Genomic DNA, 57,671 nt, shown 5'->3' on the forward strand with positions numbered 1-57,671 from the left:
GTTCTACGCTGATTTATCTTGATTTTGATTTTATTCGCGCAAAGACGCAAAGTCGCTAAGTTTCATTGAATCCTTCTATATAGGTCTTTCTTATGAAAATTACTACCTGGCCACGATAGTCCCTAAGCTTCGGGAGAAAATCCTTTTGCTTTTTTCTTTAAAAAGCAAAAGATTGGAGTGCATAGCGGGAAAGAGCTCCTTTAATCAAATTACTAATCTCAAATTTTAGAGTCTAAAAGCTTTGACCTTACTCACCCGGACAAAAGCTGCTTTTATATATGTGTAGTAAAAATAAACCCGACAAGTCTGAAAACGTCTCGGGTCAATTATATCATTAGAAAACTATTCGAAACGAATGGCCTTAACCGGTGAGATCTTCGTTATTATATAGGAAGGAATTAGCAGGACAATAAAACACACTGTAACCGTAAGTAAATTTAGCAAGGCGATGTAACCCCAATTTAAATAAACCGGCGCCTGATTGACATAGTAATTTTCAGGATTTAAATGAACGACTCCAAATTGCTGCTGAATTAACAATATTGCAATACCAATTAAATTACCCCAAAACAATCCTCGTATGATAAGGTAGAATGCGTTGTATAAAAATATTTTGCGAACTGCCCAGTTATTTGCTCCCAATGCTTTTAGAATTCCTATCATTTGCGTACGTTCTAATATAAGGACTAATAATGCAACGACCATATTTATTGTAGCAACTAAAATCATGACCGCAAGAATCACTACGATGTTAAAATCAAATAATTGTAGCCAATCAAAAATATAACTGTATTTTTCGACAATTGTCTTGGTATCTAAACTTGATGATGTTTGATCGTAGATCTGACTTCCTGTGGTTTTGATATTATCGAAGTCTTTTACAAAAACTTCAAAAGCACCAACCTGATCCTGGCTCCATTTGTTGATTCGCTGAATATGACGAATATCTCCTATTATATAGGTGGCATCGAATTCTTGAAAACCGGAATTAAAAATACCGGCAATTTTGAATCGGCGGCTGTTTGGCATTTTACCTTGTTCTTCCTTAATAAAAAAGGTATTGAAATTATCACCTACTTTTAAATTTAGACGATCAGCGAGAAGTCTTGAAATTAAAACTTCTTCGTTTAATGTTTTAGAAAAATCAGGCACTTTACCTTCAACAATATATTCCTTTATATTATTCCAGTCATAATCTGCTCCTACTCCTTTGAAAACAATTCCTTCAAAAGCATTTTCGGTTCTAATAATTCCGGCTTTACTTGCGACTGCCTGAATATGCCTTACCTCCGGAACTGATTTAAAATTGGGATAAAAATCCTGCTTCTTTGAAATTGGTATCAAAGTTACTTCAGAATTATTATTATCGTAATTGGATATAATGATCTGACCATTGAAAGCCGAAACCTTATCGCGGATTTTTTGCTGCAATCCAATTCCGGTGGCAACGGAAACTATCATCATTATAATTCCAATTGCAATAGCCGAAATTGCAATTTTTATTATTGGTGCCGAGATACTGCTTTTATAATCTTTTGCAGTTATAAGCCTTTTAGCTATGAAATATTCTAAATTCAAATTTAGTTGTCTTTTATTAATTATTCTAATGGAAATTACTCAAATCAAAAATACATTTAAAAAAATAAAAACAAATTGCTTCTAAAAACAATTGGATAATTTTTAAGTTCTTAAAGCGGGAGTTTCTTTTTCATTTCCTCGACTATATTATATGCAGCAGGACAAATAGCTACATTTTTTAAGGTAAGATCAGTAATTTGGTTGAACTTTTTACGATCTGTATGCGGAAATTCTCTGCAGGCTTTTGGACGAACGTCATAAATCATGCAATAATTCTCGTTATCTAAAAAAGTACAAGGAACACTTTTTAGCACATAGTCTTTGTCTTCATCAATTTGAAGATATTGTTCAATGAATTGCTGTGGTTTTTGTCTGAAAGATTTTGAAATCCTTTCGATATCTGCCAAAGTAAATAATGGTCCAGTTGTTTTACAGCAATTGGCACATTTTAAGCAATCTGTTTTTTTAAATTCCGCATCATGCAAATCCTGCATAACGTAATCTAAATTCTTAGGCTGTTTCTTTTTCAGCTTATCAAAATACTTTTTGTTTTCGATATGCTTATCTTTGGCTAACTTATTTAAGTTATTTAAAATTTGTTTCAAGTTTACTTTTTAAAGTTGATCTGCAAAATTAAACAACTTTAAACTTGAAACCTTAAACTTTGAACTAAAATACGATGAAAGATCTATTTGGAAAAGCGATGTTCGATTTTCAAACCAATAATTCGCCAGAAGATATCATTACAGAAACAACAATTTCTGAAGAAGACGAAATGAGTGTTGATTATTTATTTCGTTCTTATAATGAAATGCCTTTACTTGAGCAAAAAGCCTTACAATTAGCTACGGGCAAAACACTGGACGTTGGTTGCGGAGCCGGAAGTCATAGTTTATCATTACAAAATGACCGTAATTTAGAGGTTACTTCAATTGATATTTCAGAAAAAGCGATTGAAACTTGTAAACTCCGTGGTGTAAAAAATGCAAAAGTTCAAAATATTTTAGATTTTGAAGGCGAGAAATTCGACACGATTATTTTATTAATGAATGGCGTTGGTATTTTTGGAAAATTAGAGAACTGTAATACCTTTTTATCTAAGCTAAAATCTCTCTTAAATCCAAATGGACAAATCTTATTAGATAGTTCTGATATTATATATATGTTTGACGAAGATGAAGATGGCGGCAAATGGATTCCGTCAAATAATGATTATTATGGTGAGCTAGTTTTCAATATCACTTATAAAGGAGAAAAAGAAGAACCCTTTAATTGGTTGTATTTAGATTATAACACACTTCAGAATGCTGCTGCTGCAAACGGATTAAAATGCGAACTTATTTTAGAAGGTGAACATTATGATTATTTAGCAAAACTTTCAATTTAAATAAATTAGAAAAAATAAGATTCGTTCCTTTTTTACACAATTGTATATTTAATAAACAAAAAATCTCTTCGATTGAAGAGATTTTTTTATAACATTTAAGGGATATTCAAGTATTTATGAGTTTGTAGTGAAACTCTCCACTTTGGATTATTCATTACATAATCTACAATCAAAGGAGTCATTTCCTCCTTTTTACTCCATTCTGGCTGAAGAAATAGAATTGCATTGTTATTTACTAGTTCTGCTTGCTCTTCTGCAAAAATAAAATCGTGTTTATTATAAATAATCACTTTTAATTCATGCGCATTATCGTAAACAGTTTGTGTTGGTAATTTATTCTTTTTCGGCGAAAGGCAAATCCAATCCCAAGTACCTGTTAATGGATATGCTCCGGAGGTTTCAATATGAACTTTTAAATTTTTATTTTTTAGTTCCTGAGTTAACAAGGTCATGTCCCAGGTTAATGGTTCTCCTCCAGTTATTACAACGGTATCTGCAGAACTTGCTGCATTATTGACAATTAGATCAACACTTGTTGGCGGATGCAATTCTGCATTCCAACTTTCTTTCACATCGCACCAGTGACAACCTACATCACAACCACCAATTCGTATAAAGTAAGCAGCTGTTCCGGTATGAAAACCTTCTCCCTGAATGGTATAAAATTCTTCCATCAAAGGTAACATTGCTCCTTTATTTACTTCTAATTGTATTTCTTTTGATAACATTATTTTATTTTAAAGTGCAAAGATAGTCAATTAAATACGGAACAAAAAAAACCGATAGTCCTTTAAACTATCGGTTTTTTTTTTAATATTAAGATCTTAAATTATTTCAAAGCTTTAACAGATTGAGCTGCATATGTATTTGCAGGATCTAAAGCTAAAGATTTATTGAAATATTCAATTGCTTTTGCTTTGTCAGTATTAGCATAACTAGCACCAATGCTATTGTAAGCTTCAACTACTTTTTTTACTGTAGCTGGTTTTGCTAATTCTTCAGCACCTTTTGCAGTAGTTCTAGTTACATACTCTTGATAGTTTTTGATAATCAAATCATCTTTTTCAAGTAAGTTATTGATTCTGCCTTTGTATAAGTAAGCTTCGTCATAAGTTGGAGAAGCTTCTAAAACTCTATCAAAAGCAATCTCAGCTTTTCCTAAAGCAGCAGCATCTGCAGCACCATTTGCTTTATTTGCATTAGCATAATAAAGTGAGATACCATAATAAACGTTATCATCTAAATAATTTTTAGATTCTTTATTATTTGAAGCAAGTTCAAAAACAGTAGCCGCTTGTGCAAATTGTTTTTTAGCAAACAAAGCTTTTCCTAAATCAGCAAGTTCTTCAACTACTAAAGGCTCTAATTCAATTGCTTTTTTAATATCAGCAACACCTGCATCAAAAGCAGTTTGATCTACAATCCCTTCAGCATTAGTTCCTTTTTTAATTTTTGACAAACCTAAATATAAATAATCTCTACCAATTACTTTGTTTGATGGTACTTTAATAAAATCTTCAATAGATTTAATTGCTACATCAACATTTCCGTTTTCATAAGCAGCATAACCTAAATATCTGTAGATTCTTGGATTAACTTTATCTTCAGCAATCATTTTATTTGCAACAGTCTCAAGAGTTTTATAATCTTTAACCAAGATTAAGAAATCTGCATGACGCATTTTAGAATCTAATGAATAATCAGTCAGACTTAAATACTTTTCGTAATTTGTAATTGCATTTTGCATATTAACTTTAGCAGTAGATGTTTTATTTCTTCCCCATTTGTAATATGTTTCAGCTAATTCTCTATAAACCGGACCGTAATTAGGATTTATAGCGATAACTTCATTGAATGCTTTAATAGCTTCTTCATAAGATTTAGCTCCTTTTAGTAAAACTCCTAATTGCATTTTTGCTCTAATGAGTGTAGGATCTGCTGTAAATGCATCACGGTAAGCTTTGTATGCATCATTTTGATTGTTTGCTCCGTAATAAGCATCTCCAATTGTTAAAAGAGCTGTTGCATTTTGAGGCTCAATTAGCAAAGCACGTTTTAAAGTAGCAATTGCATTTGTGTAATCAGGGCTAGTTGAATTGATGTAAGCTTTACCGATGTAAATAAATTCTTCAACATCTTTACGTTTCATGTCTTTAGTAGCTAAACCAAAGTTTGCCTGAGCCGCTGCTGCATTTTTAGCATCAAGATCTAATTGACCTAATCCAATATAGTTTAAGTTCTTCTTGTCTGATGCTTGTAATCCATTTGCGTAATAAATTTTAGCAGAGTCAACAATAGCTTGATTTAAATATACATTTCCTAAAACAAAATTAGCTTCTCCATCAGATGGTTTTGCTTTGATGATTGATTTAAGCAAAGATTTTGCTTTTTGAAATTGTTCAGCATCAATTGCTTTTTTTGCTTCTTTGATATCTTGCGCTTTTGCTACAGAAGCTGTAGCAACTAAGGCAAGACTAAAAATTTTAAATTTATTCATCTTAATTGTAATTAATTTATTCTTTATCGTTTATAATTTGACTTCTTATTTTAAGGTTTCGTCCTGGCGTTCTAATAGGCAATAATCCTGATTTCAAAACTATACGTTGTCCAATGTCTCCTGAAATAAATGAAGCAAACCCCATTCCTAAACCGGTATATCCCTGACAATTTACAATAAACAAATCGCGTGCCAAAGGATATTTCATTTCACCAAGATCGTTTTGAGTAGGATCATAATATTTATCACCATTGATACCTTTAACACTCATAACGTTTATTTTTTTAACAATATCCAGCATATTTGGAGATGGTTGGTAAAGCCAATTTACTCCTACTACTCCAATCATGCCATCATTCTCTGAAACGAATTTAATAACTTCGTCGTTTGTTTTAAAAGAAAAAACATTATTTGACGGAATATCTTTCACCTTAGCCAGCTCTTTCATGTATCGTACTGTACTTGAATTTGGATTATCAAATACAAGACCTTTTATTCCAGAATCTGATTTGCCTTGTAGAAAATCAATCACGGTTTTCAACGCAATTAATGTGTCTTTATTGCCTTTGTTCGTAACAAAAGCTATCGCATCTTTAGCAAAAGGCGTAACTCTAGGATTAATCTTACTCTTGGCGAATCTGTCTTTTTCTCCCTGAGTCAAATCTCTTGTTATTACGACAACTTTCGCTTTTTGATTTAGCAAATCGTTTATGAGTTCAGCTTCGGATTTTGGTTTAATAGAAATCTTTGCATCATAATAGGTGCCTTCAAAAACAGCAACCATATCTTCAACAATAGGTTTTATTGTTTCATCTACAGTAATATCCATTGATCCTTTTAAAATTGTTTCCTGATCAGATTCATTTTTGCTTTTTTGGTTACACATGGCAAACAAAAAAACAAAAACTACTAAACCTACAATTTTACTATATTTCAACATATTTATTCTACGTTTGAATTAATTAATCTTAAAAAACGAATTCCTGAATATACTATCAATAACCCGCCAAAAGCATATCTGTATTTAGGTTCCATATCTAATGGAAGTTTTTTCCAAAACATAATCATTAAACCTAGTACAAGATATATTAAAAAAAACATTATTCCTAAAACAAGAAGAAATCGCTCTTTGAGCGATTTCTTCTGAATATTATTAAGCTTATCTTTTAACATTATTCTGCAGATTGAATAGTAATAGGCAGAGAGTAAAGAACCCTAACTTTTTTACCATTTTGCTCGCCGGGAGTCCATTTTGGACATTTTTTAAGAACACGAATTGCTTCTGCTCCTGTACCGTAACCGATATCCCTTAAAACTTTAATGTCGGTTAATGAACCGTCTTTTTCAACTACAAAAGTAACATAAACTTTACCTTTTAAACCTTCTTCTTCCGGAGTCTTGTAATTGTTTCCTACGAATTTGTAGAATTTTTCAATACCTCCAGGGAAATCTGGTTTTACTTCGATACCAGCAGTATTATAAACATTGTTATCTTCCTGAATGATCTCAGTAACTGGTCCTTTACCAACTGGTTCATCAACAGTTAAAACTGCATCAGGATCTCCTTTGATAGTTTCGTTACCAACTTTTTTGTCCTTAAGATCCACAATTTTTGGTGGATCTTCAGTAATTTCATTCGCTTTAGCAACTACCGGTTTCACAAACTTAACCTGATCCACTTTTGGTGGTGGTGGTGGTGGTGGTGGTTGATTTGGCTTAATTTCCTCTTTTTTCGGAGGTAATTTTATTGTCGCGATTTTAATATCGTTGTTTACCACTTCTTCATCAGAATCTGGTAACAAGCTTGCAATAAGAGGAGCTGCAACAGCAATGCTAAAAATAAGCGAACCTATGACAAGAGCCTTTACAGTAGTCTTGCCGTTCGATTTTCTTAACTCATATGCACCATATATCTTATTACGTCCTTCGAATACGATATCAAGCCACTGATTTTTAATTATATCTAATTTCATTTTTCTTGAGTATTAGGGATTAAAACAAGATTACTCAGGTTGTTTATCTATCAATTTCGTTTCTTCTGGACTAAACTCAGGAACAATAGCATATGTTTCCACTCCGCTAATAGCCATTTCATCCAAAATATCAACCAAATTACGGTAATTTGATTTTTTAGTTGGCTTGATAATAACTATAATTCCATTTTTAGGTTTCCCTAGAGCAGTAGAATAAGCTAAAACTGCTTTCTTCTGAGTCAATAATTCTCTACGAATTCCATCTTTACCATAAGCGATATCTTTAGGTCCAATTTTAGGAGTTGCAAGCAATCCCATATAGTAAACCATTTTATTATCTGCTCCTAGCATAACTGTCATCGTACGATTTTCATCTACTTTCGTATCCTCAATTTTCTTAGTAGGATCTGGATCTTTATCCGGAAGAGACAAATCCATCGCTTGAGGTTTTGACAACGATGTGGTTAACATAAAGAACGTGATCAATAAGAAAGCTAAATCCACCATTGCCGTTAAATCGACTTTAGAATTCTGCTTTTTACTTCTTACTTTACCACCTTTTCCGCCACCACCGTCGCCGGTATTTAATTCAGCCATCTTAGTGTATATTTTTTAATTAAAAGTCTTTTCCTCTCGTACCCGTAACTAAGTTAAAGGAATTGATTTTCTGATCTTGTAAAATATCCATTATCTTTTTGATTTGTGGATATTGTTCTTTAGCATCACCTTTTATTGCAATTTTCAATTCTTTATCATCAATATCAATCGCAGCTCTTCTTGAAACCAAAAGCCAGTCTTTTAATTGATTATCTAAAGAATCTATTGGAATTCCAGGTTGATTCGCTTTAGTTCTATCAGCGGCTTTCATGTCGATGATCTGTTTTAAATTTGCTAAAGGAACACCGAAGTCATCCATTAAAGCAAATTTAGTTTTATCTTCTTCTGAAAAAGTCACACCTAATTTTGCACCCATACCTTCAAGAGTTCTTTTACGAATCTCTCTTCCTTTGATGTCAAAAAACACTTTGCTTTTTCCATCTGCACCTTTACCTATTGTAATAATTGCTAAATCCGCATCCGGCAATTTAGTTTGAGCAACAGATGAAGGCATATCTACAGGAAGTGCTTCTGGCACCTTAGCAGTAGCGGTCAAAATAAAGAACGTAAGCAAAAGGAACGCAACATCACACATGGCAGTCATATCTGTCGATGTTGACTTTTTTTTCATTTTTATTTTAGCCATTCTCTTTTATTTTTATTTTGATATAATTAATTGTGTAATTATTCAAAAATTAATTATTGTTTCAAACTTCCTCTGAATCTTCTGTAAGTATTTACAATTGTAGTACCAGCCTCATCGATAGAGTAAGTTAAATCATCAATTTTAGCAGTAAAGAAGTTATAAGAAACGATCGCTAAGATTGAAGTAGAGATACCTGTTGCAGTATTGATAAGTGCTTCAGAAATACCTGTTGCAAGAGCAGCCTGATCTGGAGTTCCAGCAGAAGCTAATGCACCAAACGCTTTAATCATCCCTGATACAGTTCCTAATAATCCTCCTAAAGTTCCTAATGATACTAAAGTAGAGATAATAGTCATGTTTTTTTCTAACATTGGCATTTCTAATGAAGTTGCCTCTTCGATTTCTTTGTGGATTACTTCTGCAGCTTCTTCACTGTTGAAACCTTCTTTTTTAACGTCTTGGTATTTAACTAAAGCAGATTTAATTGCATTTGCAACTGAACCTTGTTGTTTGTCACATGAAGCGATTGCAGCCTCGATGTTTCCTTCTTTAATATTCCCTTGTACATTTTTCATAAATGTATCTAAGTTAGCTTTTCCAGCTGCTTTACCAATAACAATAAATCTTTCAATAGAAAAAACAACAACCATTAAAAACATACCTAATAATACTGGTACAATAAATCCTCCTTTATATACTTGTCCTAAAGTATTGATTGGGTGACCTGTTTCTGGATTACCTCCCTCGAAGTTAGAAGCATCCCCCATGATTACTTTCCAAATAAACACCCCAACTAAAATACACGCTACAATAATGATTCCAGTAATCATTCCTCCTCCATTTGAAGTGCTTTCTTTTTTAACTTTAACGTTTGCCATTTTTTTTAATTTTAATAGTTTTAAATAATTTTTATTTTTTAGTTATATTTAACTTGTAGAGGAGCAAATTTATACGTTTAGTTTAAATAAAAAAACTTTTTTTAATTTAATTGAAGGAAATTTAACGTCAATTTAAAAAATATCTCATTAAATTGCCCACATCATTTTTTAGATAAGACAAAAAACGAGCCGATTAATGGGAAAATTACAACGTTTTAGTAAATATTCAAACATTCCTTTGATATCTTCTTAAAAAGTTGCGAAATTATTTTTAATATAGTTTTCAATCAAAAATAGCTTTTTCCTACTAAAAAAAACGTAGCTAAAGTGTTAAAAAACCAAGCAATACTCTTATAATCATCTAAATTACAAATAAAACATGAATAAAAAGGATAATTTCATTCAGGATATCAACAATGGTTATATGTCTAAAGGAGATAGCATAATTCTGGGAAGCGCTATTCTTGACGGAGAACCACTTGGTGAAGCTCATGTCAAAATCCCATTAAAAACGTTAAATCGTCACGGACTTATAGCCGGAGCGACCGGAACAGGAAAAACAAAAACGATACAGGTTTTTTCTGAGCAGCTATCAAATGCCGGAATTCCTGTTTTAATGATGGATATAAAAGGGGATTTTAGCGGAATTGCCAAGGAAGGCAAGGAAGAAGACTTTATTACAGAGCGCCACGCTAAAATAAATATCCCTTATAATATTGCTTCATTTCCTGTTGAATTAATGTCACTTTCTAAACAAAATGGTGTTCGTTTAAGAGCGACAGTTTCTGAATTTGGACCTGTTTTATTCTCCAGAATATTAGACTTAAATGACACGCAGTCGGGAGTTGTTGCTGTGATTTTTAAATATTGCGATGACAATAAAATGCCATTGCTGGATTTAAAAGATATTAAAAAAGTTATCAATTATATTACTGAAGAAGGCAAAGAAGAAATATCTGCTAATTATGGCAAAATTTCAACTGCCACAACCGGAACTATTCTTAGAAAAATAATAGAATTAGAACAGCAAGGCGGAGATATTTTCTTTGGTGAATTATCTTTTGAAATTGATGATTTAATGCAAATCGATGAAAACGGAAAAGGTTATGTAAATATCATCCGCTTGACGGATATTCAGGACAAACCTAAATTATTTTCCACTTTTATGTTGAGTTTATTAGCCGAAATATACCAGCAAATGCCAGAAAAAGGAGATGTTGCACAACCTGAATTAGTTATATTTATTGATGAAGCACATTTGATTTTTAACGAAGCCAGTAAAGCACTTCTGGAACAAATAGAAACGATTGTAAAACTGATTCGTTCAAAAGGCGTTGGTATTTATTTTGTAACCCAAAATCCAATGGATGTTCCAAGTGGTGTTTTGGCACAATTGGGATTAAAAATTCAGCATGCCTTAAGAGCTTTTACAGCAAATGATCGTCAGGCAATTAAAAAAACAGCCGATAATTATCCTACTTCTCCTTATTATAAAACAGATGAATTACTGACCAGTTTAGGAATTGGAGAAGCTCTTGTTACGGCATTGAACGAAAAAGGAGTTCCAACTCCGCTTGTCGCTACAATGATGCGCGCACCAATGAGCAGAATGGATGTTTTGACTACTGATGAAATCGAAGCTATTAACAGCAAATCAAAACTGGTAAAAAAATATATTGAAGAAATTGATCGCGAAAGTGCTTATGAAATTCTAATTAAAAAAATAGCAGACGCTGAGCAAGCCAGCATAGAACAACAAGCTCCAGCAAAAGCATCAAAAGCTGAACCAAGTACAGCAAGTGTTGTTACAAAATCAGTTTTAAAAGTAGTAACAAGCGCTACTTTTATCCGAGGAGTTTTTGGCGTTTTATCTAAAATATTCAAGAAGTAAATACAATATCAAAAATCAATTACAATATCAAGGTCAAATTTTAAATTGATTTTTGATATTGTAATTGACATTGAAGTTATACGTTTTGCAACAACTCCAGAATTTTATTATCCACTTCGGGAGAGTTCCAGATATTTTCAATATTATCCAGTTTTAAAATTTCTTCCATGATTCCGTTTTGAAAATCGCCAATTGCCAAAGCTTCGGCATACGGACGATCGCTAAAAGTCACACGACTGTAAAGCGGAATCCATTTATCAGGATGTTTATCTGAGAATGTTTTTTCTATTTTCTTTTGTAACAAAAATTTCTCATCGGCAGTTTTCGTACTCATTTCCATGAAATTTCGGTATGAAAGTTCTGCAATAGCGTCGGCATTTGGTTTACGTGAAATTTCATATTCAGAAAAAATCTTCTTCCAATCGTTTCCGTATTTTTCGATCATTTCATTTAAAACCGTAATATCTTCAAAACCAGCATTCATCCCTTGTCCGTAAAACGGAACAATAGCATGACAGGCATCTCCAATCAAAGCAATTTTATCTTCGTATGTCCACGGAAAACATTTCATGGTCACTAAAGTACTCGTTGGATTTTTAAAGAAATCCTCTGCCAGTTTCGGAATCACTTCAATCGAATCCGGAAAGTTTTTCTCAAAGAAATCTTCGACCATTTTACGATCTGTAAGTGACGCAAACGAATTCTCACCTTCAAAAGGCATGAATAAAGTACAGGTAAAACTTCCGTCTAAATTGGGTAAAGCGATCAACATATATTCACCGCGTGGCCAAATATGAAATGAATTTTTGTCCAGTTTATGAGTTGCATCGGCATTTGCCGGAATATTCAATTCCTTATAACCCATATTCAAAAATTCCTGCGAATAATTAAACATGCTTTGGCGTTGCATTCTGTGGCGGATTCTCGAAAAAGCACCATCAGCACCAAAAACCATATCGTATTTTATCTCTTCCCACTCACCTCTTTCAGTTTCACCAATATGCAAAGTCGCATCGCTCAGCGTGACATCCCAGATTTTTTGTTCAAACAAAAATTCAGCTCCTGCTTCTTCTGCAAGATCAATCATTTTGCGGTTTAAAGCTCCTCTTGAAATCGAATAAATCGATTCGCCTTCTTGTCCGTAATTTTGAAAATTCAGTTTATCGACCAGATGAATCGCTCGTTTATCCATTGGAATCGCGATTTCACGAACCGAATCACCAACGCCAACGCCATCAAGCGCTTTCCAGCCACGGTTGGACATTGCCAGATTTATAGAACGACCAGAAAAATTAACTTTACGAATATCAGGGCTTCGATCATAAACATGAACGGTGTGACCTTCTTTTTTGAGATAAATTGCTAAAAGTGATCCTACCAATCCAGAACCTACAATCGCAATTTTTAGTGGAGTTTGCATCAAGAAATAATCTAAATATAAGATCGTAAAAATAAGTAATAATTATACAAGAGCTTAAAAATAAAGGAAATATTTATGATAATATGGACATGACCATTAAGTTAAGCTTTTAAAAAATAAATCATACAAATCAAATCCGTTTTTATCCGCGTTTTTACGAAGTAAATCTGTTTTATGCGCGTCAAAATTAGACGCTGATTTTACTGATTCGCTAACGCGAAAACGCTGATAAAAACAGATTTTTATAATTACTTTCTTGATTAAACTGCTAAGTAATTTTATAGATTTCCCCTTAACTTAATGACATTGGTTTCTATCCCTCATGCAAAAGTTGCTTTCATAACAAATTTTCGTTTTTATAGATTTATTAGAAATGTAGAAAAGTCTATTTTCGCTTGACGAGAAAAATAAATTGGTCCACAGATTTACAGATTTACAGCGTTTTTTTGTCATTTTGAGGAACGAGAAATCGCACTAGAACTCCGCAAAATCACCAATCTTTGTCGAATTACGGGTGTGATTTCTCGTTCCTCGAAATGACAAAGTTGCTTTAAACTTTGCACCTTAGCGACTTCGAGAGCAAATAATTTCATCAAAAACTTAATTTACCTACACTAAAATAACCATGAAAAGCAAACTATTACAATCAGACATAATTCTGAAAAATGAAAGAGTTTTACTAATTCCTTTCGAAAATGAAAGAAACATTGAACTCAAAGAAATTATTTTCGACGATGAAATCTGGAAATACATGGGAATGTATGTGAAAAATGATATTGATTTTGAAAATTATATCAAACATACTTTAAAACAAAAAGCAGACGGAATTTGTTATCCATTTTTAATAATTGACAAAGCGACAAACAAAGTTGCAGGAAGTACGCGCTACGGATATTTAAATCACGCAAGCCAAAAATGCGAAATTGGCTGGACTTGGTACGGAAAAAATTTTCAGGGAACGGGTTTAAATAAAGCCTGTAAATATGAATTACTGAATTTTGGTTTCGAAAACATTCAATTCAAGAGAATACAATTTAGCGCGGATCTTGAAAACAAAAAATCGCAACGGGCTATTGAAAAATTAGGCGCAGTAAAAGAAGGATTATTTAGAAATAACTATGTTGATTCTGAAGGAAAAAGCAAGGATGATGTTTATTATAGTATTATTTTAGAGGAATGGGAAACTACTAAAAAAGAATGTTTTTCTGAGTTCATCTAAATAGTTACAAAGGAAAAGTGGTATTTTAGCTTCGATTTTGAATTCTAAAATACCATAAATTCACTTTAACATAATAATCAAAAATGCAACTATATTCAGAATATTATGTAAGTGAAAAATGCGAGCGGTTTGTCAATAAAATCTGGTGTCTCGATAACAGCATCGGCGAAAGCCTGATCGAAAACAAACTTGTTTTGCCTAACGGTTGTTTTAATCTCGCGATTGTGAGCGGAAATTCGATACAAGTTCATACGAGTAAACAAAAATATGAAATGAACGAAGGATTTTACTTTTGTTCACAAATGACCAATAAGGTTTTGGTTAATATTCAGCCAAAAACCAAAGTTACTATTATTCAACTTCATGCCTGGACACTTTCAATGTTTCCGCAATATGATTTAAGCAATTTACAGATGCTATTATTAAAATTGACGCAAATGAGTTGCCTTTTCAAACTAAAATCGAGACTGATTTAAACAGCGATATTTCGGCATTATTAAACACAATCAATTCTTATTTTGAAGAATTAAACACTTCAAATCTAACTAAAAATACAATCGAAAAAATCTGTGCAATCATCAAGCTTCATGATGAAGAAATTTCGGTTTCGGAAATTGGAAAAAGTTTAAATTCTTCACAAAGATCACTTCAAATTAAATTTAAAATCGCAACCGGACTTACGATCAAAAATTATATTCAGATTCTGAAGTTTAGAAAATCGGTCGATCAAATGGTAAATTCTGATTTAGAGAAACTAAAACTGACAGATGTTGCGCTTTACAACAAATACTTTGATCAATCGCATTTTATAAAAAAGTTTAAAGATGTAACGAAAACAACTCCAAAAATGTTCAATTCAAGTTTGTATTTTCTTTCCAAAAAAAGATAATATTCGCATTTATACAATTTTGTAAATTTTGATTGCATTAGTTTTGCAAAATCATCAATCAATCAAATCAATCAAAAATGAAAATCAATCAATCATTTTTCCGGTTAAAAGTAATTTTAATTGGAATTCTTCTCTTTCAAATCCATATTGGCTTTTCTCAAGAAGAAAAAAACTCGGCTTTGTACAAAACCATTATGTCAAGAGACAGTCTTCTCTTTAATGTAGGCTTTAATACTTGCGATGTATCACAGTTCGAAAATTTACTAAGTAACAATTTTGAATTTTATCACGACAAAGACAGTATTCAGGACAAAGCTTTATTCCTAAAAAACATCAGAAAAGGTTTGTGCAGCGCTACAAAAACATATCAAGCCAGAAGAGATTTAGTTGAAGGCAGTACAGAAATTTATCCATTATCTAAAAAAGGTGTTTTGTATGGCGCTTTACAAGTTGGAATTCATCAATTTTTTGAGCCAACTCCTGAAGGAAAAGATAAATTTGGAAGTACGGCAAGATTTACTCACGTTTGGATATTAGAAAATGGTGTCTGGAAACTGAGAAGATCTTTTAGTTATGATCATCAAGATACGAATACAGCCGGGACTAAATCAAGTATTTTTGATAATGATCAGGAAATTGAAAAATGGCTAAAACAAAATAATGTTCCAACTTTAGGAATTGGCGTAATCAACAACGGAAAATTACAAGAAATCAAAGTTTTTGGCGAGCTTAAAAAAGGAATTTCCGCGCCGTATAACACGATTTGGAATGTAGCATCATTAACAAAACCAGTAACTGCAATGATAGCGTTGAAACTGGTAAGTTCCGGAAAATGGGATTTAGATGAACCGCTTTATAAATACTGGACAGATCCTGATATTGCAAATGATTCTAACACGAAACTATTAACAACAAGAATTATTTTAAGCCATCAAACCGGTTTCCCAAACTGGAGATTTATGAATGATTCCGGCAAATTAGACTTTAAATTTAAACCCGGAACAAAATACCAATATTCCGGTGAAGGATTTGAATATTTGCGAAAAGCTTTGGAAAAGAAATTCCATAAAACATTAGATCAGCTGGCAAATGAATTGATCTTTCAACCACTTAAAATGACTGATACTCAACTTATATGGAATGACAAGTTAGATCTTTCCAGATATGCAATTGGCTACGATAACAAAGGAAATGCATATGAACCTACTAAAAATAAAACTGCAAACGCCGCTGATGATTTACTAACTACTATTGAAGATTACGGCACGTTTTTATGCAGCGTAATGAATAGTGACGGATTGAGCAAAAAGGTATTTGAGGACATGACATCGCATCAGGTTGAAACCAAGAAAAATAAATATTTTGGACTTGGTTTCGAAATCTATGATTTAGGAAACAACAATTATGCTTTATCACACGGCGGAGCAGACAAAGGCGTTCAAACCATTGTTTTATTGCTGCCAAAAACAAGACAAGGCTTGATTATTTTTACCAATGTTGACGATGGTTATAAAATTTACGAAAAAATAGTGAATCATTATTTGGGAGAAAACGGAAAAAAAATTGTTGAAATAGAAACAAAATAAAAATGGAAAATAACAAGAAAGAAATTATGATTCCCATGGTAAATATAATAGTCCTTTTTATTCTTTTTTTAAGTAAACAAGCAGTTGCACAAACCAATAGCGAAGTTTTAAAAATGGATATATTAAAAACTGAAATCATCCAAATGGACAGTTTGCTTTTTGATGTTGCTTTTAATCAATGTGATGCGGCCCAATTTAAAAAAATAATAGCCGATGATGTTGAGTTTTACGATGACCGTTTTGGTTTGAATATCTCGAAAGAAAATGAAATAAAATCATTAAACGAAAAATGTATCAGACCAGAAAAACTAACCCGAAAATTAAATTCCTGCACCATTGATAAATTAGGCGATTTTGGCGCTGTACAAATTGGCGAACATACTTTTTATATTAATGGAAAACCTGAAGGAACCGGAAAATTTATTCATATCTGGGAACGAAAAAACAATGAATGGAAACTAAAACGAATTGTTAGTTACGAACACAGACCTATTAAAAAGTAATATGGCCGTATCTAATTTTTACTGTTTAGGTGAAAAATAAAAATAATTATCTGATCTTGAAACATAATTAAAAGTGAGTCGTCTAACTAAAAGACAACGGCATAATCGCATCGACTATTAAAGTTTCAATCATCAAATCAAAAAAATAAACGCTCAACAGCAGTAATCTTTATCTTACCAACTCCGACAGTTCTGGTTTACAACCAAAACTGTCGGAGTTTTTTTATCTTAAAAAATGTTTTTCCCATTCTATATTTAGTATAAAAAAACTATTTTAGCGGTGCCCAAAAAAAACAATTATAAATCCCAAATCAACTCATTTACAATCGTTAAAGTTGTAAATAATATCTAATACTTATGAAAAATTTAAAGAAGCAATCTCTTTTAGTTTTATTACTATGCCTGTTTATTCCAGGTTTTTGTATTTCTCAAACTACTTCTCCTCCCGTTCCAGTTGCGGTTCCAATGCCAACTCAGCAAAACAAAATTATAATCGATAAAATTGTCGAAGCAACACATTACAAAAATTACGTTATTGATTTTTGTTTAGAAACTATAAACGAAGCCGCACAAAAAGAAAAATGGAACGATCAGAAAACTGTCGAAATCACTGAAAGCATTAATTATAAAAATTTTAGAGATGCCGTTTACAATTTATTTGCGTTTTACAACGAAATAGAATTAGAAAATTTACTAAAAACATACAAACAAGATACTGCTTATCAAACCACAAACGTCATGATTACTAATGATGCTCTGGGATATAATTTAGAGATATTTGCAAATGATATTGTTCGTGGAAAGTATAAATAAAGTTTCTGAGGTACTGAGTTGCTAAGGTTCTAAGGTTTTTTTTTAAGGTTCAAAGTTGCACAGGTTTTTTAATGCTTTACAAAACCACCCATTATTGTCAAATAAAAATCTGCTCAATCTGCAAAATCTGCGAGAAATAAAAACAAATCCTTATAAAAAAATTTGTTTTTATCATAGAAATCGGGATCACAAAAAATGAACAGACCAACTTTGGCAAAGATCATACAAACATTGAATTTTCGCATAAAGCTTTGTGTTCTTTTAGCTAAAACATAAGCATAAAAAAACTTTGCGAATCTTTGCGAAAAAACTTTGTGCTCTTTGCGGTAAAACCAAACAAGCCAAAAACCTGAAACTAAAAAAACTATTCCTCCTTCGGTTTCAAAATCAATTTAGTTGATGTTCTTATAATCTCTTCTTTATTCAATTTCATTTTTCTGAATTTTCCGGCGTTGTACATTTCTGCCTGATCGCTGTAATGTTTACTAAAAGGGTTTCCGGATTGTCCGGTTGGTAAAATGCTCCAACTGTTTTCAATATCCGAGAAATCGACAATTCTTCTGGTTGAAGGTCCGCCTTTCACATAATATTTCCCTTCATTTGTAAGTCCGAAGAATTGATTGTTTATAACTTCGTTTGATCCCGGAGCTGCAAAAGGTCCCACATCAAAAAGTTTTCGTAAAGCTGCAATTTTCCCTAACGGATGTTCATGTTCTACAGTATGTACTTTCCCCCATTTCCAATCGGCAATTTCATTTCCTAGTTGTTTTTGGAGCGCTAATACTGATTCATGAAATGATTTTGAAACGATTTCGCTTCTGGTTTCTTTTACATTTTTAGTCTTGATATTATCCCACCAAACCGAATTTTCATTCTCAATTTGCCTCGAAATAACTTGTTTTCCTAAAGATAATCCAAGAAATAAATTGAAATTATCGTCGCCCATTTCATCTTCAAAAGTATTTTTCAAGTATAAATAAACCCATTTATTATAAATCGTTGGCGCAACATCTTCAAGATTATTCGTTCCTTTCCAAGATTTCAAAACTGTAATTGCTTCTTTTTCTTTTGCTGAAAGTGACGTAATATTTACATTCGAAATTAAACTTTGAACCACGCACGGAGAAACTGGCGATGTATTATCAAAAATCATTTTACTGATCGATTCTTTGTTCCAATCAGATTTTGCATCCATTAAACCAGAAATTCTTTTAGCACGATCTTCCGGCAAATAATATCCAGGATACAAATAACCATCAATCGCTTCCGGCTGATTATTTGCTGAATATACATAACCCCATTTCGGATTTTCGGCAGATGGATTTTTAGAAAAATCTAAATATTCTGCAATATCATCTTTACCGCTTGAACCATCCAGAATTAAAAAAGAATTCACTCCTTTATTATGCTTATAAAGTATTCCCGTTGCCCACCAAGCAACATTTCCTTTGGCATCGCCATACATAACATTCAATCCCGGCGCAGCAACTAATTGAACTGCTTTCCTGAAATCGTCTTTGCTTTTAGCATGAGAAAGTCCGTAAACAGCATCTAAAATTTGAATAGGCTGTTGCGTATAAATCCACGACATTGCAATAGGATTTTTTCGATCCAAACGTTCTAATAAATCATTCATGATTGGTCCGTGTCGGCTGGATTTAAGCGTCAAAACCACATCCGAAGTATCTTTTACTTTGATTGTTTTTTTTCTGGTTTCATACTTTGCAAAACCCGTTGGCGTTTGATATTGGTTTGAATCTCCGGCTTTATTTTTTTCCTGATAAAAGTCGATATCATCATTTTCGAACATCGTTAATCCATAAGCATAATCACGATTGTGCGCCAATAAAGGGTAAGGAGTTCCTGCAAGATAACAACCATATAATTCAAAATCAGGCGCAATTAAATGCGCTTCGTACCAAGTTCCTGGTTGCGAAAATCCTATATGCGGATCATTGGCAAAAATCACTTTTCCGCTTTTGGTTTTATTAGGTCCTGCAATCCAACTATTGCTTCCCACAAAAGGCGGAATTGGTGAATTATCTAATAATGCCGCTACAGATTTTGCAATCGTAGTATATTCTTCAATATTTTCTTTTGAGCTTTTGATTTGCGTTGTATTAAATTCACCTTCAATGCCTAAATCTTTCAAATATTCAGCACCGTATTTATTGCGAATATCTGTTAGTAGTGGATCTGTTTTTTGAGCCATCGCAAAACTAAAAGACATATATCCAAAAATATTATAAACGTCTTTTATCGTGAATTTTTCTTTTTTAACTCCCACCAAAGTAAATTCAATTGGCGTAGTTCCTTCGTCTAAATATTGATTAATTCCATCTAAATACGCCAATGTCATTTTATAACTCTGGCTATTTTTATCCAGTTTTGCAATGGCTTTCGCCGAAGCTTCTTCGATACCTATTCCGGAGAAAAACTTGTCATTTTTAAGCGCCACAGATCCAAAGATTTCCGACAATCTTCCCGGAGCAATTCTGCGAAGCAATTCCATTTGCCACAATCTTTCCTGCGCGTGAACATATCCTAAAGCTGTCATCGCATCTTTTTCTGAATTGGCATAAATATGAGGAACTCCAAAATCATCAAAATAAACGGTGGTTTCTTTCTCAAGATTTTTCAATTCAATCTGACCCTCATATTTAGGTTTCAAATGAAAAATATAAGCACATAATCCAATTCCAAGAATCACAATCAGGACAAATAAAACCAGCAGAATTTTTTTAATTTTTCTCATATTCAAAAAAGTATAATAATAAATGGTTCGGTAATGATGTAACTTAATGATCTAATCTTATAAACAACATTACTTTTAAAAGTCTAAATTTATGTATTTAAAACCAATACGATAAATGTCAATCTATAAAAAAATAGCGATCGGTGTAATTTCAGTCTTTCTTTTTGTGATTTTAGTCAATATTGGTCTCAATTATTGGATAAAAAAACAATTACCCATAATTATAAACGAGAAAAATAAAACGGCATATAATATTCATTACGAGAAAATTGAGGTTTCGCTTCTCTCCCGAAATATTAATGCTACCACATTATTAGTAAGCCCAAAAAACGAACCAAAAGACAGTAAAAATGGGCTTTTTGCTAAAATTGAATCCATCACAATTAAACATTTTAACATTTGGGATTTGGCTTTTCACGACATTATTGAGGCAGAAAGTATTATTATCAACAAACCTCGTGTGATTTTATATAAAAAAGGAGAAAAACTTTTGAATAACAGCAAAAGCATAAAAAATGAAATTATCGAACCATTTCGAAAAATTGTTGCTGTCTCCAATATTTATCTAAATGAAGGAACTGTCGATGTGGTTTCGTTAGATAATAACAAACCCATTTTAAGCATTAAAAAAGTTATTCTGAAATTGGAAGGGATTTTGCTTACGGATGCTACTTTGAAAGAAAAAATTCCGATGCATTTCGAAAAATATGTTTTGGTGTGTGATAGTTTATATTACAAACCCAGCGCATTTTATCATATGAACATTGGTCAGATAAGTACCGAAAATAACTTCCTGAAAGTTAAGAAATTCTCGTATTTGCCAGAGTTTGGACGAAAAGAATTTGTAAAAAAACTGGAAAAGGAAAAAGATATTTATACCATAAAATTCGATTCGGCTCACATTGAAAAAATGGATTGGGGTTTTAAAAATGAAAAGTTTTTTTTTAAAGCAAATTCGCTAATCGTTAATCATGCTGATGCTAATATTTATCGCAATAAAATTCCAAAAGATGATTTGAGCAAAAAATATTTGTATAACCACTTATTACGAAAAATTAAATTTCCGCTTCAGATTGATACCATTCAAATTCTAAAATCAAAATTGGTTTATGAGGAAGAAATTAATTTCTCAAAAGGTCCGGGCATTTTAAATTTTGACCGTTTTAATATGTATGTTACGAATATAAAAAGTGGTTTTAGCTTAAAAAAAATGGCTGATGTCAAGATAAAAGTCAATTGCCTTTTCATGAAAACTTCTCCCTTAAATGTTGATTGGAGTTTTAATGTTCTGGATTTAAAAGACAGTTTTCATATTCAGGGAACAATTTTGAATTTTAATGTTTCAGCAATGGAAAGATTTACAAAACCTTATATAAACACAACGTTTACCGGAAAATTTAATAAATATCATTTTAATTTTTATGGAAATGATAATATTTCAAAAGGAAATGCTTCGTTAGATTATGACGATTTAAAAGTAAAATTATATAAAAAGAAACATCCTGAAAAAGAAGCTAAACTTAAATCGGCGATTGTTAACTTACTCGTCAAAAACGACTCTAAAGACAAAGCAAAAAACGCAGATGTTGAATTAGAAAGAATTCAGGAGAAATCATTCTACAACTTTTTATGGCGAAGCATCGCAGAGTCTTTGAAGAAGATTTTGATTTAGGTATTTTGGTATAAATTATTTTTTTGCCACGAATTATACGAATTTTCACGAATTGTTTTTATCAATATGGTGTAGTCCCTGCGGGCAATGTCATTAAGTTAAGCTTTTAAAAAATAAATTACTGCAAATCAAATCCGTTTTTATCCGCGTTTTTACGAAGTAATCTGTTTTATCCGCGTCAAAATTAGACGCTGATTTTACTGATTCGCTAAAGCGAAAACGCTGATAAAAACGGATTTTTCTAATTACTTTCTTAATTAAACTGTTAAGTAATTTTATAGATTTCCCCTTAACTTAATGACATTGGGATAGAAGTGATATCCTTTTATTTTTTTCTTTAGAAAATAAAAGATAAAGCGGATAGCCCGACCGAAGGGAACGTCATAATTCATAACTTACAACTCAAAATTCATAATTAAAAAAAAAATGACTTACCTAATAACCGGAGGCGAACGATCAGGAAAAAGCAGTTATGCTCAAAAGTTAGCTTTAGAACTTTCAAATGCACCAATATATGTGGCGACGGCGAGAAAATGGGATGCTGATTTCCAGACCAGAATCGACCGCCATCAGCAGGAACGTGATGAACGCTGGACGAATATTGAGAATGAAAAATATTTGAGCGAAATTGATTTTACAGGAAAAGTAGCTTTGATTGATTGTGTGACTCTTTGGTTAACGAACTTTTTTACGGATCATAAATATGATGTGAATTTAAGTTTAGAAGAAGCTAAAAAGGAATTTCTTTCAATCGCCAACCAACAAAATGCAACACTAATTATTGTAACAAACGAAATTGGAATGGGCGTTCATGCCGAAACTCACATTGGCAGAAAATTTACGGAATTACAAGGCTGGATGAATCAGTTTTTAGCTTCAAATGCTGATGAAGTTGTTTTAATGGTTTCGGGAATTCCGGTAAAAATCAAAGGTTAAAAATTGCAAATTTTTCAAAGATTAATAATAATAAAAAAAGAATTCTCAAATTCGAAAACGCTGTCTTAACTTTACTTCAAATATTAATATTTTAAAATTTCATTCTCCACCTCTATTGAAATTGATTTTTGAAATTGATATTGAATTAGAATTTGGAATTAGAAAAATTGGAATTTAAAAATGAGCTATTTAGATAATATCTTAAAATCACGCCGCGATACACGACATTTTACTACGGATGAAGTTCCTGATGAAGTGATCGAAAAAGCTTTACAAGCCGGACATTGGGCGCCATCTGTTGGTTTGACGGATGCAACTCGGTATTATATCATTAAATCTACTGAGGTTAAAAACGCTGTAAAGAATCTTTTTTTAGATTATAATAAAAAAGCGGAGGAATTAACGGATAATCCGGAACAAAAAGAGCATTACAAATCGCTGAAACTGGAAGCAATTGAAGAAGCGCCAATTGGATTAATTATCGCATATGATCGATCTGTGCTGAATCAGTTTACGATTGGGACTGTGGGAAGTAACGAAGCGGTGAAATTTAGTTCGGTTTGTGCGGCTCAAAATATTTGGCTTTCGCTTACGGAACAAGGCTTTGGAATGGGTTGGGTTTCGATTTTGAATTATTATGAGTTTAAAAAAATTCTTGATTTACCGGAGAATATTGAACCGCTGGGATATTTTTGTATTGGAAAACCTGCAACAAATTATGACAATCAGCCGATGTTGCAACAATTGCATTGGAAACAAAAATCAGAAGTTCCAATTTGTACTGAAATTAAAAATATTGTAAAAAGTTCCGTTTCAGATTTACTTTTAAAATCTCTAACTAAAGTTGAAATTGAAAATGATTTCGGTACTCTTTTACAAGAAAAAATAGATTCTAAGACAAAACCAATTGGAGCTTTGGGAACTTTAGAAACGTTGGCTTTTCAAATGGCAACGGTTTTTGAAACCCTGAACCCGAAAATAATCAATCCTAATATCGTTGTTTTTGCAGCTGATCACGGAATTGCCAATCATGGTGTTAGTGCTTATCTGCAAGATGTTACGCGCCAAATGGTAGCGAATTTTCTGGAAGGCGGTGCAGCGATAAATGTTTTCTGTAATCAAAACAATATTCATTTATCTATCGTTGATGCAGGCGTAAATTACGATTTTCCCACAAATGCAAACTTGATAAATGCAAAAGTCGCTAAAGGAACTCAGTCGTTTTTACATATTCCGGCAATGAGTGAAACCGAATTGCAATTGTGTTTTGAAAAAGGAAAATCAATTGTTGAGGATATTGCTAAAACGGGTTGTAATTGTATTGGTTTTGGCGAAATGGGAATTGGAAATACTTCTACAGCTTCGGTTTTAATGAGTCTTTTAACTGGTTTCTCTATCGAAGATTGTGTGGGAAAAGGAACTGGCGTTGAAAATGAAAAACTATTACAAAAACAAAATATCCTTCAAAAAGCCATAAATAATTATTCCGGTCCAGCCGAATTAAAACAACAACTCGCCTATTTTGGAGGTTTTGAAATTATGCAAATCACCAGCGGCATGTTAACGGCTTTCGATAATAAAATGCTGATTTTAGTCGATGGTTTTATTTGCAGCGTTGCTTTTTTGATTGCTTCAAAAATAAATCCCGACATTATAAAAAATGCTGTTTTCTGTCATTGTTCTGCCGAAAAAGCACATCAAAAATTACTTGATTATTTAAATGCAAAGCCTATTTTAAGTCTGGATTTGCGTTTAGGCGAAGGAACGGGTTGTGCGATTGCATTACCTATTTTAAAATCGGCAGAAGTTTTTTTGAATGAAATGGCTAGTTTTGAAAGTGCCGGGGTTAGTAGGAAATAATGAAGTAGCAGTTTCAGTATTCAGTTGATAAAATTATTATATATGCCATTAATAAAAGTTTACATTCATTTTGTTTGGAGTACAAAAAACAGATTTCCATTTTTAGATTCTTTAGAATTAAGAGAAAAAGTTTGGAATCATATTCGTGAAAATGCTAAAGAAAAAGGAATCTTTCTTGATTTTATTAGTGGTTATTCAGATCATTGTCATTGTATTATTTCTTTGGGAGTAGATCAAAATATTCAAAAAATAATGCAACTGATTAAAGGAGAATCTTCTTTCTGGATCAATAAAAATAAATTAACGAAACAAAAATTTGAATGGCAAGAGGAATATTTTGCAGTTTCAGTATCAGAATCTATTATAGATAAGGTTAGAGATTATATTAAAAATCAAGAAATCCATCATAAGAAAAAAACTTTTCAGGAAGAATATGATGAAATTATTAACAAATTTGGGTTTGGTAAATAGTTTGGCTAAAGCCATTTTAATTTCGAATTTTTATAACCCCAGATAAATCTGGGGGCTATTCAAAAAAAATCTTTTTCAATTAATACTAATTTCAATTTTATAGAGATTCATAATTGAATTGCCTCCAGATTTATCTGGAGGTTACAAAGGATGAGCGCTAAAAGGCTTTAGCCAAATAAATCAAATTGCATAATGAAAAAACAATTCAATATTCTTTAAACAAAATTTGGCTAAAGCCATTCTAATTATGAATTTTACCCCCAGATAAATCTGAGGGCTATTCAAAAAAAAACTAAAATATAAAGTTGAATTTGCATACAAACTAAAATTGAATTGCCTCCAGATTTATCTGGAGGTTACAGAATTGAGCGTTCCAACGGCTTTAGCCAAATAAATTATATAACATCAATGAAAAAATAATTCAATAATCATTAAAAAAGTTTGGCTAAAGCCCTTTTGATTGCGAATTTTTATAACCCCAGATAAATCTGGAAACTATTCAAAAAAAACTAAAATATAAAATTGAATTTGCACACAAACTAAAATTGAATTGCCTCCAGATTTATCTGGAGGTTACAGAATTGAGCGTTCCAACGGCTTTAGCCAAATAAATTATATAAATATCAATGAAAAAAGAACTACATATTTTCTTCACCTCTTTAATGTTCTATACCAGAATTCCATGCCCGAAAAACATAGATCATCATCCTGATTATTTAAACAAAGCAACTCGTTATTTTCCTTTGATTGGCTGGATTGTGGGCAGTATTTCTTTTTTAGCGTTTTATCTTTCTTCTCTTTTTCTATCAACAGAAACTGCGGTGATTGTTGCGCTTATTGTTTCTGTACTTACAACCGGAGCTTTTCACGAAGATGGCTTTGCTGATGTTTGTGATGGTTTTGGCGGAGGATGGACTAAAGAAAAGATCCTGATAATCATGAAAGACAGCGCTATTGGTGCTTATGGAGCGATTGGTTTGGTTTTACTTTTTTTACTGAAATTCAAATTACTTTCTGAATCTGTTTTGCTTTTTAAGGGAGACAATTTTGTAGCATTTTTTCAAATTTATCTATTGTTTATATCTGCGCATGCTTTGAGTCGGCTTGCTGCGATTTCAATTATTTTTACGCATGAATATTCTCGTGATGATGCTTCAAGCAAAAGTAAACCTATTGCCAAAAATCATACCTGGAAAGAAATTTCAGGTTCGTTTTTCTTCGGGTTAATTCCGTTAGTGATTTTCTCGTATTTCCAATATAAATTTCTTTTTGCTTTAGTTCCTGTTTTTATTATGCGTTATTTTTTAGCGCGTTATTTTCAAAAATGGATCGATGGTTATACGGGAGATTGTCTTGGAGCAACGCAACAGGTTTGTGAAGTAGTTTATTATTTAAGCATTCTTTTTATATGGAAATTTATCTAGTTCGACATACCGAAACAATTTGCGAAAAAGGAGTTTGCTACGGACAATCAGATATTGGTTTAGCCGAACCTTTTGAAGTTATTTTCAAAAATATCCTTTCGCAATTACCTCAGGAAGCCATTATTTTTTCAAGTCCTTTAAAACGTTGTGTAATTTTAGCCGAATACATTCAGAATAATATTAAGACTATTTCGTTTAAAAAAGAGGATCGTTTAATGGAAATGAATTTTGGTAATTGGGAAATGAAAAACTGGAATGATATCTCGCCGGAACAACTCAATCCGTGGATGGAAGATTTTGTGAATATTGCTGCTTCAAACGGTGAATCATTTGTTGAATTACATGAAAGAGTTGGCAGTTTTTTATCTGAAATTCCAAAAGAAATAGATACGCCAATTATTATTGTAACACATGCCGGAATTATTAGAAGCATTTTATGTCATCACACTTTTTTAGCATTAAAAGACGCTTTTAACAATAAAGTTGATTTTGGAGACGTAATAAAAATAGCCCTATAAATACCTTTTTGTTTAGAATTTGGCTTAAAAAGTCAAACAAATTTGAAAATTCGATAATTTTAACTTTATCTTTGCACGAAATTAAGGTTGTGTTCATTTCAAAAACACATTAAAAGGGAATCAAGTTTTAATCTTGAGCTGTTCCCGCAACTGTAAGCTTAGTTCTGAAAAGAATGTTTGTTGTTAACTACAAAACCACTGCTCGCCCCGCGAATGGGAAGGTAAACAACAAAACGCAAGCCAGGAGACCTGCCTTTATAAACAAATATCGAACTCTCGGGAAAAAGAGTGTAGAAATTATGACTTTAAAAAAACTTTTTGCTTTTTGCTTATTATTGATGTGCCAAATTATTTGCGCGCAAAGCGATTCTATTAATAACCTGAAAGAGGTTGTAGTTTCTGATGCTAATCTTAAGAAATATTCTAGTTCGCAATCGGTTCAGGTATTAAATGATTCTGTGATTACTAAAAATGAAGCTTTACTTACTGATTTACTAAATTTCAATTCTACCATTTATTTTAAGGAATATGGACGCGGAATGCTTTCAACAGTTTCTTTTAGAGGAACGACTGCATCGCAAACGGCTGTAATCTGGAACGGAATTAACATCAACTCTCAAATGAACGGAAGTACTGATTTTAATACCATTTCATCTTCTGATTATAATTCGATAAGTGTAAAAGCTGGTGGCGGAAGTGTTATTTATGGTAGCGGAGCCGTTGGAGGAACTGTTCACTTAAATAATGATTTGGGATTTTATAAGCGATTCGAAAACAATTTAAAGTTAGACTACGGAAGTTTTAATACTATTGGAATCAACTTTAAAACGAATATTTCTAATGAAAAATGGAGTACACAAATTGGCTTTTCTAAAAACAGTTCTACAAACGATTATAAATATTTAAATCTATATACCTGGAAAGGCGAACAACGCTGGAACCAAAATGGTCAATATGATATTATTACAATGAATGCCAATGTAGGATACAAATTTGACTCAAAAAACACTTTGAAGTTATATACTCAAACATCAAATACAGATCGAAATACTTCATTAATCACAGAAACAGAAAGAAAGAGCAAGTACATAAATGGTTTCAACAGAAATTTATTAGAATATGATGGTGATTTCGGAAAATTCACAACCAATTTTAAGGCGGCTTATATATTCGAAAATTTCCAATATTATGCTGACAATTCAAAAAACCAATATACTTACGGAAAAACTGAAAGTTTAATTACGAAAGCTGATTTAGGCTACACCCTTTTTAAGGCAACTCAAATTAATGGTATTATAGATTACAACAGAACAAAAGGTTACGGAAGTGGTTTTGGTAATCATACCAGAGAAATTAGTTCCGCAACTTTATTAATCAAACAAGATTTTTCAGCCAACTGGAAAAATGAATTCGGAATCAGAAAGGAGTTTACTGACAATTATAAATCACCGGTTTTATTTTCATTAGGATCATCTTATCAGTTTAATAAGTTGTACAATTTAAAATTGAATTTATCCCGAAATTTTAGGATTCCAACCTTTAATGATTTGTATTGGGAAGAAGGCGGAAATCCCAATCTAAAACCCGAAAATTCTTATCAGGCAGAAATTGGAAATGTTTTTACCTTTCAAGACATTTCGCTTACGCAGACTTTTTATTACATGAAAATTAAAGATTTACTGCAATGGGTTCCCGGAAAAAATGGTATTTGGTCTCCGCAAAATACTGACAAAGTAAATTGTTATGGAGCCGAGACTTTATTAAGCTGGAAAAAGCATTTTGGTAAAAATTATTTTGGTGCGAATGCTTCATACGCTTACACTATTTCTGAAGATGAAGCAACTGGAAAACAGTTATTTTTCGTTCCGTTTCATAAAGTAAATGGAGCAGTATCTTATTCAGGAAACAAAATTTCAGCATATTACCAATTTTTATATAATGGTTTTGTTTACACACAATCTGATAATGACCCTAAACAAATCGTAAAAGATTACACAGTTTCAAACCTTGGAATTGATTATGATTTTAAATTTTTAGACTCTTTTAAATTAGGTTTTCAGGTTTTGAACCTCTTTAATGAGAATTATGAAAGTCTCGAAAACAGACCATTGCCAGGAAGAAATTTTAATATATACATTAACCTTAAATTTTAATATAATGAAGCTAACTCGATTTTTATTAATAGCATTAAGCGTATCGCTTTTTGTTTCTTGTTCTAACGATGACTCTAATGATGATCCAAAAGGAGTTTATGATAATGGTTTTTTCATCTTAAATGAAGGAACTAGTAAAGGTGGTTCCGTTTCTTTTTCAAGTAATGATTTTTCTACCGTTGTTCCTAATGTTTATGAAACTGCAAATGGTGCAGATTTTGCGGGAGTTTATCTTCAAAATATCTTTTTTAACGGAGACAACGCGTACATAATTGCAGGTGGATCTGATGTAATTAATGTAGTAAACAGATATACTTTTAAATTAGTTTCAAAAATTGAAACAGGTCTTATTACTCCAAGATATGGTGTAGTAAAAGACGGAAAAGCATATGTTACAAATGCAAATACTTATTCGTACATCAATCCAGCAACGGGAGATACTGATGATTTTATTGCAGTTATTGATTTAGCTACTAATAAAGTTGAATCTAAAATTGACCTGAATGCAACTGCAAACAGAATTATTTTAGAAAACAATAAATTATACATCACTGATTCGTCAAGTGATAAAGTATTAGTAGTAAATCCAGCAACGAAAGCATTAGAAACTCCAATTACTATTGGGTATGATGGAAACAGCATGGAAGTAAAAGATGGGATTTTATATGTTTTAAAAAGCCCATACCAAAATAGAGGTGAACTTGTAAAAATAAAATTGTCTGATAAAACTATTTCTAAAATCGCTTTCCCGGAATCATTAGACGGATCTGGAAATTTAGATATTTATGGCGATAAAATTTATTACACTGTAAATAAGTCTGTTTATGCTATGAATACATCAGCAACAACTCCGTCAACTACACCTTTATTTACTGCAAGTCTTTCTACTGATGGTTATATATATGGATTCACAGTAAAAAATGATAAATTTTATGTTGGTGATGGTGGTGATTTCAAATCAAGCAGTAAAGCTTATATCTATGATTTAAACGGAACTTTTATAAAAGATTTAGCTGTAGGTATTGCACCAAACGGTTTCTACTTTAATGACTAATTTCTAGTTTAGAATAAATTGTGTTTTTGGAACAATGCAATACTAAAAAAGGCTTTCTATTACTAGAAAGCCTTTTTTATTGGGTTTATATTTTTATTATAATGATCGTAAAAGTCCTTCCGGAGCTTTATCAATATACATTTGATTTCTGAAACCGTTCATTGCTTTAACATCTGTAAAGGTTTTTAAAACTACACCTTTATCAGTTTGTGATTTTTTAGTGGTTACTCCTGTAATTTGAGAAATTGCAACATTCAATAATGGCTCAGATGTATCGCCTAAAACACCCAGATTACTAACACGCTCTAATTGCTCATACGTTGGTTTTAAACCATCTGTATATTCGCCAAAATCAGCTGCGTTTACTATTTTTAATACCAATGGCTGCATCGCATATTTATGATTTGGATTTACGTTTGCTTTTCCTAAAGTAGGAGAATCATATATAGTAATTGAGCCCACATTTTTACCAACAGTAGTTTCCCCTATTTGAATTACTGAAATATAAGGCACTAAACCGTTTATTACTAATTCACTTGCAGATGCTGTTCCGCTTGTTGTTAAAATATAAATTTTATTTAAATTAAGGCTATTAATTGCTACACCATCCATATTATTTACAAATCTATTGTTAAGTGACTCGGCATCCTTATCTGCGAAATAGGCATTAACTTTTGCATTCCATTTCTGCTTAGCAAAAATCTTATCCGTAAACTGACCGGTAATCATACTTGCCAAACGTGTTGCTGTCTGGATAGAACCTCCTCCGTTATATCTTAAATCAAGAACCAGATCTGTAATTCCTTGTGCTTTTAATTCGGCGAAAGCCGCATTAAGCTGCGCATCATAATAAGCATAAAATCCGTTATACATTAAATAACCTATTTTATGACTTCCTGAAGTAATTACTTTATTGATAAAAACAGGATTTTCGTCTAAAGTTGTTTTCACTAATGCAACCGTTTTTCCGTTAGATTCAAAAGCAGATCCGTTATAAGTAACCATATTCAATGTATAACTATCAGCCGCTAAAAGTGATTGATAATTTGAAACCGTAAGTTGCGTTCCGTTTACTGCTGTAAAAAGATCACCACGCTTAATGTCTTTTTTTGATGCATCAGAGTTTGGAATAATATAACGAACGTAACCCACTAAATCAGTATTGCTGTTAGGTTTATAACTTAGTCTAAAATCTACACCGTCATTTTTTGAAGTTCCCTGAAGTTCCTGCTCTAAAACGGTATAATCATCAACGATCCAGCTAAAACGATCAATTGCCTGACCTTTAGGGAATTTACTAATAGGTTTATTCAATAAGTCCTGAAATAAATCTTCTGGTTTAGAATATCCTTTTAAAAATGAATTGAGCCCTTCTTCACGATCGTCAGCTAAATTAGGAACATCGGCTTGCCATAAATAATAATCATTTAATCCTTCCCAAATAAAATTATTCACCTGCAAATCACCCGAAACAGCAACATCATCCTGATCTTCACAAGATTGCAAAGAAAAAGCAAGTATAAACAATAGCAGTACGCTCTTTAAAATTGTTTTCATATAGTATGTATCTATGTAGTACTAACGTAAAAATAGTATCTTTAGTTTTAACATTGATAATTTTAAAGTGTTTTTTTATTATAAAATTTTCATATCTGTTGTAACAAAAATAATAGTACCTCGTCTTGACTATATAAGCTTCCTTATAATGGTTTATTTATAAAATTAAAATGATCATAAATTTATCGTCAAGGCGATTAAAGAAGCTTAGAACAACCAACCAAAAAACCAAAAATAAACCAGAGATGAATCAAAGTGTTTTTATAGAATTAATAAATCCTTTTAAAGACAAAGTTTTTCGTCTGGCAAAAAGATTATTAACCAGCACCGAGGAAGCCGAAGACGCAACCCAGGAAGTAATGGTAAAATTATGGAACAAAAAAGAGAATTTAGATTCTTATGGCAGCGTCGAAGCATTAGCAATGACAATGACAAAGAATTATTGTTTGGATCAATTGAAATCGAAAAGAGCAGGAAATCTTCAAATCGTTCATAATAATTATACAGATCGGGAACCTCAATTAGATAAAAAACTGGAGGATTCGAATAGTTTAGAATGGGTAGAAAAAATAATAAGCCAGTTGCCTGAACAACTACAAATACTAATTCAGTTACGTGATGTCGAACAATATGAGTTTGATGAGATTGCGAAAATTGTAAACATGAATGAAACGGCTATTCGGGTAGCACTTTCAAGAGCGAGAAAAAAAATTAGAGAAACAATGCTTAATACACACCGTTATGGAATTAAATAAAATAGAAGATATATTAGAAAAATACTTTCAGGGAGAAACCAGTATTGCCGAAGAAAATGAATTAAAGGAATATTTTTCTTCATCAAATGTTGCGCAGCATTTAGAACAATACAAACCTATGTTTGGTTATTTCTCTCAGGTAAAGGAACAGAAATCGACGCAGGAAATACCACTCAAAACTAAGAAACGAAATGTGGCGTGGTTATCAATTGCGGCTTCGGCTGTTGTTTTACTAGGAATAGGAACTTATTTTTATGTGAGCGAAAAAAATACAACTCAGGTTGTAGCGCAATCAGAATTAGGAACCTATGATAATCCGGAAGAAGCCCTTGCTGCAACGCAAAAAGCTTTAGCCTTAGTATCAAACAATGTTAATGTAGGTATAGGAAGTGTACAATACATTAAAGAATATGAACAATCAAAAAACAAAATTTTTAAACAATAATTAAAATCAATCAAAAAAATGAAAAATTTCATCATAACACTAGTTTTCGCATTCGTTAGCCACGCATTTTATGCACAAGGAGCATTTGATAAATTTGATGGTCAGGACGATGTAACATCTGTAATTGTAAACAAAAAAATGTTTGACTTAATGAGTAAAGTTAAAGTTGACGCTTCTGATAAAGAAACACAACAATATATTAAGCTGATTAAAAAATTAGATTACTTAAAAGTCTTTACCACTAAAAATCCTAAAGTTGAAGCTGACATGAAAGCATCTGCTGAAAAATATGTAAAAACTGCCGGTTTAGAAGAATTAATGAGAATTAATGACGGTGGCAGAAACGTAAAAATATCTGTAAAATCAGGAGCAACAGATTCTCAGGTTAGAGAACTATTAATGTATGTTGATGGTGCTAAAAACGAAGAAACTGTTTTATTATCACTAACAGGTAATTTTGATATCAACGAAATTTCAGTCCTTACAGATAAGATGCAACTTCCTGGTGGTGCTGACTTAAAAAAAGCCTCTAAAGGTAAAAAATAATATGAAAATCAGCATTTTTACCTCAGCCCTTTTAGTATTATTAACTTTAGTAAGTTGTAATTCTAATCCTTCATTACAGCGCTATTTTGTAGAAAATACAGATAACAAAGATTTTATCGCGCTTGATGTTTCGCCTGATATTTTAAACTTAGAAAAAACAAAATTATCTGCCGAACAAAATGAAGCTTTGAAATCATTTGATAAAATGAACATTTTAGCTTTTAAAGCAAATGCAACAAACCAAGCTCAATTTGAAACAGAAAGAGCAAAAGTTAAAGCGATTTTAAAAGATCCGAAATACCAGGAATTAATGAAGTTTGGTTCAGGTAAAGATGGCGCATCCATAAGCTATGTTGGTGCTGACGATAATATAGAAGAATTTGTTGTTTTTGCTAACAGAAAAGAAAATGGTTTTGCAGTTGTTCGTGTTTTAGGAAAAAATATGAATCCAAACAATATCATGACCTTAATGTCCGTTTTGAAAGAATCAAAGATCAACATGGAACAATTGAAACCTTTGCAGGAACTTATAAAAAAATAATATTTCTACCTTACTTTAAAACGAAAAAAGCTCCAATTATGGGGCTTTTTTTATGTAACAATTTTGGAAGATTAGCCTGAATAATATTACTGTGTTTTACTTTGATCTGAACCTTATTTAATTATATTTGTTACCTCACCAAAACAAGATTATTAAATTATAGATTATGGTACAAAAAACATCGAATGCCTTTATAGCGGCATCTTGGGTAGCTCTTGGAGCAGGAACAGTAGGATTTATAGTTGGACTTGCAAGAGCCGAAATGTTACTAAACGAAAAAGGTTATTATTTTACTGTTTTAATGTTTGGTCTTTTTGCGGTAGTTTCATTGCAAAAAAGCGTTAGAGACAGACTGGAAAAACTTCCTGTAACAGATATTTACTATGGAATTTGCTGGTTTGGAACTCTTTTATCAATTGTATTATTGGTAGTAGGATTATGGAACGCTACAATTTTACCAAGCGAAAAAGGTTTTTATGCTTTTGCTTTTTTATTAGCATTGTTTGGAGCTATTTCTGTACAAAAAAACACAAGAGATAATATGTCATTATCTAATGAATAATATTTAAAACATATTAATTAAACCAACTTCCAAAAGTTAAACCACAAAAAAAGCTCCATGAAAATGGAGCTTTTTTTATATCAGGATTTGAGATTATTTACTCAAATACATTTTTCTTCTTGAATACAATTCATAGAACTGATCATCTTTTAAGTCATCAATAAACAAGATACTTTCTCCAGTTGATTTCATTTCTGGTCCTAATGCTTTATTTACATTATGAAACTTACTGAAAGAGAAAACCGGTTGTTTGATTGCATATCCTTTTAATTGCGGATTAAATTTAAAATCAGTTACTTTATTATGACCTAACATTACTTTTGTGGCATAGTTTACATAAGGTTCCCCGTAAGCTTTTGCAATAAATGGTACCGTTCTTGAAGCTCTTGGATTTGCTTCGATAATATAAACCGTATCATCTTTTATTGCAAACTGAATATTGATTAAACCAACAGTTTTAAGTGCTCTGGCAATTTTTATAGTATGATCTTTAATTTGCTGCATTACGAATTCTCCTAAGTTAAAAGGAGGCAAAGTAGCATTACTATCTCCGGAGTGAACTCCACAAGGTTCGATATGCTCCATAATTCCTATAATATAAACATTTCCATCAGCATCACAAATGGCATCGGCTTCAGCTTCAATTGCTCCGGCTAAATAATGATCTAAAAGCAATTTGTTTCCTGGAATCGTTTTCAATAAGTTGACAACATGTTCTTCCAGTTCTTTTTTATTAATTACAATTTTCATTCCCTGACCTCCTAATACATAAGAAGGACGAATCAATAACGGAAAGTCTAAAGTATCTGCTAAGGCAGAAGCTTCGTCAGCTGTTTCAGCAATTCCGAATTGTGGGAAAGGAATGTTTAATTCCGTTAATAACTCAGAAAATCTTCCTCTGTCTTCAGCTAAATCAAGTGCATCAAAACTAGTTCCGATGATTTTTACTCCGTATTTAGATAATTTTTCAGCTAATTTTAAAGCCGTTTGTCCACCTAATTGAACAATTACACCTTCCGGTTTTTCATGCTGAATGATATCATATATATGTTCCCAGAAAACAGGTTCGAAATATAATTTATCGGCTGTATCAAAATCAGTCGAAACCGTTTCAGGATTACAGTTGATCATAATCGTTTCGTAACCACATTCTTTTGCCGCTAAAACTCCGTGAACACAAGAATAATCGAATTCAATTCCTTGTCCAATTCTGTTTGGTCCTGAACCCAGAACTATAATTTTCTTTTTATCTGTAACAATACTTTCGTTATCTACATAACGCTCACCGTTTGCTTTTTCGATTTCAGCTTCAAAAGTCGAGTAATAATAAGGTGTTTTTGCCTTAAACTCAGCCGCACAAGTATCAACCAGTTTAAATACACGGTTAATATTTTTCTCCATACGCAAAGTATGTACTTCGCTTTCTAAGCAATTTACCATGTGAGCAATTTGTCTGTCGGCAAAACCTTTTTGTTTCGCTTCAAGCAAAAGTTCTTTTGGGAGAGTAGTTACTTTATAGTTCGAAATTTCTTTCTCTAAAGTATAAAGCTCTTCGTATTGTTTTAAAAACCACATATCGATTTTTGTGATTTCATGAATACGGCTCAACGGAATCCCCATTGCGATTGCATCATAAATTACAAAAACACGATCCCAACTTGCAAAAGTTAGTTTCTCGATAATTTGTTCGTAGTTTTTATATCCTTTTCCGTCAGCACCTAAACCATTTCTTTTAATCTCTAAAGATTGAGTTGCTTTGTGTAATGCTTCCTGGAACGAACGTCCAATTCCCATTACTTCACCAACAGATTTCATCTGAAGTCCTAAAGTTCTGTCAGCACCTTCAAATTTATCAAAGTTCCAACGAGGTATTTTTACAATTACATAATCAAGAGTTGGTTCAAAAAGAGCCGAAGTAGATTTTGTAATCTGGTTTTGCAATTCATCAAGATTGTATCCTAAAGCCAGTTTAGAAGCAATTTTAGCAATTGGATATCCGGTTGCTTTTGATGCCAAGGCAGATGAACGAGATACACGAGGATTAATCTCGATAGCTACGATATCTTCTTTTTCATCTGGTGAAACTGCAAATTGTACGTTACAACCTCCCGCAAAATTCCCGATACTACGCATCATTAAGATCGCATAATCACGTAATTTCTGGAATGTTTTATCAGATAAAGTCATTGCTGGTGCAACCGTAATCGAATCTCCGGTATGAATTCCCATTGGATCCATATTTTCGATCGAACAAATGATTACAACATTATCGTTTTTATCTCTTAAAAGTTCTAACTCATATTCTTTCCAACCCATCAAAGCTTTGTCAATCAAAACTTCGTGTATTGGCGAAGCTTCTAAACCACGAGTTAAAAGCTCATCAAAATCTTCTTTTTTATAAACAATTGCAGCTCCTGTTCCTCCAAGTGTAAACGAAGGACGAATTACAAGCGGAAAACCAAATTCCTGAGCAATTTCTTTACCTTCAAGGTAAGAAGTAGCTGTTTTTGCAGGTGCAGTTGGTACATTAATTTTTTCTAAAAGCTGTTTAAACTGTTCTCTGTCTTCGGTAATATTAATAGCGTTCACATCAACACCTATTAATTTTACTCCGAAATCCTGCCAGATTCCTTTTTCATCAGCTTCCAAACATAAATTTAAAGCCGTTTGTCCGCCCATTGTAGGCAAAACAGCGTCAATTTGTGGATGTGCTTTTAAAATTTCAATAATCGATTTTGTAGTTAATGGTTTCAAATATACGTGATCGGCCATTGTTGGGTCGGTCATAATAGTTGCTGGATTTGAGTTTATCAAGATAACTTCAATTCCTTCTTCACGAATAGAACGTGCAGATTGAGAACCTGCATAATCAAATTCGCAAGCTTGACCAATAACAATAGGTCCTGAACCTATTATTAAAACGGATTTTATTGATGTGTCTTTAGGCATTTTATTTGTATTGTGTAGTTATATAAAAGTACTTCAAAAAACATTCATAGAGTATTATAAACTAGAATGTTACAGGTTTTTTTACCGACAAGGTATAAAAAAAGGCGATACTAAAAAAAGTAACGCCTTATTTATGTTTATACAAACATTATTTTTTGTGTCTAGGTTCGCTAGAAACAGTCAATTTATGTCTTCCTTTTGCTCTTCTGCGCGCTAGAACTTTTCTTCCATTCGCAGAAGCCATTCTGTCCATAAATCCGTGCTTATTTCTTCTTTTTCTTTTCGATGGTTGAAATGTTCTTTTGCTCATTGCTTTGTATCTTTAAATAGTATGTAATATCTCTTTTTGTTCTTCGAATATTGTTATTCTAAAACCGAGTGCAAATATACAAAGACTTTTTTTTCTCGCAAGCACTTTAATAAAAATATTTTTAATTCATTTTACTATATTTGCAATCACAAATATACATCTATTATGTTTCACAAAAATATTAAACTTATTTTAGCCGGACTTCTTGTAGTTGCTGGCATTTATCAATTTACAGAGAGTAATATCGGGAACGGAATCTTCCTTATATTATTGACGGCAATTCCAATATTTCTTTACTTTAAAAACGAATTTATCCTTTTAGCTTTCCTTAAATTAAGAAAACAAGATTTTGAAGGCGCTAAAAAATGGCTGGCATACATCAAAAATCCCGAAGCTGCATTAGTAAGAAAACAACAAGGATATTTTAATTACCTTCACGGAATCATGTTATCCCAAACCAATATCAACCAAGCCGAGAAACATTTCAAAAAAGCTATCGAACTTGGATTATCTATGGATATGGATTTAGCCGTAGCAAAATTAAACCTTGCCGGAGTTGCAATGTCACGCCGCAGAAAACTTGAAGCAACTAATTTACTTAACGAAGCTAAGAAATTAGACAAACAAGGAATGCTGAAAGAGCAGATCACAATGATGAAAGATCAAATGAAGAAAATCTAGACTTCTTTAAATTCCAAAATATTTTAAAATCCCAAATTCCAATCGTGAATTTGGGATTTTTTATTTTAGATTTAGATTTTAAAAATTTGATTGTCACTCTGTGCGAAGTCGAAGCTAAACCCAATCTTGTCATTTCGAAGAATGAGAAATCACACAAGTAAATCGACAAAGATTACACAACGAAACCCGACAGGTTTTAAAAACCTGTCGGGTTTACTATGCGTGTAAAGGTTTCTAACCATTAAACATTTGGAATTTGGAACTTTTAAATTTGAAATTTAATTTTCCAATATAATCGAAGGCAAATTCTCATTCAGCCATTTGTATTTATTCAGAATCATAATATGCGTTCCGCCTTTTACAACGATACAATTATTGATATACTTTATAGGAAAAACATCATCCTGATCGCCATGAATATGAACAACTTTAGGGTCGATTTCATTTCGATTCCACAAAATAACAGATTCAACTGCCCATTGTAAATATTTAAGATCCCGAACAGCTAAAAACTTCTCATATAATTTAATTCGTTTATTGATTTTTTCGCCAAAAGAATATTTCGCAAGATTCTCAATATTCAAAATTAACTTCATCGGAATCAACTTGTAAGCTTTTGTCGTTTTTCCAATTTTCATTCGTCTTGGGAATTCTGTATTACTTCTCACGCTTGAAATAATAATCACTTTTCTTGCCTCGATATGTTTTGCCATTTCCTGAACCAGAATTCCACCAAAGGAAACTCCAATTAAAACCGGATTTTCATGTTTGATATTTTTACTGATTCGGAGTGCATAATCAGTCAAAGATTCTTTTGGTTTTGGAATTTCCCATTCTAACATACATACTTCAAAAACAGACTCATCTAATATGATTCTTTCAAAAATAGCCGGACTAGCAGCCAAACCGGGCATAAAGTATACAGGAATTTTACTCATTTGATAGAAAATGGATTAGGATTACAGCTTATATTTTCAAGCTAAAATTACTTTTTTTTAACAATATGCATGCAAATCTTGCACCATTATATTTTTTAAATAAAATAAAATTACAAAAACTCTAAATGTTAAACATGTATTACCTCTTCAAAAATAATTTTATATTGAAAATCAAATGATTACCTTTGTAGTCATAATAACCATTATTTAACAAATTTTCAAAAGGTCTGTTATATAATATTTATGAACGTTCTTTTTCTATTATTTTTTAATTCAATCCCCAAAACATGACTAATATGGAACCTATTGAAACTATGGAAATCAAAGACAATACTTTTGCAAGACAATTTGAAACCATAGTCCCTGAAGGATTACTTTCTATTGAATATTCATTTCAGGAAAAGAAAATTTTCCTGACTAAAATAAACAAACCTGAAGGATATGAAAATCAAGCTATAATTGATCAATTGCTTAAAAATATAATGGACATTATCATTGAAAAGAAATTCAAATTAATGCCTATTCATCCCAGAATCGTATTATTCATTAAAAAAAATCCTGTATACAAAGAATTACTTCCACCGGGAATCAGAATTTAATTTTAAAAAAAAAGCACAAGAATCAACTTGTGCTTTTATATAGAATTGTATTTAACTTTTATTTTTCGATCTCTTTCATAGAATCCATTTTTTTATGCGCTAAGAAACCGGCAACATCTTCAAAATGTTCTTTCACACGTTTGTTTCCAAATTCAAAAACTTTAGTTGCTAATCCGTCAAGGAAATCACGATCGTGGGAAACCAGAATTAAAGTTCCGTCAAAATCACGCAATGCGTCTTTTATAATGTCTTTGGTTTTCATATCCAAGTGATTTGAAGGTTCATCCAGAATTAATAAATTTACTGGTTCAAGCAATAATTTAATCATTGCCAAGCGCGTTTTTTCTCCTCCCGAAAGTACTTTTACTTTTTTAGTAATATCATCGCCCTGAAACATAAAAGCTCCAAGAATATTTTTTATTTGTGTACGAACATCTCCAACTGCAATTGCATCGATAGTTTCGAAAATTGTAGCATTTTCATCTAATAACGAAGCTTGATTTTGGGCAAAATACCCAATTTGAGAATTATGACCAATTTCTACACTTCCTTCATCGATACCTATTTCTTTCATGATCGCTTTGATCATTGTCGATTTTCCTTCACCATTTTTACCTACAAAAGCTACTTTTTCACCTCTTTCGATAACAATATTAGCATCTTTAAAAACTACATGATCTCCATATGATTTTGAAAGTTCTTTTACCACAACCGGATATTGTCCTGAACGTGCGGCCGGCGGGAATTTCAATTTCAATGCAGAGTTATCTACTTCATCAACTTGTACAATAACAAGTTTTTCAAGCATTTTAACACGAGACTGAACTGCATCTGTTTTAGAAAATGTTCCTTTAAAACGATCAATAAAAGTTCTGTTATCAGCAATCATTCTTTGTTGCTCATCGTATGCTTTTTGCTGATGAATACGACGGTCTTTTCTTAACTCTAAATAATGAGAATATTTTGCTTTATAATCGTAAATTCTTCCCATTGTAACCTCAATAGTACGATTTGTGATATTATCTACAAATGCTCTATCGTGCGAGATTACTACAACTGCTTTTGCCTGAGTCAATAAAAAATCCTCTAACCATTGAATACTTTCAATATCCATGTGGTTGGTTGGCTCATCCAGTAAAATTAAATCGGGTTTTTGAAGTAAAATTTTCGCCAGTTCAATTCGCATTCTCCATCCTCCTGAAAATTCAGAAGTCTGGCGTGTAAAATCCTCGCGTTCAAAGCCTAAACCCACTAAAATTTTCTCAACTTCAGCTTCGTAATTTACTTCTTCGATTGCATAAAATTTCTCGCTTAAGTCAGAAACTCTTTCGATTAATTTCATGTAAGCATCACTTTCATAATCTGTACGAACGGTTAATTGCTCGTTGATTTCATCAATTTCGGCTTTCATTTTAAAAATTTCACCAAAAGCTTTTGACGCTTCTTCCATTACAGTTGCGCCGTCCTGCGTCAATAAATGCTGAGGCAAATAAGCTACAATAGCATCTTTAGGAGCAGAAATACTTCCGGTTGAAGGTTTGCTTTGACCTGCAATTATTTTTAAAAGTGTCGATTTTCCCGCACCATTTTTACCCATAAGGGCAATTTTATCATTTTCATTTATAGCAAAAGAAACATCGCTAAATAATGTAGTTCCACCAAACTGAACCGAAATATCGTTAACTGTAATCATTACTTTCTGTGAATTTGTTTAATCGGTTAATCGTTTAGTTGACCACCTGTTTTTTTCGTGGTGCAAAGATAGATTTTAATTATATAATGTGCCAATGAGATAATTAGATAATTTGAAATCCTAAATAATAAACCCGACATGTTTTCAAAACATGTCGGATTTGCTAGATTATCTAATTATCCCATTTTCTAATTGCCAAATTAAAAGCAATTCCCAAATGTTTCCAGAAATGGAGGTTTATTTTGAACTCGTATTCTTACATTTGAATACATAAAACAGGCAAAGATGAAAATTTTAATTATAGAAGATGAAGCTGGTTTACGTGAAGTGGTACAACAATCGCTTGAAAAAGAGAAATATATAGTAGAAACTGCTCATGATTACATTTCAGGATTAGACAAATTAGGCGCATATGATTATGATTGTATTTTAATCGATATTATGCTGCCAAACGGAAATGGTCTGGATTTACTTCAGGAATTAAAAAGACAAAAAAAACAAAGTGCTGTTATTATAATTTCGGCAAAAGATGCCGTTGATGACAAAGTTAAAGGTCTGGATTTAGGCGCAGACGATTATTTGAGCAAACCCTTTCATTTATCTGAATTACATGCGAGAATCAAATCGGCAATTCGCAGGAATAATCACAATGGAGATAATTTGATTGTTTGGAAAAATGTGACGCTTTCGCCGGAGCAAAGAACGGTTACTATCGATAATAAAGAATTAATTTTAAACCGAAAGGAATTTGATTTGCTTTATTATTTTATCATCAATCCAAACCGATTAATTAATAAAACTGCTATTGCCGAATATGTTTGGGGCGACCATACGGATCAGGCTGACAATTTAGATTTTGTCTATTCGCAGATTAAAAATTTACGAAAAAAATTAAAAGAAATTGATGCCGAAGTTGATATTCAGGCGGTTTACGGTATTGGATATAAAATGAATTAATGAAATTACAAAATTATACACTTCGCTATCTCGCTATAACTTTATTGCTTGTAATCCCAATTTGGGCAGGAATTTTCTATGTGCTAATTCTGGATGAAGTCTATGACAATATTGATGATGATTTAAAAAATTCAAAAATTATAATTGTTCGCCATGCTTTTGCGAACAAAGAATTATTGAATTCACCAGAATTTGGAATCAATAAATTCACAATAAAACCGCTTCCTAAAGGTCAATATTCGCATAAAGAAGAGTTTTCAACCTCAAAAGAATTCATGGAATATGATAATGACAACGAACCCATCAGATCATTAAAAACTGTTTTTGATGATGACAAAGGAAACTCCTACGAATTAATCGTAAAAGCTTCGATCGTTGAAGAAGATGAATTATTAGAGGATTTATTTTTGGCATTAATAGGCTTATACGTTATGCTTGTTGTTAGTATATTACTGGTAAACCTTTTACTTTTAAAAAGAATATGGAAATCATTTCATGTTATTTTAGAAAATCTAAAAGAAATTAAATTAGGAACCGGCAGTAAATTAAGACCTATAAATTCTTCGATAGATGAATTTATTATTTTAGAAAAAGAGGTCGAAAAAATGTTGGCCCGAAATGAAATGATATATTCAAGCCAGAAGCAATTTATCGAAAATGCTTCACATGAATTACAAACTCCCTTGGCGATAAGCATTAACAAACTCGAATTATTTGCCGAAAACAATGTACTTCCGGACGAGCAAATGATGGAAATAGGAAAAATAACTGATACATTAAATCGATTAACAAAATTGAACAAATCTTTATTAATGTTATCAAAAATAGAGAACCAGCAATTTTCTGAAGAGAAAAACATCAACTTTAATGAACTTGTTTTAGTATTAACACAAGATTATGCTGATCTGGCCGATTATAAAAAAGTAAAAATTACTGTAACTGAAAACGATTCTTTATATTTCATAATAAACAAAGGATTGGCAATTGCATTAATTAGTAATTTATTGAAAAATGCCATAATCCATAATCATCCTAACGGTTTTGTCAATTTTATAATTAATAAAAACGATATCATAATTTCGAACAGCGGAAATCATTCTCCATTAAATTCCGAAGTAATTTTCAATAGATTCTACCGTCATACTACAACTAATGAATCCACAGGTTTAGGATTATCGATTGTAAAATCTATTATAAACAATTATTCAATTAGTATAGAATATCTGTTTACCGAAAACCATCAGTTTAAAATTGTTTTTCCAAAAAAGTAGTCTTTTTATTATTTTTTCCTAATTGTTTCCAAATTCAGGTCTTAATCTTGCATCAGAATTTAAACATACAATTATGAAAACGAAATTAAACACAGCCTTATGCCTAATTGCAGGAGTAGCATTTGGATTTTCAGCAAATGCTCAAAAAACAACAATTACAAAATCTGCTTTACCCGCAAATGCTCAGACTTTTTTAAAAACTCATTTTGCAGGACAGGAACCTACTTATATTATTGAAGACAAAGAAACATTTTCTAAAGACTATAAAGTTCAATTTGCAAACAATATTGAAGTAGAATTTGATGGAAAAGGAAATTGGGAAGAAGTTGACGGAAATCATACTGCAATTCCTGCCACAATAATACCTAAATCAATTGCAAACCACGTAAAAACCAATTTTGCAAATACCGCAATAACCAAAATTGACAAGGTAAACTGGGGTTATGAAGTTGATTTAAACAACGGTATAGAACTGGAATTTAACTCTAAAGGAAACTTTTTAAGAATCGACAATTAAACATTTACATAGTAAAACACAATCATGAAAAAAATATTATTATCAGGTTTTATCGCATTATCACTTTTAGTTACTACAACATCTTGCGATAGCGATGACGACGATCGCGAAACAGTAATTACGGCTGCAGATTTACCGCAAACGGCAAGTACATTTATTACAACATATTTCCCTAATGCTACTTATCAGGTAATAAAAAAACAGGACAAACCAGATTCAGATGGATCTGTTTATGATGTTTATTTGACAAATGGTTTTGAAATTGATTTTGATGCCAATGGAAACTGGATTGATATTGATGGAAATAATCAGGTAATTCCTGTTGCTTTGATTCCTGAAAAAATTAATACGTATGTAACCGCAAATTATCCAAATCAATTTATAACATCAATTGACAACGAACGAACTTATACTGAAATTGAACTTAATAATAAAGTAGAATTAGTTTTCGATCTTCAGGGAAATTTTCTTCGAATTGATAAATAAAAAATATTATAATGTCGCAAAGGCTCCGATAGAAATATCGGAGTTTTTTTTGTTGCTATCTCAAAAAATAATTTTCAATTTTATTTACAAGTATAAGAATATTCCTAATTTTTTCCAGTTTTCAGATTTAATATTGCACTATAATAAATAAGAAAATATTAAATTTTAAATTTAACAATCATGAAAAAAACATTTTTAACAAGTTTCATTGCTTTATCACTTTTAATTTCAACAACATCTTGTGACAGTAATAATGACAATGAAAAGACCACGATACAATCAGCTGATCTTCCGCCTACTGCAAAAGCATTTACAGAAACTTATTTTCCTAATGCAGTATATAAATCAGCAGTAAAATTAAAATCCTCAACTGTAAACGGATCTGTTTATGATATTTCTCTAGCGAACGGATTTGATATTGATTTTGATGCAAACGGAAACTGGACAGAAATTGACGGAGGAAATCAAGCCATTCCAACCGCTTTAATTCCGGAAAAAATAAACGCGTATGTTGCTGCAAATTATCCTGGTTTATTTATTGTTCAAATTGAAAACGAAAAAACAAAATATGATGTAGAACTTTCTAATAATCTGGATTTAGTTTTTACTCCACAAGGAGATTTTGTACGAATTGACCATGATGGAGATAACCATAACGAAGTTGTTGTCAATCCAACAACATTACCCGCGACAGCACAAACATTTCTAAGTACACATTTTCCCGCTGTAACAGTGATATTAGCAGAAAAACAAAATAATGCCAGCATCAATGGTTCTATTTATGACGTTTCTCTTTCGAATGGTTTTGAAATTGATTTTGATATTAACGGAAACTGGATTGATATTGATGGAAATAATCAGGCAATTCCTGTTGCTTTGATTCCTGAAAAAATCCGTACTTATGTTACATCTAATTATCCAAATCAGTTTGTAACATCAATTGACAACGAACGAACTTATACTGAAATTGAACTTTCTAATAATTTAGAATTAGTTTTTGATCTTCAGGGAAATTTTCTTCGAATTGATCAATAAAGACGTAATTACATAAACTCAAAAGCTCCGGAATTTAATTTCGGGGCTTTCTTTTTTTTTAAAATATCTTCAATAAAACTACGAAACCTAATACTCATTAATAGCCTGCTTTTTTGTAATAAGACAAGAAACAATTTAGCATTTTAATATTGCGTCAATATTCCTACATATTATAATTTTTAGTATTATCTTGTATAATAATTTAAAAAATTGAAAATATGAGAACGAAATTGAACGTGATAGCCAGCCTGATTACAGGATTAATATTTGGACTTTCAGCAAATGCACAAAAAACAGTAATTAAAAAAGAAGCTTTACCGGCAAATGCTCAAGCTTTCCTAAAGACTCATTTTGGATCTAAAAAACCCAGTTATATATTAGAAGATAAAGAAATCCTTTCTACAGAATATAAAGTTCAATTTGAGGACAAACTGGAAATCGAGTTTGATAAAAAAGAAACTGGAAAGAAGTTGATGGTGAAAATTCTAAAATTCCTTCCTCTATTATCCCGAAAAAAATTGCTTCCTACGTAAAAACTAATTTTCGTAAAGAAAAAATAACCAAAATAGAAATAGGGACTTCTGGTTATGAAACAAAACTTACGAATGGTTTAGAATTAAAATTCAACTTAAAAGGAGATTTTACGAAAATCGATAAATAATATTTAAATAAAAAACAACAAACCCGACAAGGTTTATCCCGAGGCTTCGGGACTGTCGGGTTTGTTGTTTTTAAAATTATCTAATTTTCAAATTGACTAATTATCTAATTTAATCCTTTCTCCATTTTTTAGTTTCCTCAAAAATGTGTTCTAAGATTGCTGCTTCTGTTGCATCGAAATCTATGTTTCGTCGTCCCATTACTAATCTTGCAGTTTCGAAGGCTTTTTTAGTAATATAAGTTGTAAAACCTGCTGCTCCGCCCCAGGAAAAACTCGGGACAAAATTGCGGGGAAAACCACTTCCAAAAATATTAGTGCTCACTCCTACTACAGTTCCGGTATTAAACATGGTATTAATTCCGCATTTACTATGATCTCCCATCATTAAACCACAAAACTGAAGTCCTGTTTTAGCAAAACCTTCTGTTTCATAGCTCCATAATTTTACTTCTTCGTAGTTGTTTTTTAGATTTGAATTATTACTATCTGCTCCAATATTACACCATTCTCCTAAAACAGAATCTCCTAAAAATCCATCGTGCCCTTTGTTTGAATTTGCAAAAAGAACGGAGTTTTTAACTTCTCCTCCTATTCTTGATCCCGGTCCAACTGTTGTGGCTCCGTAAACTTTTGCATTTAGTTTTACTTGTGCATTTTCACATAAAGCAAAAGGACCACGAATTACGGTTCCTTCCATAATTTCAGAATTCTTACCTATATATATAGGACCGTTTGAAGCATTCAGGGTTACAAATTCTAATTTTGCTCCTTCTTCAATAAATATATTTTCGGGCGCAATAACATTTACGCTTTTGGGGATTGGCTGTGATTTCCTGTCTTCAGTCAAATAAATAAAATCTTCACGAATCGCAGCATCATTTTTAGAGAAAATATCCCATGTGTGTTCTACAGTTAAGGCTTCACCATTATACTGAATAATTTCGTAAGTGTCAAAGTCTACTTCTTCCTGATTTTCAGTGGTAAAAAAAGCAATTACATCATCTCCTTTAAAAATTGCCTGATTGATTGTTAAATCAGAAACCATTTCTGCAAGCGTATCATTTGGTAAATACGCCGCGTTAATCATAACATTTTCTTCTAATTCTACCATTGGGAATTTCTCTGACAGATATTCTTCGGTAATAGTAGTTATTGTCGAACCTAAACGCGCTTCCCATTTTTGGCGAATCGTCATTATTCCGATTAATATATCAGCAACAGGTCTTGTAAAAGTAAAAGGGAGTAAAGCATTCCGGACGGGACCGTCAAAAAGAATGTAATTCATAAATATTAAATTTGGTACTTGTTAAAAACTTGATTTGGTTATCGGGTTCAAAGTTACAAATATTTTATTTGTTTAATAATGTGTGGTTTTATTCAATATAGAATCTACTAGTTTTTTCGCCACGAATTCACGAATTTTTTGAATATTGCTAAATAAAGAATTCGTGAATTCGTGGCGAATCTATGACCAACTTTTATTCCATAAAAAAAGCCTTCCGGATTGGAAGGCTTTATATAAGTAAAAACAGCTTTTATTATTTAGCGTGTTTAGCGTATTTAGTTTTGAATTTATCAATACGTCCTGCAGTATCGATAAGTTTAGATTTACCAGTATAAAAAGGGTGAGATGTTCTAGAAATCTCCATTTTTACAACTGGATACTCAACTCCGTCAACTTCAATTGTTTCTCTTGTATCTGCAGTAGATTTAGTGATAAAAATTTCGTCATTTGACATGTCTTTAAATGCAACTAATCTGTAATTTTCTGGGTGAATTCCTTTTTTCATCTTTTCTTTTATTTATTGTTTAGAGCATTTTTATTTTGAAGCTTTTTCGTGGTTAGAAAAAGGTGTAAACAAAGGATACTCTTTTTTTGTTTAAAACGTTTAATTATTTGAGTTTGCAAATTTACAATTCTTTTTTAATATTCAAATGTTTAGCTCACTTTTTTTTAGTTAAATTCAAAAAGCTTTTTTTCTCTCTGTTTATATTGGGAATTGCTATATTTGTGGATTAATAAATCATCGTTTTATGGAAAAAAATACTTCTCCTGCTCAATCATCAATAATATATGGTGTTTTGTTTGGTGTTATTATGGTTTTAGAATTTGTTATTATGTATATAATAGGTATGAAATCGCTGGTAAATTCCAGTATTGGTACAATTATAAACATAGGAAACTACCTTGTATTACCAATCTTGTTTATATATATTGGTTGTACTAATTATAAGAAAAATGTTAATAATGGATTTATTTCTTTTAGTGAATGCTTAAAAGTGGGGATTTCAATCACTTTTGTTGCTGCTTTTATCTATGCTGCTTTCAGTGTTATTTTTAATTTGATTTTCCCTGAGTTCATCAATGAAATGATTGATATCTCTAAAGAAGGAATGCTGGCTAAAAATCCTGAAATGACGGCTAAGGAAATGGAAATGGGAGTTTCTATGATTAAAAAATTCATGAATCCTGCAATTGTTTTCCCTGTAACGCTTGTGATGTACTCTTTCTTCGGATTATTATACTCATCACTTATAGGAGCAATTATAAAGAATAACAAAACTCAAAGTTTATAAAAATTTAAATGAATTTATCAATACTTATACCGCTTCTTAATGAGGAGGAATCACTAAAGGAACTCTATTCGTGGATCATTAAAGTGATGCAGTCTAATAATTACTCTTATGAAATCATTTTTGTAGATGATGGAAGTACGGATGATTCCTGGAACATAATTGAAAGTTTTTCTAACGAAAATCCTAATGTAAAAGGAATTCGTTTCATGAAAAACTTTGGAAAATCACAGGCTTTGCATGCTGGTTTTGCAAAAGCAAAAGGCGATGTAATTATTACAATGGATGCCGATTTACAGGATAGTCCGGACGAAATTCCAGGATTATATGAAATGATTACGGCTGAAAAATTTGATTTGGTTTCCGGTTGGAAAAAGAAACGTTATGACTCTGTTGTAGCAAAAAACCTTCCGTCGAAATTGTTCAACTGGGCGGCAAGAAAAACTTCCGGTGTTGAATTGAATGATTTTAACTGCGGATTAAAAGCATATAAAAATACGGTTGTAAAAAACATAGAAGTTTCGGGCGAAATGCACCGATATATTCCGGTTTTGGCAAAAAATGCCGGTTTTAATAAAATTGGCGAAAAAGTAGTCATTCACCAGGCTCGTAAATATGGTGAAACAAAATTTGGAATGGATCGTTTTATAAATGGTTTTCTGGATTTAATTACGATCTGGTTTTTGTCAAGATTTGGAAAAAGACCAATGCATCTTTTTGGATTATTAGGTTCTATTATGTTTCTAATTGGATTTTTACTAGCTTTATATTTAGGAATAGATAAATTATTTATTCACAAAGCTAGCCGACTAATTACAGAAAGACCACATTTCTATTTATCGATTACATCAATGATAATAGGAACTCAATTATTCTTAGCAGGTTTTCTTGGAGAAATTATTTTGAGAACTAAAAGTAATGAAGCGCGTTATAAAGTTGCCCGAGAAGTTAATTTTTAACCTAAATCCCTAGCCCTGATGGAAGGGAAAATCCTTTTTTATTGTTTTTTCTACAATAAAAAAGATTGGAATAACAGCAGGAAATAGCTCCTGAAAATTATTATTAAATATAAAAAGATACGAATGATGAATATAGCACCTAACATTTTGAATGCTGTAAACGAATGGCTGACCCCTACATTTGACAACGAAACACAAGCTGCGGTTAAGGAATTAATGACTACGTCGCCAAAGGAACTTGAGGAAAGTTTTTATAAAAATCTGGAATTTGGAACTGGCGGAATGCGCGGTGTAATGGGCGTTGGAAACAATAAAATCAACAAATATACGCTTGGAAAAAACACTCAGGGATTATCTGATTATTTACATCAGGTTTTCCCAAATCAGCCTTTAAAAGTGGTTATTGCTTATGATTGTCGTCATAACAGTAATACGCTTGCTAAGGTTGTTGCGGATGTTTTCTCGGCTAATGGAATTCAGGTTTATTTGTTTTCTGATTTACGACCAACTCCTGAATTGTCTTTTGCGCTTAAATACTTAGGCTGCCAATGCGGAATTGTTCTTACAGCATCGCATAATCCACCGGAATATAACGGATATAAAGTATATTGGGAAGATGGCGGACAAATTGTTCCTCCTGAAGATGCAGCGATTATTAATGTGATCGAAAATTTAGATTACGATAAAATTAAATTCAACGCTAACGAAAGCCTGATTCAATATATTGATACTGAAATTGATAAAGCTTTTATAAAATCATCTATAGAAAACGCAAGTTTTAATACTCCGGCTGAAGCCAAAGATAATCTTCAGATTGTTTTTACTTCATTACATGGAACTTCGATAAAATCTATTCCTGATACTTTATCACAAGCAGGTTACAAAAACGTACATATTGTCCCGGAACAAGCTATTCCTGATGGAAATTTTCCAACAGTGAAATCTCCAAATCCTGAAGAACCTGAGGCTTTGACTATGGCTTTGGCTCTTGCCGATAAAACAGATTCTGACATTGTGGTAGGAACTGATCCTGATTGTGATCGTCTTGGTGTTGCCGTGAGAAATAATGATGGTAAAATGATTTTGCTTAACGGAAATCAAACCATGATTTTAATGACTTCTTTCTTGTTGAAACAATGGAAAAAAGCGGACAAAATTAACGGAAAACAATTTGTGGGTTCTACAATTGTTTCAACTCCTATGATGATGGAATTAGCATCAAGCTATGGCGTTGAATGTAAAGTTGGTTTGACAGGTTTTAAATGGATTGCCAAAATGATTAAGGATTTCCCTGAACTTGAATTCATTGGTGGCGGCGAGGAAAGCTTTGGTTTTATGGTTGGTGACGCCGTTAGAGATAAAGATGCTGTTGCAGCTACTTTATTAATCTGCGAAGTTGCAGCTCAGGCAAAAGAAGCAGGAAGCAGTGTTTACAAGGAACTTTTACAGCTTTATGTTGAAAATGGTTTTTATAAAGAATACCTGGTTTCGTTAACTAAAAAAGGAATCGAAGGTTTACAGGAAATCACTCAAATGATGATTGATTTACGTGAAAACCCCTTGAAAGAAATCAGCGGACAAAGAGTAATTATGGTCGAAGATTATCAATCATCAATTGCATTGAATTTATTGACTGGTGAAGAATCGACAATGGATATCCCAAAATCTAACGTATTGATTTATTATACTGAAGATGGTTCAAAAATTTGCGCAAGACCAAGCGGAACTGAACCTAAAATTAAATTCTACATTAGTGTTAATGCTGAATTAGATTCGGTTACTAATTTTGATGCTGCCGAAAGTTTCTTAGACGAAAAAATACAAAATATCATTGCAGGAATGCAATTGAAATAAAATAATGAGTGACAAACCGGAAACAAATGATCAGCCCGAACTATTAAATTCAATCATTGGGTTAATAGATCAGACTCGTCATTTTGTTGCCAAAACGTTTAATCAGGAATTGACTTTATTATATTGGAAGATTGGAAAAACCATAAATGAAGAGATTCTAAAAAACGATAGAGCCGATTACGGAAAAAAAATAATTCCTGCATTAAGCATTGCATTAACAAACAAATACGGAATAGGTTTTAACAAACGAAATCTACAAAGTTTTATCAAGTTAAACGCTGCAATTGAAGACTTTACAATTTTGCACACACTGTGTGCAAAATTGACATGGTCTCATATCAGGATTCTAATTTATATTGAAAACAATATAAAAAGAGAGTTTTACATTCAAATGAGCGTTCATGAAAGATGGAGCGTAAGAACTTTACAGGAACGTATTGACAGTATGCTTTTTGAAAGAACCGCCATTAGTAAAAAACCTGAACAAACAATACTTAATGATTTAGCGTCATTAAAAAACGAAAAACAAATTAGTCCTGATTTAACTTTTAGAGATCCTTACTTTTTAGATTTTTTAGGATTACATGATAGTTATTCTGAGAAAGATTTAGAAAGTTCAATCTTAGCCCAATTACAAAATTTCATTACCGAAATGGGCAGTGAATTTGCTTTTCTTGCACGCCAAAAACGAATAACAATCGACGATGAAGATTTTTACATCGATTTACTTTTCTATCATCGTGGCTTACGCCGATTGGTTGCCATTGATTTAAAACTCGGAAAATTTAAAGCCGGATATAAAGGTCAAATGGAACTATATCTGCGCTGGTTAGAGAAAAATGAGCAAAAAGAAGGTGAAAACAAACCAATTGGATTAATTTTGTGTAGTGAAAAATCTCCTGAACAAATCAATTATTTAATGCTTGATAACGATGAACAAATCAAAGTTTCAGCTTATTTAACCCAATTACCAGAAAAAAAATTATTGCTGGAAAAACTCGAAAGAGCCATTGCCATAGCAGAAAATAACATCCACAAATAAATGAGTAATTTTAAAAAAATAGTTCCTTTTATATATCCGTATAAAAAATACGCATTCTTAAACATCTTTTTCAATGTTTTATATGCACTTTTTAGCACACTTTCGTTTGTTGCCTTAATACCAATGCTTCAGGTATTATTTGACCAAACAAAAGCTAGAAAAATAAAGCCGGTATATCAGGGAATTTTAAAACTTCAGCAATATGGAGAAGATTATTTGAGCTATTACATCACCACATCAAAAGGCAATCACGATCCTGGATATATTTTAGCTGTAATGGTAACAATTATAATTTCGATATTTTTATTAAAAAACTTAGCTGATTATTTAGCTATGTTTTTCATCACTTTTTTGCGAAATGGTGTTTTAAAAGATATGCGAAATGCTATGTATAAAAAAACATTAGAACTTCCGTTAGCATTTTATTCTGAGAAAAGAAAAGGAGATGTGATTTCAAGAATTTCTGCCGATGTAAATGAGGTTCAAAACTCATTTTTAGCCATATTGGAACTTATTGTAAAAGAACCTTTAACAATAATTTTTACGATAACAACAATGCTAATTATCAGCACTAAACTAACATTATTTGTTTTTATTTTTATTCCGATTTCAGGTTACATTATTTCATTAATTGGAAAACAACTTAAAAAACAATCGACTAAAGCACAAGAAGAACAAGGTACTTTTTTATCGACAATCGAAGAAACTATTGGTGGATTGAAAGTGGTAAAAGGATATAATGCTGAAAACTATTTTAATACTGTTTTTCAAAATTCAACTGAACGGTTTTTTAATTTATCAAATAGTATTGGGAATCGTCAGAACTTAGCTTCGCCTGCAAGTGAGTTTATGGGAATTACAGTTATTGCCATTCTATTATGGTACGGAGGTCAAATGGTTTTGATTGACAAAACTTTAAGCGGACCTTCATTTATTGCTTATATGGGATTAGCATATAATATCCTGACACCGGCAAAAGCAATATCTAAAGCTTCTTACGGAGTAAAAAGAGGAAACGCCGCAGCAGAACGTGTTCTTGAAATTTTAGAACAGGAAAATACAATTACATCTAAAGATAAAGCTCTCGAAAAAACAACTTTTGATGATAATATAAGCGTTCAGAATATCAACTTTAAATATGAAAATGAAACAGTTTTAAAAGACTTTTCTCTTCAAATTAAAAAAGGTCAAACCATTGCACTTGTTGGACAATCCGGAAGTGGAAAAAGTACAATTGCCAACTTATTGACTCGTTTTTATGATGTAAATGACGGAACAATTTCGATTGACGGTATTAATATTAAAGACATGAATTTACAATCGCTTCGTAGTTTGATGGGATTAGTAACTCAGGACAGTATTTTATTCAATGATACTATAAAAGCGAATATTTCGTTAGGAAAATTAGATGCTACCGATGATGAAATTATCGAAGCACTAAAAATTGCCAATGCTTTTGAGTTTGTAAACGAATTGCCTTTAGGAATTTACACGAACATTGGTGACAGCGGAAACAAGCTTTCCGGTGGTCAAAAACAACGTTTATCAATTGCCCGTGCAGTTTTGAAAAATCCTCCAATTATGATTTTGGATGAAGCTACATCTGCATTGGATACTGAAAGCGAAAAATTTGTTCAGGTTGCATTAGAGAATATGATGCAAAACAGAACTTCGATTGTAATTGCGCACCGTCTTTCAACAATTCAGAAAGCAGATTTAATCGTTGTCATGCAAAAAGGAAAAATAGTTGAACAAGGAACTCACGATGAATTAATTGCTCATAACGGAACCTACAACAAACTGGTTACAATGCAATCTTTCGAATCATAAAACAAAGGCTATAATAGCTTAAGCCACAGATTACACAGATTAACACAGATTTTCTTTTCTAATAAGGAATTAAAATCTTACTTTTATGTGTATAATCTGTGGCTTTTTTTTTAGCATAAACCCTAAATCAATAAAAAAAATGTATCGTAATAATCCGACTATAAAACTTCCTGAGGATCCAGATACAGTTGTTTGGAAATATTTAGATCTGTCTAAGTTTCTGGATTTATTACTTTCTAAGAAACTTTTTATGTCACGTTCTGATAAATTTGAAGATCAGTACGAAGGCACTTTTAGCGAGCCCACTTTTGAAGAGATTAAAAAATTAGCCACCGACAATCCTGACTTTTTAAATTACTACAAAACACATCGGGAGCAAGTTGCCGTAAGCAGTTGGCATATTAACGAATATGAATCGTTTGCGATGTGGCAGATTTTCACCCAAAACAGTGAAGGATTAGCGATTCAGTCGACTATTGGCAGATTGCAAAAAGCATTGAAGCCGGAGAATAACTTTGATCAATACATTGGTGAAGTCAATTATATCGATTACAAAAAAGAATATATTCCGTTTGATGATTTGTTCTTTCCCTTTTTGTTTAAACGAAAAAGTTTTCAGTACGAGCGTGAAGTCCGTATTATTACTGATACTTCAAAAAGCATTTCGAAACTGAATGATGGTTTAAAAATCAATGTAGATCTCAAACAATTAATCGAGAAGATTTACATTCATCCAAAATCAGAAAACTGGTATAAAAAACTGGTTATTGAATTGGTTGATCGTTTAGGATTTGGATTTGATATCGAAAAATCAGATCTGGAAAGTGATATTTTGATTTAGATTTTTTTTTAAGTGAATAAGACTCTAAGGCACTAAGCTTCTGAGTTTTTTTTGCCACAGATTATACAAATTAAAATGATTCTATCTGAACTGGACTAAAGTCCAGCTCTATAAAATTTATCGAGCATGAAGGCTCTTTTTAATTCTGGAAAAATTCCGTAGGAATGATTTATATTGTAGCAACGGATTTTAATCCGTTGATCTTGATGAAATTTAAAAAAGCCCTTTAAAAATTATTAATTGATTTAATTTTTAAAGGGCTTTTTCTTTAATTCTAAGATCTTAGCAACTCAGAAACTTAGTAGCTTAGAAACTTTAAATAGGTTTATAACTTTTAACTTCCCACTTTTTAGCAGTTAAATCAACGTAGTTATAATGTAAAACATCGTTTTTATCGAATTGTCCGTTTTGGTTTGTGTCTTCGATTGTTCTGAAATATAGGCGACTTTTAGATTCTACTAAACTCCAGTCTATCAATTCCTGAAAATCTTCTGAGATTTTAGTGAAATTTTCTCCGCTAATATCGCTTAGATATAATGTTTTAATATCACCTGAGTCAATTTTGCCGTCTTTATTGGTGTCAGAATCTGCCAAAGTATAGACCATGATTTGACTTTTAGTTTTATCAGCAATAGCTTTTAAATAAGTAGCCGTTAATATCAAAGCAGGTTTATCCGTTAAAGGTCGGATAGAATCTGAATCAACTTTTTGAAATTTCAGATTTTGTAAATATCCTGTAATTTCATATTCTCCTAAATTCGAAATTGTAAAACTCACATCATTTACGCTTGATGATCCGTAACGGGATTTTGTCCCTCTTTCAAAAACGCGCAAATCTCCAACCGGGTGAATTAAATAATCCGTTCCTTGCATCTGAATAGGCAAATCAGCAACTTCAATTTGTGTTGAATCGGTTTTTGAAACAACATTTGTTTTGCTTGCAGCATCATAAATTACTTTTGGTTTCTGAGCGTCATCTTTACAACTCACTAATGTTCCGATGATTGCTAAGGCTATATATTTTAAGGAATTTTTCATGTATGCTAATTATATTAGGATATCAAATATAGTATTTTTGATTGTATTATCTAGTTTTATTGAATTTTACTGAGGCAAAGATGTTGAGCACTACAATTCCCAGATAACCAAGAAATATAATCCATTGCTGTTTTAGAAAAGAAATCTGAAAAATATGAAGTTCTTTTTTTCGGTTTTCTTCCTGCATTCTAAGTGTATTTATTTCTGAATACTTTCCGTTACCACAAACAAAGCCACGATCCTTTTTCGGCCTTGGTTTAGCATTTGCCAATACATACATATTATCCTTAAATAAAGCCCAGGTTGGCAC

Annotated in this window: 57 protein-coding genes and 1 riboswitch (1 of these 58 running past the window's edge); of the genes, 36 read left to right on the plus strand and 21 right to left on the minus strand. The window is 32.0% G+C overall.

Annotated features, from left to right (window positions below):
• Positions 1-342 precede the first annotated feature (342 nt).
• Positions 343-1,578: an ABC transporter permease gene (locus tag ACHZDT_RS08105; protein WP_394774121.1), complete on the minus strand. Its 1,236-nt coding sequence runs from the start codon at positions 1,576-1,578 to the stop codon at positions 343-345.
• A 110-nt stretch (positions 1,579-1,688) separates the two neighbouring features.
• On the minus strand, positions 1,689-2,183 hold the full coding sequence (locus ACHZDT_RS08110; protein ID WP_213300169.1) for a YkgJ family cysteine cluster protein: 495 nt from the start codon (positions 2,181-2,183) through the stop codon (positions 1,689-1,691).
• 74 nt (positions 2,184-2,257) lie between these two features.
• Here ACHZDT_RS08110 and ACHZDT_RS08115 point away from each other — a divergent pair, with 74 nt between their 5' ends.
• Positions 2,258-2,965 carry a class I SAM-dependent methyltransferase gene (locus ACHZDT_RS08115; protein ID WP_394774122.1) on the plus strand — a complete coding sequence of 236 codons (708 nt, stop codon included), beginning with the start codon at positions 2,258-2,260 and terminating at the stop codon, positions 2,963-2,965.
• Between the two features lie 95 nt (positions 2,966-3,060).
• Here the strand turns inward: ACHZDT_RS08115 and ACHZDT_RS08120 are convergent, their stop codons facing one another.
• The 8 genes from ACHZDT_RS08120 to ACHZDT_RS08155 form a co-directional block, all read right to left on the minus strand.
• Positions 3,061-3,693 (minus strand): 7-carboxy-7-deazaguanine synthase QueE, encoded by a 633-nt coding sequence (locus ACHZDT_RS08120; RefSeq protein ID WP_394774123.1) that lies wholly within the window; start codon positions 3,691-3,693, stop codon positions 3,061-3,063.
• A gap of 101 nt (positions 3,694-3,794) precedes the next feature.
• Positions 3,795-5,462: a tetratricopeptide repeat protein gene (locus tag ACHZDT_RS08125; protein WP_394774124.1), complete on the minus strand. Its 1,668-nt coding sequence runs from the start codon at positions 5,460-5,462 to the stop codon at positions 3,795-3,797.
• Between the two features lie 16 nt (positions 5,463-5,478).
• Complete coding sequence (locus ACHZDT_RS08130) at positions 5,479-6,402, minus strand: PstS family phosphate ABC transporter substrate-binding protein (protein WP_394774125.1); 924 nt, start codon at positions 6,400-6,402, stop codon at positions 5,479-5,481.
• A gap of 2 nt (positions 6,403-6,404) precedes the next feature.
• The gene (locus ACHZDT_RS08135; protein WP_394774126.1) at positions 6,405-6,635 is read right to left on the minus strand and encodes a hypothetical protein; all 231 of its coding nucleotides are present in this window, start codon (positions 6,633-6,635) and stop codon (positions 6,405-6,407) included.
• The gene (locus tag ACHZDT_RS08140; protein ID WP_394774127.1) at positions 6,635-7,435 is read right to left on the minus strand and encodes an energy transducer TonB; all 801 of its coding nucleotides are present in this window, start codon (positions 7,433-7,435) and stop codon (positions 6,635-6,637) included. The genes ACHZDT_RS08135 and ACHZDT_RS08140 overlap by 1 nt, the downstream gene beginning before the upstream one ends.
• A gap of 30 nt (positions 7,436-7,465) precedes the next feature.
• Complete coding sequence (locus tag ACHZDT_RS08145; protein ID WP_394774128.1) at positions 7,466-8,032, minus strand: ExbD/TolR family protein; 567 nt, start codon at positions 8,030-8,032, stop codon at positions 7,466-7,468.
• Positions 8,033-8,051: 19 nt separating this feature from the next.
• Positions 8,052-8,678, minus strand: a complete 627-nt coding sequence (locus ACHZDT_RS08150; RefSeq protein WP_394774129.1) for an ExbD/TolR family protein — start codon at positions 8,676-8,678, stop codon at positions 8,052-8,054.
• 53 nt (positions 8,679-8,731) lie between these two features.
• Positions 8,732-9,556: a MotA/TolQ/ExbB proton channel family protein gene (locus ACHZDT_RS08155; protein WP_213300147.1), complete on the minus strand. Its 825-nt coding sequence runs from the start codon at positions 9,554-9,556 to the stop codon at positions 8,732-8,734.
• Positions 9,557-9,935: 379 nt separating this feature from the next.
• On the opposite strand from ACHZDT_RS08155, the gene ACHZDT_RS08160 reads away from it, so the two are divergent.
• Positions 9,936-11,447, plus strand: coding sequence for a helicase HerA-like domain-containing protein (locus ACHZDT_RS08160; RefSeq protein ID WP_394774130.1), 1,512 nt, complete (start codon positions 9,936-9,938; stop codon positions 11,445-11,447).
• A 76-nt stretch (positions 11,448-11,523) separates the two neighbouring features.
• Here the strand turns inward: ACHZDT_RS08160 and ACHZDT_RS08165 are convergent, their stop codons facing one another.
• Positions 11,524-12,867, minus strand: a complete 1,344-nt coding sequence (locus ACHZDT_RS08165) for an FAD-dependent oxidoreductase (RefSeq protein WP_394774131.1) — start codon at positions 12,865-12,867, stop codon at positions 11,524-11,526.
• Positions 12,868-13,492: 625 nt separating this feature from the next.
• Between ACHZDT_RS08165 and ACHZDT_RS08170 the strand changes: the two genes are divergently transcribed.
• The 6 genes from ACHZDT_RS08170 (at position 13,493) to ACHZDT_RS08195 (ending at position 17,877) form a co-directional block, all read left to right on the plus strand.
• The gene (locus ACHZDT_RS08170; RefSeq protein ID WP_394774132.1) at positions 13,493-14,086 is read left to right on the plus strand and encodes a GNAT family N-acetyltransferase; all 594 of its coding nucleotides are present in this window, start codon (positions 13,493-13,495) and stop codon (positions 14,084-14,086) included.
• A gap of 83 nt (positions 14,087-14,169) precedes the next feature.
• Complete coding sequence (locus ACHZDT_RS08175; RefSeq protein ID WP_394774133.1) at positions 14,170-14,562, plus strand: DUF6597 domain-containing transcriptional factor; 393 nt, start codon at positions 14,170-14,172, stop codon at positions 14,560-14,562.
• A complete protein-coding gene (locus tag ACHZDT_RS08180; RefSeq protein WP_394774134.1) occupies positions 14,529-14,975 on the plus strand; it encodes a helix-turn-helix domain-containing protein in 447 nt (148 codons plus the stop codon). Before ACHZDT_RS08175 ends, ACHZDT_RS08180 begins: the two co-directional genes overlap by 34 nt.
• A gap of 77 nt (positions 14,976-15,052) precedes the next feature.
• Positions 15,053-16,561 carry a serine hydrolase gene (locus ACHZDT_RS08185; protein WP_394774135.1) on the plus strand — a complete coding sequence of 503 codons (1,509 nt, stop codon included), beginning with the start codon at positions 15,053-15,055 and terminating at the stop codon, positions 16,559-16,561.
• A 2-nt stretch (positions 16,562-16,563) separates the two neighbouring features.
• Entirely contained in the window at positions 16,564-17,064 is a 501-nt protein-coding gene (locus ACHZDT_RS08190; protein WP_394774136.1) for a nuclear transport factor 2 family protein, read from the plus strand.
• A gap of 357 nt (positions 17,065-17,421) precedes the next feature.
• Positions 17,422-17,877 (plus strand): hypothetical protein, encoded by a 456-nt coding sequence (locus tag ACHZDT_RS08195; protein WP_394774137.1) that lies wholly within the window; start codon positions 17,422-17,424, stop codon positions 17,875-17,877.
• Between the two features lie 364 nt (positions 17,878-18,241).
• Here the strand turns inward: ACHZDT_RS08195 and ACHZDT_RS08200 are convergent, their stop codons facing one another.
• Positions 18,242-20,632: a penicillin acylase family protein gene (locus ACHZDT_RS08200; RefSeq protein WP_394774138.1), complete on the minus strand. Its 2,391-nt coding sequence runs from the start codon at positions 20,630-20,632 to the stop codon at positions 18,242-18,244.
• Positions 20,633-20,747: 115 nt separating this feature from the next.
• Here ACHZDT_RS08200 and ACHZDT_RS08205 point away from each other — a divergent pair, with 115 nt between their 5' ends.
• The 8 genes from ACHZDT_RS08205 to ACHZDT_RS08240 all read left to right on the plus strand — a co-directional run bounded on the left by ACHZDT_RS08205 (position 20,748) and on the right by ACHZDT_RS08240 (position 30,720).
• Positions 20,748-22,304 carry a hypothetical protein gene (locus ACHZDT_RS08205; RefSeq protein ID WP_394774139.1) on the plus strand — a complete coding sequence of 519 codons (1,557 nt, stop codon included), beginning with the start codon at positions 20,748-20,750 and terminating at the stop codon, positions 22,302-22,304.
• Between the two features lie 426 nt (positions 22,305-22,730).
• Complete coding sequence (gene cobU / locus ACHZDT_RS08210) at positions 22,731-23,240, plus strand: bifunctional adenosylcobinamide kinase/adenosylcobinamide-phosphate guanylyltransferase (protein ID WP_394774140.1); 510 nt, start codon at positions 22,731-22,733, stop codon at positions 23,238-23,240.
• A gap of 180 nt (positions 23,241-23,420) precedes the next feature.
• Positions 23,421-25,100 (plus strand): nicotinate-nucleotide--dimethylbenzimidazole phosphoribosyltransferase, encoded by a 1,680-nt coding sequence (gene cobT, locus ACHZDT_RS08215; protein ID WP_394774141.1) that lies wholly within the window; start codon positions 23,421-23,423, stop codon positions 25,098-25,100.
• A 42-nt stretch (positions 25,101-25,142) separates the two neighbouring features.
• Positions 25,143-25,571 carry an IS200/IS605 family transposase gene (gene tnpA, locus ACHZDT_RS08220; RefSeq protein ID WP_394774142.1) on the plus strand — a complete coding sequence of 143 codons (429 nt, stop codon included), beginning with the start codon at positions 25,143-25,145 and terminating at the stop codon, positions 25,569-25,571.
• Between the two features lie 626 nt (positions 25,572-26,197).
• On the plus strand, positions 26,198-26,995 hold the full coding sequence (locus ACHZDT_RS08225) for an adenosylcobinamide-GDP ribazoletransferase (protein ID WP_394774143.1): 798 nt from the start codon (positions 26,198-26,200) through the stop codon (positions 26,993-26,995).
• Positions 26,980-27,513 (plus strand): alpha-ribazole phosphatase, encoded by a 534-nt coding sequence (cobC, locus tag ACHZDT_RS08230; RefSeq protein ID WP_394774144.1) that lies wholly within the window; start codon positions 26,980-26,982, stop codon positions 27,511-27,513. Before ACHZDT_RS08225 ends, cobC begins: the two co-directional genes overlap by 16 nt.
• Before the next feature lie 67 nt (positions 27,514-27,580).
• Positions 27,581-27,785, plus strand: a riboswitch (cobalamin riboswitch).
• A gap of 27 nt (positions 27,786-27,812) precedes the next feature.
• Entirely contained in the window at positions 27,813-29,666 is a 1,854-nt protein-coding gene (locus ACHZDT_RS08235) for a TonB-dependent receptor plug domain-containing protein (RefSeq protein ID WP_394774145.1), read from the plus strand.
• Positions 29,667-29,670: 4 nt separating this feature from the next.
• Entirely contained in the window at positions 29,671-30,720 is a 1,050-nt protein-coding gene (locus ACHZDT_RS08240) for a YncE family protein (protein ID WP_394774146.1), read from the plus strand.
• 96 nt (positions 30,721-30,816) lie between these two features.
• On the opposite strand, the gene ACHZDT_RS08245 is transcribed toward ACHZDT_RS08240, so the two are convergent.
• Entirely contained in the window at positions 30,817-32,277 is a 1,461-nt protein-coding gene (locus tag ACHZDT_RS08245) for a S41 family peptidase (RefSeq protein ID WP_394774147.1), read from the minus strand.
• Between the two features lie 245 nt (positions 32,278-32,522).
• On the opposite strand from ACHZDT_RS08245, the gene ACHZDT_RS08250 reads away from it, so the two are divergent.
• From ACHZDT_RS08250 to yiaA, 5 genes are all read left to right on the plus strand, one after another.
• Positions 32,523-33,032 (plus strand): RNA polymerase sigma factor, encoded by a 510-nt coding sequence (locus tag ACHZDT_RS08250; RefSeq protein WP_394774148.1) that lies wholly within the window; start codon positions 32,523-32,525, stop codon positions 33,030-33,032.
• Positions 33,019-33,477, plus strand: coding sequence for a hypothetical protein (locus ACHZDT_RS08255; protein ID WP_394774149.1), 459 nt, complete (start codon positions 33,019-33,021; stop codon positions 33,475-33,477). Before ACHZDT_RS08250 ends, ACHZDT_RS08255 begins: the two co-directional genes overlap by 14 nt.
• Positions 33,478-33,495: 18 nt before the next feature.
• Positions 33,496-34,023 carry a DUF4252 domain-containing protein gene (locus ACHZDT_RS08260; RefSeq protein ID WP_394774150.1) on the plus strand — a complete coding sequence of 176 codons (528 nt, stop codon included), beginning with the start codon at positions 33,496-33,498 and terminating at the stop codon, positions 34,021-34,023.
• Between the two features lies 1 nt (position 34,024).
• The gene (locus ACHZDT_RS08265; RefSeq protein ID WP_394774151.1) at positions 34,025-34,564 is read left to right on the plus strand and encodes a DUF4252 domain-containing protein; all 540 of its coding nucleotides are present in this window, start codon (positions 34,025-34,027) and stop codon (positions 34,562-34,564) included.
• Between the two features lie 166 nt (positions 34,565-34,730).
• On the plus strand, positions 34,731-35,126 hold the full coding sequence (gene yiaA / locus ACHZDT_RS08270) for an inner membrane protein YiaA (protein ID WP_213301687.1): 396 nt from the start codon (positions 34,731-34,733) through the stop codon (positions 35,124-35,126).
• A 93-nt stretch (positions 35,127-35,219) separates the two neighbouring features.
• Here yiaA and carB read toward each other — a convergent pair whose 3' ends face one another.
• Positions 35,220-38,075, minus strand: a complete 2,856-nt coding sequence (gene carB / locus ACHZDT_RS08275) for a carbamoyl-phosphate synthase large subunit (protein ID WP_394774152.1) — start codon at positions 38,073-38,075, stop codon at positions 35,220-35,222.
• Between the two features lie 148 nt (positions 38,076-38,223).
• Positions 38,224-38,385: a 50S ribosomal protein L34 gene (gene rpmH, locus ACHZDT_RS08280; protein WP_008464848.1), complete on the minus strand. Its 162-nt coding sequence runs from the start codon at positions 38,383-38,385 to the stop codon at positions 38,224-38,226.
• Positions 38,386-38,550: 165 nt separating this feature from the next.
• Between rpmH and ACHZDT_RS08285 the strand changes: the two genes are divergently transcribed.
• On the plus strand, positions 38,551-39,066 hold the full coding sequence (locus ACHZDT_RS08285) for a hypothetical protein (protein WP_056246554.1): 516 nt from the start codon (positions 38,551-38,553) through the stop codon (positions 39,064-39,066).
• Positions 39,067-39,344: 278 nt separating this feature from the next.
• On the opposite strand, the gene ACHZDT_RS08290 is transcribed toward ACHZDT_RS08285, so the two are convergent.
• Positions 39,345-40,004, minus strand: a complete 660-nt coding sequence (locus tag ACHZDT_RS08290) for an alpha/beta hydrolase (protein ID WP_394774153.1) — start codon at positions 40,002-40,004, stop codon at positions 39,345-39,347.
• 314 nt (positions 40,005-40,318) lie between these two features.
• Here ACHZDT_RS08290 and ACHZDT_RS08295 point away from each other — a divergent pair, with 314 nt between their 5' ends.
• Entirely contained in the window at positions 40,319-40,603 is a 285-nt protein-coding gene (locus ACHZDT_RS08295; RefSeq protein ID WP_394774173.1) for a GNAT family N-acetyltransferase, read from the plus strand.
• A 58-nt stretch (positions 40,604-40,661) separates the two neighbouring features.
• On the opposite strand, the gene ACHZDT_RS08300 is transcribed toward ACHZDT_RS08295, so the two are convergent.
• Positions 40,662-42,296 (minus strand): ABC-F family ATP-binding cassette domain-containing protein, encoded by a 1,635-nt coding sequence (locus ACHZDT_RS08300; protein ID WP_394774154.1) that lies wholly within the window; start codon positions 42,294-42,296, stop codon positions 40,662-40,664.
• 285 nt (positions 42,297-42,581) lie between these two features.
• On the opposite strand from ACHZDT_RS08300, the gene ACHZDT_RS08305 reads away from it, so the two are divergent.
• The 7 genes from ACHZDT_RS08305 (at position 42,582) to ACHZDT_RS08335 (ending at position 47,223) form a co-directional block, all read left to right on the plus strand.
• Complete coding sequence (locus ACHZDT_RS08305) at positions 42,582-43,253, plus strand: response regulator transcription factor (protein WP_394774155.1); 672 nt, start codon at positions 42,582-42,584, stop codon at positions 43,251-43,253.
• Positions 43,253-44,524: a sensor histidine kinase gene (locus ACHZDT_RS08310; RefSeq protein ID WP_394774156.1), complete on the plus strand. Its 1,272-nt coding sequence runs from the start codon at positions 43,253-43,255 to the stop codon at positions 44,522-44,524. The genes ACHZDT_RS08305 and ACHZDT_RS08310 overlap by 1 nt, the downstream gene beginning before the upstream one ends.
• A 73-nt stretch (positions 44,525-44,597) precedes the next feature.
• Positions 44,598-45,041, plus strand: coding sequence for a PepSY-like domain-containing protein (locus tag ACHZDT_RS08315; protein ID WP_394774157.1), 444 nt, complete (start codon positions 44,598-44,600; stop codon positions 45,039-45,041).
• Positions 45,042-45,065: 24 nt separating this feature from the next.
• A complete protein-coding gene (locus ACHZDT_RS08320) occupies positions 45,066-45,527 on the plus strand; it encodes a PepSY-like domain-containing protein (protein ID WP_394774158.1) in 462 nt (153 codons plus the stop codon).
• A gap of 180 nt (positions 45,528-45,707) precedes the next feature.
• On the plus strand, positions 45,708-46,562 hold the full coding sequence (locus ACHZDT_RS08325; protein WP_394774159.1) for a PepSY-like domain-containing protein: 855 nt from the start codon (positions 45,708-45,710) through the stop codon (positions 46,560-46,562).
• Positions 46,563-46,780: 218 nt separating this feature from the next.
• Positions 46,781-47,095: a hypothetical protein gene (locus ACHZDT_RS08330; protein ID WP_394774160.1), complete on the plus strand. Its 315-nt coding sequence runs from the start codon at positions 46,781-46,783 to the stop codon at positions 47,093-47,095.
• The gene (locus tag ACHZDT_RS08335) at positions 47,080-47,223 is read left to right on the plus strand and encodes a PepSY-like domain-containing protein (RefSeq protein WP_394774174.1); all 144 of its coding nucleotides are present in this window, start codon (positions 47,080-47,082) and stop codon (positions 47,221-47,223) included. Before ACHZDT_RS08330 ends, ACHZDT_RS08335 begins: the two co-directional genes overlap by 16 nt.
• Before the next feature lie 109 nt (positions 47,224-47,332).
• Here the strand turns inward: ACHZDT_RS08335 and ACHZDT_RS08340 are convergent, their stop codons facing one another.
• Positions 47,333-48,508: a GlmU family protein gene (locus ACHZDT_RS08340; protein ID WP_394774161.1), complete on the minus strand. Its 1,176-nt coding sequence runs from the start codon at positions 48,506-48,508 to the stop codon at positions 47,333-47,335.
• Between the two features lie 253 nt (positions 48,509-48,761).
• A complete protein-coding gene (locus ACHZDT_RS08345; RefSeq protein ID WP_213301759.1) occupies positions 48,762-49,013 on the minus strand; it encodes a type B 50S ribosomal protein L31 in 252 nt (83 codons plus the stop codon).
• 244 nt (positions 49,014-49,257) lie between these two features.
• Between ACHZDT_RS08345 and ACHZDT_RS08350 the strand changes: the two genes are divergently transcribed.
• The 6 genes from ACHZDT_RS08350 to ACHZDT_RS08375 all read left to right on the plus strand — a co-directional run bounded on the left by ACHZDT_RS08350 (position 49,258) and on the right by ACHZDT_RS08375 (position 56,323).
• Positions 49,258-49,800: a DUF4199 domain-containing protein gene (locus ACHZDT_RS08350; RefSeq protein WP_394774162.1), complete on the plus strand. Its 543-nt coding sequence runs from the start codon at positions 49,258-49,260 to the stop codon at positions 49,798-49,800.
• Positions 49,801-49,808: 8 nt separating this feature from the next.
• Positions 49,809-50,756, plus strand: coding sequence for a glycosyltransferase family 2 protein (locus ACHZDT_RS08355; RefSeq protein ID WP_394774163.1), 948 nt, complete (start codon positions 49,809-49,811; stop codon positions 50,754-50,756).
• A 126-nt stretch (positions 50,757-50,882) separates the two neighbouring features.
• Positions 50,883-52,610 carry a phospho-sugar mutase gene (locus tag ACHZDT_RS08360; RefSeq protein WP_394774175.1) on the plus strand — a complete coding sequence of 576 codons (1,728 nt, stop codon included), beginning with the start codon at positions 50,883-50,885 and terminating at the stop codon, positions 52,608-52,610.
• Positions 52,611-52,614: 4 nt separating this feature from the next.
• Complete coding sequence (locus ACHZDT_RS08365) at positions 52,615-53,652, plus strand: YhcG family protein (RefSeq protein WP_394774164.1); 1,038 nt, start codon at positions 52,615-52,617, stop codon at positions 53,650-53,652.
• Complete coding sequence (locus tag ACHZDT_RS08370; protein ID WP_394774165.1) at positions 53,653-55,482, plus strand: ABC transporter ATP-binding protein; 1,830 nt, start codon at positions 53,653-53,655, stop codon at positions 55,480-55,482. It begins immediately after the preceding gene.
• A 139-nt stretch (positions 55,483-55,621) separates the two neighbouring features.
• Complete coding sequence (locus tag ACHZDT_RS08375; protein WP_394774166.1) at positions 55,622-56,323, plus strand: DUF2971 domain-containing protein; 702 nt, start codon at positions 55,622-55,624, stop codon at positions 56,321-56,323.
• A 315-nt stretch (positions 56,324-56,638) separates the two neighbouring features.
• Here the strand turns inward: ACHZDT_RS08375 and ACHZDT_RS08380 are convergent, their stop codons facing one another.
• Both ACHZDT_RS08380 and ACHZDT_RS08385 read right to left on the minus strand, forming a co-directional pair.
• Positions 56,639-57,361 carry a hypothetical protein gene (locus ACHZDT_RS08380; protein WP_394774167.1) on the minus strand — a complete coding sequence of 241 codons (723 nt, stop codon included), beginning with the start codon at positions 57,359-57,361 and terminating at the stop codon, positions 56,639-56,641.
• Positions 57,362-57,407: 46 nt separating this feature from the next.
• Positions 57,408-57,671: the 3' end of a hypothetical protein gene (locus tag ACHZDT_RS08385; RefSeq protein ID WP_394774168.1), read on the minus strand. Its footprint extends 372 nt past the window's final position; 264 of the gene's 636 nt are visible here — the last part of the coding sequence; its start codon lies beyond the right edge, outside the window; it ends in the stop codon at positions 57,408-57,410.

The organism is Flavobacterium sp. (genome assembly GCF_043722275.1).
Taxonomy (GTDB): domain Bacteria; phylum Bacteroidota; class Bacteroidia; order Flavobacteriales; family Flavobacteriaceae; genus Flavobacterium.

What these genes read in the sequence shown, in the direction of transcription:
- ACHZDT_RS08250 (WP_394774148.1), top strand. Translation starts at nt 32,523, where the DNA reads ATGAATCAAAGTGTTTTTATAGAATTAATAAATCCTTTTAAAGACAAA.
- ACHZDT_RS08350 (WP_394774162.1), top strand. Translation starts at nt 49,258, where the DNA reads ATGGAAAAAAATACTTCTCCTGCTCAATCATCAATAATATATGGTGTT.
- ACHZDT_RS08195 (WP_394774137.1), top strand. Translation starts at nt 17,422, where the DNA reads ATGAAAAATTTAAAGAAGCAATCTCTTTTAGTTTTATTACTATGCCTG.
- ACHZDT_RS08205 (WP_394774139.1), top strand. Translation starts at nt 20,748, where the DNA reads ATGTCAATCTATAAAAAAATAGCGATCGGTGTAATTTCAGTCTTTCTT.
- ACHZDT_RS08360 (WP_394774175.1), top strand. Translation starts at nt 50,883, where the DNA reads ATGAATATAGCACCTAACATTTTGAATGCTGTAAACGAATGGCTGACC.
- ACHZDT_RS08290 (WP_394774153.1), bottom strand. Translation starts at nt 40,004, where the DNA reads ATGAGTAAAATTCCTGTATACTTTATGCCCGGTTTGGCTGCTAGTCCG.
- ACHZDT_RS08115 (WP_394774122.1), top strand. Translation starts at nt 2,258, where the DNA reads ATGAAAGATCTATTTGGAAAAGCGATGTTCGATTTTCAAACCAATAAT.
- ACHZDT_RS08330 (WP_394774160.1), top strand. Translation starts at nt 46,781, where the DNA reads ATGAGAACGAAATTGAACGTGATAGCCAGCCTGATTACAGGATTAATA.
- ACHZDT_RS08370 (WP_394774165.1), top strand. Translation starts at nt 53,653, where the DNA reads ATGAGTAATTTTAAAAAAATAGTTCCTTTTATATATCCGTATAAAAAA.
- ACHZDT_RS08355 (WP_394774163.1), top strand. Translation starts at nt 49,809, where the DNA reads ATGAATTTATCAATACTTATACCGCTTCTTAATGAGGAGGAATCACTA.
- ACHZDT_RS08160 (WP_394774130.1), top strand. Translation starts at nt 9,936, where the DNA reads ATGAATAAAAAGGATAATTTCATTCAGGATATCAACAATGGTTATATG.
- ACHZDT_RS08225 (WP_394774143.1), top strand. Translation starts at nt 26,198, where the DNA reads ATGAAAAAAGAACTACATATTTTCTTCACCTCTTTAATGTTCTATACC.
- ACHZDT_RS08235 (WP_394774145.1), top strand. Translation starts at nt 27,813, where the DNA reads ATGACTTTAAAAAAACTTTTTGCTTTTTGCTTATTATTGATGTGCCAA.
- cobC (WP_394774144.1), top strand. Translation starts at nt 26,980, where the DNA reads ATGGAAATTTATCTAGTTCGACATACCGAAACAATTTGCGAAAAAGGA.
- ACHZDT_RS08345 (WP_213301759.1), bottom strand. Translation starts at nt 49,013, where the DNA reads ATGAAAAAAGGAATTCACCCAGAAAATTACAGATTAGTTGCATTTAAA.
- ACHZDT_RS08190 (WP_394774136.1), top strand. Translation starts at nt 16,564, where the DNA reads ATGGAAAATAACAAGAAAGAAATTATGATTCCCATGGTAAATATAATA.
- tnpA (WP_394774142.1), top strand. Translation starts at nt 25,143, where the DNA reads ATGCCATTAATAAAAGTTTACATTCATTTTGTTTGGAGTACAAAAAAC.
- ACHZDT_RS08265 (WP_394774151.1), top strand. Translation starts at nt 34,025, where the DNA reads ATGAAAATCAGCATTTTTACCTCAGCCCTTTTAGTATTATTAACTTTA.
- rpmH (WP_008464848.1), bottom strand. Translation starts at nt 38,385, where the DNA reads ATGAGCAAAAGAACATTTCAACCATCGAAAAGAAAAAGAAGAAATAAG.
- ACHZDT_RS08140 (WP_394774127.1), bottom strand. Translation starts at nt 7,435, where the DNA reads ATGAAATTAGATATAATTAAAAATCAGTGGCTTGATATCGTATTCGAA.
- ACHZDT_RS08175 (WP_394774133.1), top strand. Translation starts at nt 14,170, where the DNA reads ATGCAACTATATTCAGAATATTATGTAAGTGAAAAATGCGAGCGGTTT.
- ACHZDT_RS08310 (WP_394774156.1), top strand. Translation starts at nt 43,253, where the DNA reads ATGAAATTACAAAATTATACACTTCGCTATCTCGCTATAACTTTATTG.
- ACHZDT_RS08135 (WP_394774126.1), bottom strand. Translation starts at nt 6,635, where the DNA reads ATGTTAAAAGATAAGCTTAATAATATTCAGAAGAAATCGCTCAAAGAG.
- ACHZDT_RS08295 (WP_394774173.1), top strand. Translation starts at nt 40,319, where the DNA reads ATGGAAATCAAAGACAATACTTTTGCAAGACAATTTGAAACCATAGTC.
- ACHZDT_RS08365 (WP_394774164.1), top strand. Translation starts at nt 52,615, where the DNA reads ATGAGTGACAAACCGGAAACAAATGATCAGCCCGAACTATTAAATTCA.
- ACHZDT_RS08325 (WP_394774159.1), top strand. Translation starts at nt 45,708, where the DNA reads ATGAAAAAAACATTTTTAACAAGTTTCATTGCTTTATCACTTTTAATT.
- ACHZDT_RS08155 (WP_213300147.1), bottom strand. Translation starts at nt 9,556, where the DNA reads ATGGCAAACGTTAAAGTTAAAAAAGAAAGCACTTCAAATGGAGGAGGA.
- cobT (WP_394774141.1), top strand. Translation starts at nt 23,421, where the DNA reads ATGAGCTATTTAGATAATATCTTAAAATCACGCCGCGATACACGACAT.
- ACHZDT_RS08165 (WP_394774131.1), bottom strand. Translation starts at nt 12,867, where the DNA reads ATGCAAACTCCACTAAAAATTGCGATTGTAGGTTCTGGATTGGTAGGA.
- cobU (WP_394774140.1), top strand. Translation starts at nt 22,731, where the DNA reads ATGACTTACCTAATAACCGGAGGCGAACGATCAGGAAAAAGCAGTTAT.
- ACHZDT_RS08255 (WP_394774149.1), top strand. Translation starts at nt 33,019, where the DNA reads ATGGAATTAAATAAAATAGAAGATATATTAGAAAAATACTTTCAGGGA.
- ACHZDT_RS08130 (WP_394774125.1), bottom strand. Translation starts at nt 6,402, where the DNA reads ATGTTGAAATATAGTAAAATTGTAGGTTTAGTAGTTTTTGTTTTTTTG.
- ACHZDT_RS08285 (WP_056246554.1), top strand. Translation starts at nt 38,551, where the DNA reads ATGTTTCACAAAAATATTAAACTTATTTTAGCCGGACTTCTTGTAGTT.
- ACHZDT_RS08320 (WP_394774158.1), top strand. Translation starts at nt 45,066, where the DNA reads ATGAAAAAAATATTATTATCAGGTTTTATCGCATTATCACTTTTAGTT.
- ACHZDT_RS08260 (WP_394774150.1), top strand. Translation starts at nt 33,496, where the DNA reads ATGAAAAATTTCATCATAACACTAGTTTTCGCATTCGTTAGCCACGCA.
- ACHZDT_RS08340 (WP_394774161.1), bottom strand. Translation starts at nt 48,508, where the DNA reads ATGAATTACATTCTTTTTGACGGTCCCGTCCGGAATGCTTTACTCCCT.
- ACHZDT_RS08305 (WP_394774155.1), top strand. Translation starts at nt 42,582, where the DNA reads ATGAAAATTTTAATTATAGAAGATGAAGCTGGTTTACGTGAAGTGGTA.
- ACHZDT_RS08185 (WP_394774135.1), top strand. Translation starts at nt 15,053, where the DNA reads ATGAAAATCAATCAATCATTTTTCCGGTTAAAAGTAATTTTAATTGGA.
- ACHZDT_RS08125 (WP_394774124.1), bottom strand. Translation starts at nt 5,462, where the DNA reads ATGAATAAATTTAAAATTTTTAGTCTTGCCTTAGTTGCTACAGCTTCT.
- ACHZDT_RS08315 (WP_394774157.1), top strand. Translation starts at nt 44,598, where the DNA reads ATGAAAACGAAATTAAACACAGCCTTATGCCTAATTGCAGGAGTAGCA.
- ACHZDT_RS08120 (WP_394774123.1), bottom strand. Translation starts at nt 3,693, where the DNA reads ATGTTATCAAAAGAAATACAATTAGAAGTAAATAAAGGAGCAATGTTA.
- ACHZDT_RS08245 (WP_394774147.1), bottom strand. Translation starts at nt 32,277, where the DNA reads ATGAAAACAATTTTAAAGAGCGTACTGCTATTGTTTATACTTGCTTTT.
- ACHZDT_RS08170 (WP_394774132.1), top strand. Translation starts at nt 13,493, where the DNA reads ATGAAAAGCAAACTATTACAATCAGACATAATTCTGAAAAATGAAAGA.
- ACHZDT_RS08380 (WP_394774167.1), bottom strand. Translation starts at nt 57,361, where the DNA reads ATGAAAAATTCCTTAAAATATATAGCCTTAGCAATCATCGGAACATTA.
- yiaA (WP_213301687.1), top strand. Translation starts at nt 34,731, where the DNA reads ATGGTACAAAAAACATCGAATGCCTTTATAGCGGCATCTTGGGTAGCT.
- ACHZDT_RS08150 (WP_394774129.1), bottom strand. Translation starts at nt 8,678, where the DNA reads ATGGCTAAAATAAAAATGAAAAAAAAGTCAACATCGACAGATATGACT.
- ACHZDT_RS08375 (WP_394774166.1), top strand. Translation starts at nt 55,622, where the DNA reads ATGTATCGTAATAATCCGACTATAAAACTTCCTGAGGATCCAGATACA.
- ACHZDT_RS08145 (WP_394774128.1), bottom strand. Translation starts at nt 8,032, where the DNA reads ATGGCTGAATTAAATACCGGCGACGGTGGTGGCGGAAAAGGTGGTAAA.
- ACHZDT_RS08200 (WP_394774138.1), bottom strand. Translation starts at nt 20,632, where the DNA reads ATGAGAAAAATTAAAAAAATTCTGCTGGTTTTATTTGTCCTGATTGTG.
- ACHZDT_RS08240 (WP_394774146.1), top strand. Translation starts at nt 29,671, where the DNA reads ATGAAGCTAACTCGATTTTTATTAATAGCATTAAGCGTATCGCTTTTT.
- ACHZDT_RS08300 (WP_394774154.1), bottom strand. Translation starts at nt 42,296, where the DNA reads ATGATTACAGTTAACGATATTTCGGTTCAGTTTGGTGGAACTACATTA.
- carB (WP_394774152.1), bottom strand. Translation starts at nt 38,075, where the DNA reads ATGCCTAAAGACACATCAATAAAATCCGTTTTAATAATAGGTTCAGGA.